54 protein-coding genes (2 of these 54 running past the window's edge) are annotated in these 57,671 nt (G+C 44.8%); 42 read left to right on the top strand and 12 right to left on the bottom strand.

What is annotated here, in order from left to right; translation table 11 throughout:
* The 3 genes from P5V12_RS13265 to fliD all read left to right on the top strand — a co-directional run.
* On the top strand, positions 1 to 429 hold the 3' portion of the coding sequence (locus P5V12_RS13265) for a flagellin (protein WP_316953564.1). Its footprint begins 1,947 nt before the window's first position; 429 of the gene's 2,376 nt are visible here — the last part of the coding sequence; its start codon lies off the left edge, out of view; it ends in the stop codon at positions 427 to 429.
* 94 nt (positions 430 to 523) lie between these two features.
* Positions 524 to 910 carry a flagellar protein FlaG gene (locus P5V12_RS13260; protein WP_316953563.1) on the top strand — a complete coding sequence of 129 codons (387 nt, stop codon included), beginning with the start codon at positions 524 to 526 and terminating at the stop codon, positions 908 to 910.
* A gap of 220 nt (positions 911 to 1,130) precedes the next feature.
* The gene (gene fliD / locus P5V12_RS13255) at positions 1,131 to 3,209 is read left to right on the top strand and encodes a flagellar filament capping protein FliD (protein WP_316953562.1); all 2,079 of its coding nucleotides are present in this window, start codon (positions 1,131 to 1,133) and stop codon (positions 3,207 to 3,209) included.
* Between the two features lie 50 nt (positions 3,210 to 3,259).
* Here the strand turns inward: fliD and P5V12_RS13250 are convergent, their stop codons facing one another.
* Positions 3,260 to 5,236, bottom strand: coding sequence for a methyltransferase domain-containing protein (locus P5V12_RS13250; RefSeq protein WP_316953561.1), 1,977 nt, complete (start codon positions 5,234 to 5,236; stop codon positions 3,260 to 3,262).
* A 174-nt stretch (positions 5,237 to 5,410) separates the two neighbouring features.
* On the opposite strand from P5V12_RS13250, the gene fliS (P5V12_RS13245) reads away from it, so the two are divergent.
* The 5 genes from fliS (P5V12_RS13245) (at position 5,411) to P5V12_RS13225 (ending at position 9,281) form a co-directional block, all read left to right on the top strand.
* Positions 5,411 to 5,791, top strand: a complete 381-nt coding sequence (gene fliS, locus P5V12_RS13245) for a flagellar export chaperone FliS (protein ID WP_316953560.1) — start codon at positions 5,411 to 5,413, stop codon at positions 5,789 to 5,791.
* Between the two features lie 236 nt (positions 5,792 to 6,027).
* Positions 6,028 to 6,588, top strand: coding sequence for a hypothetical protein (locus P5V12_RS13240; protein ID WP_316953559.1), 561 nt, complete (start codon positions 6,028 to 6,030; stop codon positions 6,586 to 6,588).
* A gap of 254 nt (positions 6,589 to 6,842) precedes the next feature.
* Positions 6,843 to 7,226, top strand: a complete 384-nt coding sequence (gene fliS / locus P5V12_RS13235; RefSeq protein ID WP_316953558.1) for a flagellar export chaperone FliS — start codon at positions 6,843 to 6,845, stop codon at positions 7,224 to 7,226.
* A 103-nt stretch (positions 7,227 to 7,329) separates the two neighbouring features.
* A complete protein-coding gene (locus tag P5V12_RS13230) occupies positions 7,330 to 7,587 on the top strand; it encodes a hypothetical protein (protein WP_316953557.1) in 258 nt (85 codons plus the stop codon).
* Positions 7,588 to 7,841: 254 nt separating this feature from the next.
* Entirely contained in the window at positions 7,842 to 9,281 is a 1,440-nt protein-coding gene (locus tag P5V12_RS13225) for a sigma-54 dependent transcriptional regulator (RefSeq protein ID WP_316953556.1), read from the top strand.
* A gap of 509 nt (positions 9,282 to 9,790) precedes the next feature.
* On the opposite strand, the gene dbpA is transcribed toward P5V12_RS13225, so the two are convergent.
* Complete coding sequence (dbpA, locus tag P5V12_RS13220) at positions 9,791 to 11,221, bottom strand: ATP-dependent RNA helicase DbpA (protein WP_316953555.1); 1,431 nt, start codon at positions 11,219 to 11,221, stop codon at positions 9,791 to 9,793.
* A 98-nt stretch (positions 11,222 to 11,319) separates the two neighbouring features.
* Positions 11,320 to 13,251, bottom strand: coding sequence for a right-handed parallel beta-helix repeat-containing protein (locus P5V12_RS13215; protein ID WP_316953554.1), 1,932 nt, complete (start codon positions 13,249 to 13,251; stop codon positions 11,320 to 11,322).
* 388 nt (positions 13,252 to 13,639) lie between these two features.
* On the opposite strand from P5V12_RS13215, the gene P5V12_RS13210 reads away from it, so the two are divergent.
* On the top strand, positions 13,640 to 14,854 hold the full coding sequence (locus P5V12_RS13210; protein ID WP_316953553.1) for a sensor histidine kinase: 1,215 nt from the start codon (positions 13,640 to 13,642) through the stop codon (positions 14,852 to 14,854).
* 34 nt (positions 14,855 to 14,888) lie between these two features.
* Positions 14,889 to 16,394, top strand: coding sequence for a sigma-54 dependent transcriptional regulator (locus P5V12_RS13205; RefSeq protein ID WP_316953552.1), 1,506 nt, complete (start codon positions 14,889 to 14,891; stop codon positions 16,392 to 16,394).
* A 117-nt stretch (positions 16,395 to 16,511) separates the two neighbouring features.
* On the opposite strand, the gene P5V12_RS13200 is transcribed toward P5V12_RS13205, so the two are convergent.
* The gene (locus tag P5V12_RS13200; protein ID WP_316953551.1) at positions 16,512 to 16,979 is read right to left on the bottom strand and encodes a hypothetical protein; all 468 of its coding nucleotides are present in this window, start codon (positions 16,977 to 16,979) and stop codon (positions 16,512 to 16,514) included.
* A gap of 499 nt (positions 16,980 to 17,478) precedes the next feature.
* Between P5V12_RS13200 and P5V12_RS13195 the strand changes: the two genes are divergently transcribed.
* From P5V12_RS13195 to P5V12_RS13185, 3 genes are all read left to right on the top strand, one after another.
* Complete coding sequence (locus P5V12_RS13195) at positions 17,479 to 19,584, top strand: TonB-dependent receptor plug domain-containing protein (protein ID WP_316953550.1); 2,106 nt, start codon at positions 17,479 to 17,481, stop codon at positions 19,582 to 19,584.
* A 389-nt stretch (positions 19,585 to 19,973) separates the two neighbouring features.
* Positions 19,974 to 21,428 carry a TrkH family potassium uptake protein gene (locus P5V12_RS13190; protein ID WP_316953549.1) on the top strand — a complete coding sequence of 485 codons (1,455 nt, stop codon included), beginning with the start codon at positions 19,974 to 19,976 and terminating at the stop codon, positions 21,426 to 21,428.
* A gap of 79 nt (positions 21,429 to 21,507) precedes the next feature.
* The gene (locus tag P5V12_RS13185) at positions 21,508 to 22,281 is read left to right on the top strand and encodes a substrate-binding periplasmic protein (protein ID WP_316953548.1); all 774 of its coding nucleotides are present in this window, start codon (positions 21,508 to 21,510) and stop codon (positions 22,279 to 22,281) included.
* A 27-nt stretch (positions 22,282 to 22,308) separates the two neighbouring features.
* Here P5V12_RS13185 and P5V12_RS13180 read toward each other — a convergent pair whose 3' ends face one another.
* The 7 genes from P5V12_RS13180 to P5V12_RS13150 all read right to left on the bottom strand — a co-directional run bounded on the left by P5V12_RS13180 (position 22,309) and on the right by P5V12_RS13150 (position 26,246).
* Positions 22,309 to 22,662, bottom strand: a complete 354-nt coding sequence (locus P5V12_RS13180) for a nuclear transport factor 2 family protein (protein WP_316953547.1) — start codon at positions 22,660 to 22,662, stop codon at positions 22,309 to 22,311.
* A gap of 91 nt (positions 22,663 to 22,753) precedes the next feature.
* Complete coding sequence (locus P5V12_RS13175; protein WP_316953546.1) at positions 22,754 to 23,020, bottom strand: hypothetical protein; 267 nt, start codon at positions 23,018 to 23,020, stop codon at positions 22,754 to 22,756.
* Positions 23,021 to 23,045: 25 nt separating this feature from the next.
* Positions 23,046 to 23,543 (bottom strand): cupin domain-containing protein, encoded by a 498-nt coding sequence (locus P5V12_RS13170; protein ID WP_316953545.1) that lies wholly within the window; start codon positions 23,541 to 23,543, stop codon positions 23,046 to 23,048.
* A gap of 13 nt (positions 23,544 to 23,556) precedes the next feature.
* Positions 23,557 to 24,258, bottom strand: coding sequence for a hypothetical protein (locus P5V12_RS13165; RefSeq protein ID WP_316953544.1), 702 nt, complete (start codon positions 24,256 to 24,258; stop codon positions 23,557 to 23,559).
* 39 nt (positions 24,259 to 24,297) lie between these two features.
* Positions 24,298 to 25,116, bottom strand: coding sequence for a DMT family transporter (locus tag P5V12_RS13160; protein ID WP_316953543.1), 819 nt, complete (start codon positions 25,114 to 25,116; stop codon positions 24,298 to 24,300).
* Positions 25,117 to 25,397: 281 nt separating this feature from the next.
* Entirely contained in the window at positions 25,398 to 25,778 is a 381-nt protein-coding gene (locus P5V12_RS13155; protein ID WP_316953542.1) for a hypothetical protein, read from the bottom strand.
* A 162-nt stretch (positions 25,779 to 25,940) separates the two neighbouring features.
* Entirely contained in the window at positions 25,941 to 26,246 is a 306-nt protein-coding gene (locus P5V12_RS13150; protein WP_316953541.1) for a hypothetical protein, read from the bottom strand.
* 340 nt (positions 26,247 to 26,586) lie between these two features.
* On the opposite strand from P5V12_RS13150, the gene fliE reads away from it, so the two are divergent.
* The 26 genes from fliE (at position 26,587) to flhB (ending at position 52,002) form a co-directional block, all read left to right on the top strand.
* Positions 26,587 to 26,934 (top strand): flagellar hook-basal body complex protein FliE, encoded by a 348-nt coding sequence (gene fliE, locus P5V12_RS13145; protein WP_316953540.1) that lies wholly within the window; start codon positions 26,587 to 26,589, stop codon positions 26,932 to 26,934.
* 57 nt (positions 26,935 to 26,991) lie between these two features.
* Positions 26,992 to 28,671, top strand: a complete 1,680-nt coding sequence (gene fliF / locus P5V12_RS13140) for a flagellar basal-body MS-ring/collar protein FliF (protein ID WP_316953539.1) — start codon at positions 26,992 to 26,994, stop codon at positions 28,669 to 28,671.
* Positions 28,668 to 29,708, top strand: a complete 1,041-nt coding sequence (gene fliG / locus P5V12_RS13135; protein WP_316953538.1) for a flagellar motor switch protein FliG — start codon at positions 28,668 to 28,670, stop codon at positions 29,706 to 29,708. Before fliF ends, fliG begins: the two co-directional genes overlap by 4 nt.
* 76 nt (positions 29,709 to 29,784) lie before the next feature.
* Complete coding sequence (locus P5V12_RS13130) at positions 29,785 to 30,684, top strand: flagellar assembly protein FliH (protein WP_316953537.1); 900 nt, start codon at positions 29,785 to 29,787, stop codon at positions 30,682 to 30,684.
* On the top strand, positions 30,674 to 32,137 hold the full coding sequence (fliI, locus tag P5V12_RS13125) for a flagellar protein export ATPase FliI (RefSeq protein WP_316953536.1): 1,464 nt from the start codon (positions 30,674 to 30,676) through the stop codon (positions 32,135 to 32,137). The genes P5V12_RS13130 and fliI overlap by 11 nt, the downstream gene beginning before the upstream one ends.
* Before the next feature lie 8 nt (positions 32,138 to 32,145).
* Complete coding sequence (fliJ, locus tag P5V12_RS13120; protein WP_316953535.1) at positions 32,146 to 32,583, top strand: flagellar export protein FliJ; 438 nt, start codon at positions 32,146 to 32,148, stop codon at positions 32,581 to 32,583.
* Positions 32,584 to 32,820: 237 nt separating this feature from the next.
* Positions 32,821 to 33,102 (top strand): STAS domain-containing protein, encoded by a 282-nt coding sequence (locus P5V12_RS13115; protein ID WP_316953534.1) that lies wholly within the window; start codon positions 32,821 to 32,823, stop codon positions 33,100 to 33,102.
* Positions 33,103 to 33,144: 42 nt separating this feature from the next.
* Positions 33,145 to 33,507 carry a response regulator gene (locus tag P5V12_RS13110; RefSeq protein ID WP_316953533.1) on the top strand — a complete coding sequence of 121 codons (363 nt, stop codon included), beginning with the start codon at positions 33,145 to 33,147 and terminating at the stop codon, positions 33,505 to 33,507.
* 35 nt (positions 33,508 to 33,542) lie between these two features.
* On the top strand, positions 33,543 to 35,996 hold the full coding sequence (locus P5V12_RS13105; RefSeq protein WP_316953532.1) for a chemotaxis protein CheA: 2,454 nt from the start codon (positions 33,543 to 33,545) through the stop codon (positions 35,994 to 35,996).
* 28 nt (positions 35,997 to 36,024) lie between these two features.
* Complete coding sequence (locus P5V12_RS13100; RefSeq protein ID WP_316953531.1) at positions 36,025 to 36,588, top strand: chemotaxis protein CheW; 564 nt, start codon at positions 36,025 to 36,027, stop codon at positions 36,586 to 36,588.
* Positions 36,589 to 36,642: 54 nt separating this feature from the next.
* Positions 36,643 to 39,375: a methyl-accepting chemotaxis protein gene (locus tag P5V12_RS13095; RefSeq protein ID WP_316953530.1), complete on the top strand. Its 2,733-nt coding sequence runs from the start codon at positions 36,643 to 36,645 to the stop codon at positions 39,373 to 39,375.
* 45 nt (positions 39,376 to 39,420) lie between these two features.
* On the top strand, positions 39,421 to 40,260 hold the full coding sequence (locus P5V12_RS13090; RefSeq protein ID WP_316953529.1) for a protein-glutamate O-methyltransferase CheR: 840 nt from the start codon (positions 39,421 to 39,423) through the stop codon (positions 40,258 to 40,260).
* Between the two features lie 47 nt (positions 40,261 to 40,307).
* Positions 40,308 to 40,946 carry a chemoreceptor glutamine deamidase CheD gene (gene cheD / locus P5V12_RS13085; protein WP_316953528.1) on the top strand — a complete coding sequence of 213 codons (639 nt, stop codon included), beginning with the start codon at positions 40,308 to 40,310 and terminating at the stop codon, positions 40,944 to 40,946.
* 29 nt (positions 40,947 to 40,975) lie between these two features.
* Positions 40,976 to 42,037 carry a chemotaxis response regulator protein-glutamate methylesterase gene (locus P5V12_RS13080; RefSeq protein WP_316953527.1) on the top strand — a complete coding sequence of 354 codons (1,062 nt, stop codon included), beginning with the start codon at positions 40,976 to 40,978 and terminating at the stop codon, positions 42,035 to 42,037.
* Positions 42,038 to 42,179: 142 nt separating this feature from the next.
* Positions 42,180 to 42,488 carry an STAS domain-containing protein gene (locus tag P5V12_RS13075; protein ID WP_316953526.1) on the top strand — a complete coding sequence of 103 codons (309 nt, stop codon included), beginning with the start codon at positions 42,180 to 42,182 and terminating at the stop codon, positions 42,486 to 42,488.
* 49 nt (positions 42,489 to 42,537) lie between these two features.
* Positions 42,538 to 44,298: a fused response regulator/phosphatase gene (locus tag P5V12_RS13070; protein ID WP_316953525.1), complete on the top strand. Its 1,761-nt coding sequence runs from the start codon at positions 42,538 to 42,540 to the stop codon at positions 44,296 to 44,298.
* A gap of 12 nt (positions 44,299 to 44,310) precedes the next feature.
* Complete coding sequence (locus P5V12_RS13065) at positions 44,311 to 44,646, top strand: Hpt domain-containing protein (RefSeq protein WP_316953524.1); 336 nt, start codon at positions 44,311 to 44,313, stop codon at positions 44,644 to 44,646.
* A 173-nt stretch (positions 44,647 to 44,819) separates the two neighbouring features.
* Positions 44,820 to 46,256, top strand: coding sequence for a flagellar hook-length control protein FliK (locus P5V12_RS13060; protein ID WP_316953523.1), 1,437 nt, complete (start codon positions 44,820 to 44,822; stop codon positions 46,254 to 46,256).
* A 260-nt stretch (positions 46,257 to 46,516) separates the two neighbouring features.
* Positions 46,517 to 47,047: a flagellar basal body-associated FliL family protein gene (locus P5V12_RS13055; RefSeq protein ID WP_316953522.1), complete on the top strand. Its 531-nt coding sequence runs from the start codon at positions 46,517 to 46,519 to the stop codon at positions 47,045 to 47,047.
* Between the two features lie 27 nt (positions 47,048 to 47,074).
* Positions 47,075 to 48,076 carry a flagellar motor switch protein FliM gene (fliM, locus tag P5V12_RS13050; protein WP_316953521.1) on the top strand — a complete coding sequence of 334 codons (1,002 nt, stop codon included), beginning with the start codon at positions 47,075 to 47,077 and terminating at the stop codon, positions 48,074 to 48,076.
* Positions 48,069 to 48,479 carry a flagellar motor switch protein FliN gene (fliN, locus tag P5V12_RS13045; protein ID WP_316953520.1) on the top strand — a complete coding sequence of 137 codons (411 nt, stop codon included), beginning with the start codon at positions 48,069 to 48,071 and terminating at the stop codon, positions 48,477 to 48,479. Before fliM ends, fliN begins: the two co-directional genes overlap by 8 nt.
* Before the next feature lie 2 nt (positions 48,480 to 48,481).
* On the top strand, positions 48,482 to 48,943 hold the full coding sequence (gene fliO, locus P5V12_RS13040) for a flagellar biosynthetic protein FliO (protein ID WP_316953519.1): 462 nt from the start codon (positions 48,482 to 48,484) through the stop codon (positions 48,941 to 48,943).
* Between the two features lie 13 nt (positions 48,944 to 48,956).
* A complete protein-coding gene (fliP, locus tag P5V12_RS13035; protein ID WP_316953518.1) occupies positions 48,957 to 49,811 on the top strand; it encodes a flagellar type III secretion system pore protein FliP in 855 nt (284 codons plus the stop codon).
* Positions 49,812 to 49,816: 5 nt separating this feature from the next.
* Positions 49,817 to 50,086 carry a flagellar biosynthetic protein FliQ gene (locus P5V12_RS13030; RefSeq protein WP_316953517.1) on the top strand — a complete coding sequence of 90 codons (270 nt, stop codon included), beginning with the start codon at positions 49,817 to 49,819 and terminating at the stop codon, positions 50,084 to 50,086.
* 1 nt (position 50,087) lies between these two features.
* Entirely contained in the window at positions 50,088 to 50,861 is a 774-nt protein-coding gene (fliR, locus tag P5V12_RS13025; protein ID WP_410483294.1) for a flagellar biosynthetic protein FliR, read from the top strand.
* 10 nt (positions 50,862 to 50,871) lie between these two features.
* Entirely contained in the window at positions 50,872 to 52,002 is a 1,131-nt protein-coding gene (flhB, locus tag P5V12_RS13020) for a flagellar biosynthesis protein FlhB (RefSeq protein WP_316953515.1), read from the top strand.
* A 10-nt stretch (positions 52,003 to 52,012) separates the two neighbouring features.
* On the opposite strand, the gene P5V12_RS13015 is transcribed toward flhB, so the two are convergent.
* Positions 52,013 to 53,167: a tetratricopeptide repeat protein gene (locus P5V12_RS13015; RefSeq protein ID WP_316953514.1), complete on the bottom strand. Its 1,155-nt coding sequence runs from the start codon at positions 53,165 to 53,167 to the stop codon at positions 52,013 to 52,015.
* A 165-nt stretch (positions 53,168 to 53,332) separates the two neighbouring features.
* Here P5V12_RS13015 and flhA point away from each other — a divergent pair, with 165 nt between their 5' ends.
* The 3 genes from flhA to P5V12_RS13000 form a co-directional block, all read left to right on the top strand.
* A complete protein-coding gene (gene flhA, locus P5V12_RS13010) occupies positions 53,333 to 55,585 on the top strand; it encodes a flagellar biosynthesis protein FlhA (RefSeq protein WP_316953513.1) in 2,253 nt (750 codons plus the stop codon).
* A 54-nt stretch (positions 55,586 to 55,639) separates the two neighbouring features.
* Positions 55,640 to 57,124 carry a flagellar biosynthesis protein FlhF gene (gene flhF, locus P5V12_RS13005; protein ID WP_316953512.1) on the top strand — a complete coding sequence of 495 codons (1,485 nt, stop codon included), beginning with the start codon at positions 55,640 to 55,642 and terminating at the stop codon, positions 57,122 to 57,124.
* Between the two features lie 70 nt (positions 57,125 to 57,194).
* A protein-coding gene (locus tag P5V12_RS13000) for a MinD/ParA family protein (protein ID WP_316953511.1) crosses the window boundary here: on the top strand, positions 57,195 to 57,671 show its 5' portion. The gene runs 360 nt beyond the window's last position; 477 of the gene's 837 nt are visible here — the first part of the coding sequence; it begins with the start codon at positions 57,195 to 57,197; its stop codon lies beyond the right edge, outside the window.

The following is a 57,671-nucleotide window of genomic DNA, read 5'->3' as shown; positions in this document are numbered from 1 at the left end:
CTCAAGCTGGATACCATCGGTGGACAATCACTTTCCGTGGAAACAACCGCTAATGGTGCGGCTTCTACAGGCCTACGTAGCTTGAATACAGACCTTAGTGCAACAGTCACTGGCTCTGCAATCTCCAACATCAGTGTTGCGACAGTCTCCGGTGCTCAGAATGCGATTGCTTCGATCGACCAGGCACTTGAAACCATCAACGACACTCGGTCTCAGTTGGGTGCGATCAGTAACCGTCTTGACTTTACAGTGTCTAACTTGAGTAACGTTTCTGAGAATACTGCAGCGGCAAGATCTCGAGTTGTGGATGCGGACTTCGCCTCAGAAACTGCTGAGTTGAGTCGAGCTCAAGTGTTGCAACAAGCCTCTCAAGCAATGTTGGCTCAAGCAAACGCACGACCTCAACAAGTTCTTTCACTCCTACAGTAAGCCGGAGGTTAAAGTCGAGTTAACCGACATGTAAAGTGGTTCAGGCTGGCGGGGTAAAACCCGCCGGCTTTGGCCGTAGAAAGAGGGTAAACCCATGAATGAAGTTAGAAATATTCAGACGGCTAACCGGTTGGTGGCCAGTTCTGCTTCATCTAAGGGGGCTGTCGAAGCTCAGCCGCGTACCAGCGGCAAAGATTTGCCCAAATCTATAGAAAAACCCGCAGACTCAGAACAGCCACAAGCTGTACACGAGACGCAGCAAAAACTGCAATCGGCGGTGGAATCGATTAACAGCTATGTGCAATCCGTTCAGCGAGACCTAGAGTTTTCGGTGGATGAGGAGCTGAACCAGACGGTTGTTAAGGTAGTCGATAGTGATTCAGGAGAGCTTATCCGGCAAATTCCTGAGGACATTTTCTTAGAGTTGGCGCGAAAATTGAAGGATGATGGGGAGTTTCGATTGCTGAACGCGCTTGGATAGCTAGACAAAACATCCGGTGTTCTACACTGGGCTTAGATATCGCAAAAATGGCGTTCAGGCTACTGGGCGTCTTTTTGCGTTTTAGTACATTTAATGCTCAATGTTTTTTCTGTGCTGCCGATACATAGTATGAGTTCAACTCCCTTTGCATAATGCGAGGTGACGTCGTTCAAAGGAGTGATTTGGATAGGACATGCGGTTCCTATCGAGGTAGAGCCTTATGATTGAAAATGACATTATCAAAACTCTGGGTGCGGGCTCAGGTATTGATACCAACAGCCTGGTTAAGCAGTTGACGGCGATTGAACGATCGGCGCCGCAAGAGCGTATTACCAGCACGCGGGAAAAAACGGAAACACAAATATCGGACTACGGTATTCTCAGCAGCGCACTGGCAACCTTGCAAGATGCGGCGAAAACCTTAACCGATCCAGAAGGTTTATTCAGTAAAAGTGCGGCCTTTACCGAAAGCAACGCACTGGTTCCTACCGAATTATCCACCGACGTCCAGCCAGGGGTGTATTCCTTTACGGTTGAAGACGTTGCACAGTCTCAAAACCTTGCCTTTGAAGCATTTTCTTCCGTAGACGATGCGGTTGGAGAAGGCACCTTAACTTTTAATTTTGGCACCTGGACACGGGACGGCAGCGACAACCCAACTGCGTTCACCGTGGATAATGCACAAGAGCCAGTCACCATTACGATTGACAGCACCAACAACACGCTTGAAGGCTTACGTGATGCCATTAACGATGCGGATTTTGGTGTTCAGGCCTCTATTATTAATGATGGTTCAGGCTATCGTTTGTCGATTGTTGCGGCATCCGGTGTAGGTAATGAACTGGAAATCACCGTTGAAGAAGCCGGTGGTGCGCCCAGTAATACAGACGGCAATGATTTATCCCGTTTTGCGTTTAATACTGGTGTAACCAGTTTTGAAAATGTTGAAACTCAAATTGGGAAAGACGCGGTATTAACGTTGAATGGTTTAACTATTAATCGTTCTTCGAACACCATTGATGACATTGTGGAAGGCTTATCACTCGATGTTTTAAAAGCCGCACCAGGTGAAAAAGTCACGATCACCGTCACAGAAGATAAAGCCTTTGCTGAGCAAACAGTACGGGATTTTGTTGAAGCATATAATCTTTTTCTGGAAGCGCTTGAACCGATTATGGGCACGTCGGAAGTCGAAAACGATGATGGCTCAACCTCCACCGTGGTCGGCTCATTGGCTCGGGATTCCCTGGCTAAATCGACACTGTCCAGTATCCGTAATTTGATTTCCAGTACGGTAACCGGTTTGGCCGATTCCAATTTCACCTCTCTTACCAATCTGGGAATTCGTACAGAATTAGATGGTACGCTCAGTATTAATGAGAAAGAATTTACCAAAGCCTTCGATGAACGCTTTGAAGATATTCAAAAATTATTTGCTCCGCGTAATACGTCTTCTGATCCAAATATATATGTAAATTCCACCAATGATGCCACTTCACCGGGGCAATACGATATTGTGATTACCACACCACCTTCCCGTGGCGTGTATACCGGTGGAACATTAGCGAATATGACTTTCCCGAATTTTGACAGCACGGGCAAAGATTACAGTTTTACCGCTCAGGTAAATGGTGTGACGACCAATACCATTACCATTCCCGAAGGTACCTATGCCAGTCAAGCCGATTTAGCTTCCGCTATGCAAACGGCCATTAATGCGGATACCAACCTATCTGAGGAAGGTCACTCTGTACTGGTTTCTTATGATTCGGATAATGACCGCTTTTTAATTACATCAACCAAATATGACACCTCTTCGCAGGTAAATATTACCGCTGCCAGTGCCGACACTCTGGCGGATTTAGGTCTGGTCATCGCCAATGGCACCAGCGGGAATAAAGTTTCGGGTACTATCAATGGCGTAGCCGGTTTTGGTACCAGTAATGTGTTGTTGCCTAAGTTGGGGGAACCAGGTGAAGGGTTGGCGATGATCATCGGTGAAAACTCCACCTCGGCGACGATCAACTTCTCCCGTGGTTTTGCCGGCGAATTAAGTGACTTGATCGAAGAGTTTCTCTCTTCTGATGGTCTGATTGCTAAACGTGAAGAAGTGCTGGATAAGAAACTCGAAACGTTAGATGACGATCAGGATAGCCTGGATCGTAAAATGGAAGCCTTTGAAGAACGTTTGCGCCAACAATATATTGCCATGGAGCGTATATTAAGCGGGTTAAGCAGTTCTGGTTCCTTCCTGGAAAACTTGCTCGATACGCTACCGTTTACTGCCAAGCGGGATTAATTCATTCTCTCAGACAAGGATGTCAGCTTTTCTACGTGACTTTTTTCATTTTATTTTTGTATTAAAAACTCATACATGCCTCGAAACATGTATGGGTGTTTTTGTTCCAGCTCAGTTAACTTGCCAAAGTCATTGGTTGCTGAATTAGGGTATTCCTTATTATAAATATCGATTATTTTCTGGTTGCCCACCAAACCCAAGAAATTAATGTCCAGCGTGTGACAATACTCCCGAATTAATTCCCAGGTAAAACAGATTTCGTGTTGGTGGAAGAGCAAATCCCGGCATTCACTTAAACTGTAAAAATCGCTAAAGACTAATAGATCCTGATGTTTTTCCGGAGCGTTGATAATTGCTTGGCGGTAGGAGCGAATGCTATCCGAGTTGGGCCGAATATTGAGTTTTGAAATTTTGTCACGCTCACTGGTAATGGCCTTTCGGGCAGTTGCACTGTACAGGGCTATTTTGATTACTCCGCCTGGGTGTAAACACTGAAGTAAACGTTCCAAACCGAGCATGGGATTGTCCAAGTGGTGTAATACCCCATTGCATTCGATGTAATGGTATTTTTGTTCCCGCTTATCAAACTCAAGAATATCGCCATGATAAAAATTCACATTGTTGATATTTAATTGTTTGGCTTTTAATGTTGCATAAGCCAAGCTTCTTCGGCTCAAATCTATTGCGGTAATTTTGGCTTTCGGAAAACGTTTGGAGACTATAATGGGATGTCGCCCCGTTCCTGCTCCGGCAACTAGAATTGGTGTTGATTCATTAAAAAGCGGGGCAGGTAGTTGATCGCGAATATCCGGAATATATCTTAAAATGGCGCTGCCAATATTTTCTAAAGGAATAACAAAAATCTGATTCCATCTGGGGTAGGGGTGCTCTTCGTAGTGTTGCTGTACATCCATTGATACTTCATCGTGAATCGGTGTGATGCTCGGTATCTGTTCGCTTAGTGCTAGTTCGTCATGAATATTGAATAAGGTCTTTTGAGCAATTTTGTGTAATGACTTTGGCCATTTTGATATGGGGGTATTCAGCAATATTTTCCTGATAGGGAGTTCATAGAGCGGCTGAAACATACTGATTAACAGCAGTAGTCCTTCACTTTGCTGAACATGCCAGTCTTTATTTTTGGTTTGTATTTCCAGTAATTTCTTGGTTTCCGTAATAATTTTCTGTTCGGAATCTTTAATTGGATAAATATATTCATTTAAATAGTTTTGCAGGGCAATGCCCTCGATCATAGGCATGGCTACTGCCTCTACGTGCTGCCGTTGAATACATATTGTGAGAATGGCCTCGCGCAACGTGGTTAGCAGTTTTTCCACTTCTATGCTGGAAAAACGCGTACAGCCAATACCCAGGTAAAAGAGATTGTTCTGGAAAATTTCATATAAATTTAATTTTGGTTGAGGGCTGCTTAAATTGTATTTTTCGATTAAATAGGCGGTTAAATGTCGTGTTAATAGGCCATCGCTGATTTGCTCCGCTTGTATTAACGCTATGATCCCATTAGTGGTGATTGTGTCGAAAATAAGGTGTTGAGTCTCAGCGAGCAAAGCATAAATCTGTTGCAGTTTTTCCTGGGGTAGTTGAGTCAGGGTGGCAATATTCAATAGCGTTTTAAGCTGTGCCGGTTTGTTTTCCCGGGAGCTATATATGGCATACACCGTATTCAGTGCATCCAAATCATTGGGGTAGTGTTGGAAAAACTTTTTGTAATGGGCTAATGCGAGATCAAGTTTTTTTTGCCTGACGTAAATTACGCCCTCTAAATACAGATAATTTCTATTGTTGGGCGAATTTTTTTGTGCTTGATGACAATAGTCCAAAGCTGAGTTGTAGTCAGCCACAGCTTCTTTAATCATTGCCATTAATATATTGGCTTGATGATTTTGCGGTTTTTTTTGTAAAAAAACACGTAGTTTCTTTTGGGCTTCAACATAGCAGCCAGAATTAAACAAACGTGTGGATTCAACTAATACAGGATGGGTATTGCCCGTTGCCTCGGCGATCATTATTGTTTGTTCCCCCAGGGGTTGCTTGAAATGAGTATAGGCAAGTCGTTGGTATATCCCACGGTAAAAGCATCGATTGTGCCAACCTAAAGGGAAAAAATAGACTAAAGTGTATGTGGAAGCTGCCGATACCCTAAATAGCGCCAATTCATCCAGATAAACGTCGAGGTTACCGTGAATTCTCAACTCGCTGTCGATTCTTATGCTCAAGTTCACCGTTCATCTGCGGTAGAGTCTGCTTCTCCTCACAAACTCATTTGTATGTTGTTCGATGGTGCCCTGGAGCGCATTGCTCAGGCCAAGGGAGCAATGGAATACGGCAACATTGAGATGAAAGGGGGGAAAATAAATTCCGCTATTACCATCGTTGGTGGTTTACGTGAAAGCCTGGACCCTGATCAGGGTGGTGATATTGCAGAAAATCTGGATGCGCTCTACATCTATATCCAAAACATCCTAATGAAAGCACATTTGGAAAATAATCCAGAAAAATTGGATGAAGCTGCACATTTATTGAACGAATTACGTTCAGCCTGGGCGCAAATCGGCGAATAGGGCGCGACCTCTTTTTAAAAGCGCGCTTTACGTATGCTTGACCGTAAAGCGCGAAATATCGGACTTTGTCCCCTCCTGTATTACCTTGTTTCTTTGGCAACACAATTCACTATCGGTTGATCTGTATTCAACGTTCAATGGTTTCCTCCCTATATAGTGGTTCAGTTATATAGCCCCTTATACTTGGTTGCCCATTGATAGCCAGAAGGCGCAAAGGTTTTATCGTGAAGCGTAATATGAAACAAATATTTTTATTAGTTGGTATTTTGTTGTTCAGCTTTGAAAGCCATGCAGAGTGTGATTTGGATTCTGCGGATCTGGCAATAGGTGAATATGATGCCATGTACTCAGGCTATCGGGACTTGCTCAGCCGTATTTCAAACTATGACGAAGAGCTTTTTTATAAACGGAAAACATTTATAGCGCTGTTTGAAACACCAGAAGGAATGGTTAAGTCCATGCGTGTTCATGGTGTGGTTATCGAAATTGGTGCAAGGTCAACACTGATGTTGATGCAGGATTGCCAGCACAATGTTGACCAATTTCGTACTGAAGTCGAACAGTACGAACAGGATTCGAAGAGCTTGAGTGACAGTTTGGCGACAATTTATCAACAATGCCATAAAACTGGAAAGAAGGATTTTCGCAAAACTATTACGCAGTATTATAAAAAGAGAGATTGGTATAAAAGCAATGTTGAACATTTGAATGTTGAGCGCATTGCTCCAATTGAGCGGCAATGTTTAGCAGAGAAAGAATTTGTTGAACGGGCCTTGGAGTTGAGTGGTAAGGATTAGCCGTTTCACTGTCTCACGTTATCTCTAAGCCTTGTGTGGCGCAAATCAAACATGTTTTGGTAAAGTGTATATCGAGTCGCATAAAGCCCTTGATATGGACTGCACAAGCGCTAGATAAAGCACCTCTGATATTTTACCTTGCGAGCAAATGTGCGACGTAAATCTAAAGTTGGCACTGTGTGTGCAGTATTCAGACTGTATTGTAACAACGGCAGAAGGCTGCCGCTTTGTACTCAGCATGTGAGGAGATAAATATGTCTGTTGCACAAACAAGAGCCGCGCAAATTATGCAAGAACGTTCTAGCGAATTGACGGCACATCAAGTGATTTCACTACTGTTTGACGGCGCTTTGGAGCGTGTTCAGCAAGCTAAAAATTGCGCAATCAGCGGTAATGAAGAAGACAAAAAAGTGCTTATTGACAAGCTGGTTGCCATTATTAACGGCTTGCGCAGTAGCTTGAACTTCGAGGATGGCGGCGATATTGCACTGAATCTGGATTGCTTATACGACTACATGGTGAATAAGCTCGGCGAGTCTGAAGAAGAAGTGTCAACACTGACCGAAGTGGCTGGTTTAATCGCTCGAGTGAAAAGTGGGTGGGATGCCATTGACCCCTGTAGTGGTCAGGCTGCATAACCTGTTTGTTGTTTGATTTGGTTAATTTTTTAATATTCATTATTAAAGCTCCATATTCATCTGCCGTTATTTGAAGTAACGGCGGTATAAATTGGAGTAACCAATGTCAGTGATATCAGCATCTCACTTTTCATTAGTCCGAGCTCGACGCGAGTTGGAAAAAGCCTACGATTGTGAAGATTGGGAGGCCGTCCGACAATGGGATCAAGATCTCGGCGTTATGCTTAATCGTGCTTTTGACGACGAGGATAGGGACACCCGGGCTCTCGTGGGGGAACTGGAAAAAGTCCTTTCTTTGTATGCCACAATCGTGTCATCCATGCCCGAAAAAGCCATTCACGCAGGAATGGGCCTGGAGTAATCTTCTCCAGGCATCGTTCTTCTTTTTTTGTTATTGCAATTCAACGCTCTAGCGTATTTTCTTCTTTGATAAAATAAATATGCCAGTTATTTGACCTATGGCGGTTTGTTGACTATTACTATCAAGTAGTCTTTTGTATTCCAATGATGGTCAATTCTCAGTCGTTAGAGTTTTCTATGAGTTTTATTGCCGGAGTTTTCCTCTCTAACATGTGTTCTGTCTTGTTACCCCAGATGTAAGAGGGTTGTGATCCCATGCTTCATGATAAAAAAATCTTAGTTATTGCCAACCACGAATCACAACAACATGATTTAACCACCATTCTGGACTTTATCGGTGAGCACGTACTCGCGATGACATATAAAGACTGGGAGGCGGCAAGTTTTGATCAAACGGCACTGGACAGCATTGGTATGCTGGTCATCCATCAAGCCGATCAACCCATCAATTTATCTGCGTTTCTCGATTCGTTGATTCATCGATGCGAACCGACTCCGGTGGTATTGGTTGGTGATTTTGACGAGGTACAACCGGACTGGGAGCCTATCAAACGGCATATGGTTATTGCCTGCCTTAAAGAGCCTCTGGTGTATAACGAGCTCAATGATGTGATTCATCGTGCGCAACGTTTTAACGAAGCACAAAAATTCAACAAAGAAAGCAATAATCAACGGCCTGTTCATTTATTTCGCAGCTTGGTTGGCACCAGTCGAGAAATTCAAGCTGTACGAAAAATGATGAGTCAGGTTTCGGATAAAGACGTTAGTGTGCTGATTGAAGGCGAATCGGGAACAGGGAAAGAAGTGGTTGCCCGAAATTTACACTATCACTCGCCTCGCAGAGAGGGGCCATTTGTTCCGGTGAACTGCGGCGCAATACCCGCTGAATTGTTGGAAAGTGAATTGTTTGGTCACGAGAAAGGAGCGTTCACCGGTGCTATCAGTGCCCGTGCCGGGCGCTTTGAAATGGCTGAAGGTGGTACCCTGTTTTTGGATGAAATCGGGGATATGCCGCTGCATATGCAAGTTAAAATTTTGCGTGTATTGCAGGAAAAATCCTACGAGCGTGTGGGTGGTAACAAAACCATGGAAACCAATGTCAGGATTATTGCTGCAACACACCGCAACTTGGAGCAGATGATTGAGGATGGAAACTTTCGAGAAGATTTGTATTACCGCTTGAATGTGTTTCCTATCGAGATGCCGTCACTCCGTGAACGCTCAGAAGACATTCCATTACTTATTAGCGAACTTGTCTCGCGTATGGAAAGCGAAAAACGCGGTTCGATTCGTTTTAATTCCGCGGCGATTTTGTCCCTGTGTCGTCATCCCTGGCCGGGCAATGTTCGCGAGTTAGCGAACTTGGTTGAACGTATGGCGATTATGCACCCTTACGGTGTTGTCGGCGTGCAGGATTTGCCGGGGAAATATCGCCATGTGGAGATTGAAGAAGAAGAGGAAATGGAAATCCCGGATACCCACGAGAAAAAAGTCGCGGTGCTCAATGAAGGCGATATGGTTTTTCTACCGGAAAATGGTATTGACCTGAAAGAATATATTACCAATCTGGAGCAGAGTTTAATTAAGCAGGCTTTGGATAATACCGGTGGTGTGGTTGCCCGTGCAGCGGAGCAATTAACTATTCGTCGAACCACCTTGGTAGAGAAAATGCGTAAGTATGGGATGCAGAGATAGCAATTGGTTGTATATCTGACTTAACGCAAACCAGATATTATTCGCATGACTCGCCGTGAATCCGTCCATGGAGGCTCGTCGCCAGCATCCTTGCTATCGACGGTCATGCCCATAACATCTGCTTTACGTTTGACGGGCTACTGATAATTTTGAGGCAAAGTCACTGATTACAGTTCTGACTTAACGCAAACCAGATATTATTCGCATGACTCGCCGTGAATCCGTCCATGGAGGCTCGTCGCCAGCATCCTTGCTGTCGACGGTCATGCCCATAACATCTGCTTTACGTTTGACGGGGTACTGATAATTCTGAATTAGAAAACCTTTATGGCCTTGGCAGACCATAGAAGGCAGGATGCCGACGATGAGCGTATAGAGACAAAATGAATGGATCATTTTGAACCGTGTCTACGCCCGAAGGGGCGAATGCATGGATGCATTCGAGTTAAATATTTACAGCGTGTCTGCAAAGGCAAAAAGGTTTTCAGACATTAATCCAATAACAAATTTTATTTATACACAAGCCTTGCCCGAAAATTACGTCCTTTAAGTTTACCTTGGCTTATTTTATTTAATGCAGGCTTTGCTGCATCCCGGCTGACGGCAACAAACGCACTATTATCAAAAACATGTATTTTCCCAACCTGTTTACCGGCAATTCCATTCTCGCCGGTCAAGCAACCTAAAATATCACCCGGCCGTACTTTTTGTTTTTTACCACCATCAATTTGAATCGTGGTCATGGCAGATTTTTTTGGTTTGGTTTGCAATAAATCGTAATCCGGCAAGTTAGACGTGTCTTGAATTGGATCGACATCCGAATCAATCTTTGCCAACTTATAGGCTTCATTCTCGGTATAAATTGAACAGGCTAAGCCTTTCTTACCGGCACGACCGGTTCGGCCTATTCGATGGACATGGACTTCGGAATCTCGTGTTACGTGGTAATTAATCACCGCATCCAAATCTTCGATATCCAAACCTCTGGCGGCAACATCTGTCGCCACCAGAATAGAGGTGCTTTTATTGGAGAAAAGCACCAGCGTACGGTCCCGGTCTTTCTGTTCTAAATCGCCGTGCAATGCCAGGGCAAAAAAACCATCCTGGCGGAGTTCGTGCGCAACGTCTTGGGTTTCTTTTTTTGTATTGCAAAATACCAGTGCCGATTCGGGTTGGTATTTCAATAAAAGAAGTTTAAGAGCGACCAATCTTTGTTTGTTGTCCGCAACTTTATAAAACTGTTGTCGAATACTGCTGTGATGATGCTGGGATTCAACTTTAATCATTTCCGGCTGATGCATAATGCCATCAGCAATTTCTCTAATTTGTGCAGGGAAGGTTGCACTAAATAGCAGTGTCTGGCGTTTTTGGGGTACATGCTGAAGGATGTTTTCCAATGAATCCTGAAAACCCATATCGAGCATTCGATCAGCTTCATCAAGAATAAAGCTATCCACATGCTCAAGGCTAAGTGTACCTTTTCGCAGATGATCTTCTATTCGCCCTGGGGTACCCACAATAATATGGGCACCGTGTTCCAGTGAGCCGATTTGGGGGCCAATTGGCATGCCACCGCACAGGGTAAGAATTTTAATATTGTGGATCGCTCGGGCAAGTTTACGCAGTTCCGTTGCTACCTGATCGGCGAGTTCTCTGGTAGGGCACAGTATCAACGTCTGAATGCGAAACTTTTTAACATCGAGCTTATTTAACACGCCCAGGCCAAAAGCGGCTGTTTTACCTGACCCGGTTTTCCCCTGCGCTATCACGTCCCTTCCTTCCAGTATGAATGGCAGGCTTTGTGCCTGAATTGGGGTCATTGTCTTGTAGCCTAACGAGTCCAGGTTTTTTAGCAGGTTAGGGTGTAATTTCAGGTTGGAAAATGACTCGGGGTTCAATGTGATAGCGCCTGGATAGTAAAAGTGGATGAAATAGCCCATCAGCAGCCCATAAACAGGCTGTTTGGTAAGGTTAAGTATGGCTGGGGCGCTATAGTACCCTAATTACGTCGTTCTCGGTAAATATGAAAAGTCGGTTTTCATTCTTGTTGCTCAAATGGACCTAAATCCGGTGCAGAACCAAACCATTCAACACAGTTTGCGCCTTGATGTTCTCCAGCTGTTGAGCAATGAAAACCTTCAATTATTCTCCCTGCGTTAATTAATTCGCTGGCAGAGGAATGCAGGCCAAAAGAAATGTCGGGCAAACTAAAGTCGTCTTTTCTCAGTTTTGTTAGCTCGGAAACATCCAGGCTGACAAAGTCATCATCAGTAACAGAAAATAATTGGTTGTATAAATAATGCGGCCAGGAAGCAGCAGGATCTTGTGCGACCCAAGTATTGTTGGCTTCTGTGTAAACATGTTGTGGAATGCTGATTTCTGTGGGCGTATCGTTTACGCCAATACCGGTGCTGCGATAAACAATATTGTTGTAAAAAGTAGAGCCGCTTTTATCGGTATACCCGACATCATTTAAGTAGGATAGGGTGTTGTAATAAATCGCGTTGTTCGGCCATTGTTTATCGTAGTCGACATACAGGTTATTGAAATAGCCTCTGCCTATGCAATGAGCGGCAATGGTTCCCTTATATTCAACATTGGGCTCACCACCTTCAACGTAATCGGGAAATGCAGCAATATACACTCCGGTTGTTTTAAAGCCGTTGCCTTCCGCGCTCCAAATGTCAGTCATGTCCCGATATTTGGTTCCTGATGAAGCCCAGGAATCGATAAATGTTCGTTTGCCATAACCGTGGGGGTCGAAACCATCATCGGAGTAGTTCCAGGCGCGGCATCCTTTCCATAAAAATTCACCAGTGGAATAGGTGCCCACTTTCCAGCCATCAGCGTGATTGCCTGGTTGTGTTGAAGACCAGTCATATAAATTGTACGCATCACAATTAATCCAACTGGTGTTATCACTGGCAAACTCCGCTATTTCCACGTCACAGGCTGAAGCATCTCCCGAATTTCTATCAACACAAACATCGTAGCCAATTTGGGCATCGGCTTGACTCCATGAGCGACTCCAATGCTCAAAACCTCGTCCGTTAATATTGTGCACAACCATATTTTCAAATTTCAGGTTAGCTCCTGATGTGGCGATTCCAGAGACCTGAGCATTCGGTTTCTCATGATCTGGATGGGGTTCATCTTGGTGAATGTGCCGTACCGTCAGCCCTTTGAGATGAATGTGCTCAGCCAGGCTTAAGGAGATTCCCGTCAACCAACGAAATTGATTGGGCTCTGCTTGAGAGCCATCCAGAATAGGGCGCTCGCCGGGAAAATTAAGGTACTTAATCGGTGCGTCAGGTAAACCGTTACGTCCAAACTCTCCGGGCCGGATAAGCATTGCCAATGCGGAATGACCCGGGTGTACATGCTCTGTTTTGTACCAGACTCCTCCACGGATATAGGTAATATCACCCGGGTAGGATTCTTCAACGGCCTTTTGCCAGGATTGAAAAGGCTGATCAATGGTTCCTGAGTTGGTGTCATTACCCCAGCTTGCAACAAATCGTCGACTGGCACCTGCCGCTGGGGTTATTAAACAAATACCCTGAACGCAGTCTTCATTGGTAGCACACGTGACGTTTTCGCAAGTGAGTGTATTCGAAGCGATACAGAGGTTTGCATTGCATTCATAGCCGGTAGGGCAGCTTCCATAGTTAATTTGTCCGCCTGCAATTGTTTTGGTCCCGCATTGATAATCAAATATATCTCCACATTCGCCTAGATCATTTTGATGCGAATAAGGTAGATCTATACATGAGTGCTTATGAAGATTTTCCTTGGTGTATTGAGTGCTAGTGGTATTGCCTGGTGTATTGCCTGTCGAGTTTGGTTGATTTGTTGAATCGGTATTGGATGGGCTACTTCCCGAACCACCGCCACAGGAGGCAATAGCAAGCAACGAAATCGCCCAAAAAATCCCCCTTACTGATTGATAAGACAGGTTTAAATTGGTCACGTCACACCTTTATACATTGATTAAAGAAATGCTCCAACGCCACGCCCACCTGGGGATTTTTAAGGCGCTGAGTCCCACGATTAAATTAACTATATGTATTTGTGATGAGCTGTTACGGATGGTGTTCACATTGGAGTCTTGAAGAAAGTACGTTATTAGCAAACTTTGTTATGGCGTATCTGATGGGGGTATTAATTGATGTCGGAATCCAGGTATGCATTGATGTGAAATTCGTCAAATCGCTGACTTTTAACCAGCGTTGATGGCTTGTTTGGTTGTAACGTATTGAAAAATAAGAGATTTTATTTTTGGCACTGGCTTTGCAAATACTCTCTGTAACACACCACTCAGCAGTAATCGGTGTCAGAGAATCGTCAGGAGTTTTACTTTGCAAACTGCTCAAAACCAAACGCTAGAACGCGAACTGCCTTTACTTCAGGAGTTAGGGCAAAGTGACAGTGAAAGGCAGGAAAGCCTGATTGCGGCCTTTAAAGCGTTCAGTCAAACATCGGAACAGCTTTCGCGCTCCTACAAAATGCTGGAAAAGCGTGTGGCCAGTCTAACAGCAGAGTTGGATCAGGTTTCCGCAGAGCGGGAAGAAGAATCCAGAGAAAAACGACAGATTGCATACCAAATGCAAGCACTACTGGATTTCTTACCCGGTGGTGTGATTGTTCTGGATTCGCGCGGCATTGTCACGCAAGCAAACCCAGCCTCTGAATATCTATTACAAACCAAACTCGAAGGGCGTGTCTGGCGAAAAATAATCGGTGAATGCTTTGCGCCGAGAAATGATGACGGATTGGAGGTCTCGACCAAGTCCGGTAAACGTATCAGCGTGGCCACCAGCTCGCTGGATGGCAACGGCCAAATTATTCTTCTCACCGATCAAACCGAAACCCGTGAATTGCAGCATAAATTGAGCCGTCATGAAAAATTATCGGCGATGGGAAAAATGGTTTCCGCTTTAGCGCATCAAATTCGTACTCCGCTTTCTGCCGCGTTGCTCTATGCCGGACACATTTGTAATGAAAGCCTGGAAGAACAAAAGCGCCAGCAGTTTTCTCAAAAAATATTAAGCCGATTACAGCATATGGAAAAACAAGTGAGAGATATGATGCTGTTTGTTAAAAGTGAATTGCCGCTTAACGATGTGATTACTTCCTTACAGCTTGAGAAAGGTTTGAAGGAAGCAATTGAAGCCAGTTTGGGTACCCACGGTGTGCAAGTGGCCTGGATCAATGCTGTACCAGAGGCACGAATTAAATGCCATCGCGAAGCATTGATCAGTGCGTTGGTTAACCTGGTGGACAATGCGTTGCAAGCCGCCGGTCAGACACCGGAAATCAGTATCGCTCTGACCAGTTTATCTCCCGGTTCAATTTCCGTCATGGTGGAAGATAATGGTGTTGGTATACCAGAAGAGATGATTCAAGAAGTTCAGGAAATGTTTGTCACCACCAAGAAACAGGGCACAGGCATTGGCTTGGCTGTGGTGCAAGCTGTAGCAAGAGCACACGGTGGTCGATTCGAATTAAATTCTCAGTTGGGTGACGGCACGGTTGCCAGTATTCATCTGCCACAGTCGAATATCGCGGCGTAACCAGTAGTAAATTCAGACACGACAAGGTTTTATCATGACTAAACAATTAAGCGAAGCGCAACCCAAAATTCTCGTTGTTGAAGATGATCTGGATTTGCGAGAAGCCTTGGTTGACACATTAGAGCTGGAAAAATTCCAGGTACTGGATGCCGCCTGTGCTGAAGATGCATTAACCATTATTGAAAAACAGCAGGATATCGATTTAATTGTTTCCGATGTCAATATGGGAGCCATGAGTGGCCACGATTTACTGCGGGAAGTCAAAAAGAATTACGCTCATATTCAATTATTATTGATTACGGCGTACGCCAGTATCAGTGAATCGGTTGAGGCTATTCGTGAAGGTGCGGTGGATTATTTAGTAAAACCGTTTGAACCCCAAGCGTTGGTGGAAACGGTGCAAAAGTATGTGAGTAAGCATTCGGTATCAACATCCGAGCCGATTGCCGTTGCCGAATCCAGTCGTCAGTTGTTACAACTGGCAACACGAGTTGCACAATCGGATTCTACGGTGCTGTTAGCGGGTGAGTCGGGAACGGGCAAAGAAGTACTTGCCCGGTATATTCATGAAAAATCTCCTCGAGCCAATAAACCCTTTATTGCTATTAACTGTGCGGCAATTCCAGAAAATATGCTGGAAGCTATGTTGTTCGGTCACGAAAAAGGGGCGTACACCGGAGCCCATGCTTCTTCCCCTGGTAAGTTTGAGCAAGCCAATGGCGGCACTATTTTGTTGGACGAAATTTCCGAAATGGATTTGGGCTTGCAAGCCAAATTGTTGCGGGTACTGCAAGAGCGGGAAGTGGAACGTTTAGGTGGTAAAAAGAGTATTCAGTTGGATGTGCGGGTGATTGCTACGTCCAACCGCGACATGCGTCAGGAAGTGGTGGACGGCAAATTTCGGGAAGATTTATATTTCCGTTTAAGTGTGTTGCCATTGCAATGGGCACCACTTCGGGATCGTAAAGAAGATATTATTCCTTTGGCTGAAAGTCTGCTGGCTCGTCACGCTGTTAAGCAGCATCGGGCAGGTGTTTCCCTGAGTCAGGATGCCAAGCAAGCACTGTTTCAATACCCCTGGCCAGGTAATGTCAGAGAACTGGATAACGTGATGCAGCGAGCATTAATTTTGCAGCCTGCGAACAGTATTGGCGCTGTAGATCTTGGATTGGTTGCGGCACAAACGTTCAGTGCCAAACCTTCGCTATTGGATACTGGTAATCAAAGCAGTACGCCATCGGCGAGTTTTCAGGATGCGGTTGCGCACATGACCCATTCGGCAATTTCTGGTGTTGTTCCATCGACTGTTGAACATGATACTGCATCGTCTTTTGATGCGGCATCGGATTTTTCTTCCCCTTTGTTGGGAAAAGATATGCGTCGCCACGAATTTGAAATTATTGTCAAAACCCTTCGCGAAGAAAATGGTAGCAAGAAAAATACGGCAGAAAAGTTAGGTATAAGCCCTCGCACGTTGCGTTACAAACTCGCCAAAATGCGAGAGGAAGGCTTTAATTTGGACGCGGCTATGGCCAGTTAAAAAAACAGTAAACATATGACCGGAGAGTGAAAACACTAACGTTATGCATTTCAATCTTTAACGTAATTGTGTTCACATCAGGTCTAAACAGAATATGTCGAAGTGTTTTGTTTCGTTCTAAAAACTATGGTTTGATTTGATCAGCCGAATTACATTGTTGCCAAACAGTGTAGTTTCATTTTCATACTTTACCGACATGCACGCATACCAATATGAGGGGAGAATTTTACACTCTCCTCCCAATGTGCTGTTTCCTTGAATTTGATTCGCTTCAGAACCGATGGTCACGCCTTCTGGCGTCATAAAGTCGGGGCTTGTGGTTTCCAGAAAAAGGATATGTCTCGAATTTGATTCGCATAGTTGATTCTTAAGGTCACAAAAAGTATACGCAGTAAACTCAATATCGTTAATCGTAACTGAATAGGTACTATAGAGCGCTGACCAAAATATAAAGGGTACGGAATAACCCATGTGTTGAGAGTCGGATATTTCGAGATCTGGTAACGAGTCATTGAAACTCAGTTTTAGACTATCTCCCCAAGTGGTGCCTGAAAGTGATAGAAAAATAACGAGAACGTACTTCATTGGTATCTTATCCTTCTTTTTGCTTTTAACTTAAATTAGCCCCATAGGTCATCGTATTCATATCTTTTGTGTGAGGATACCAGGCTGCCAATATTTATTTCTAGTGAATTATTACATTGGGATGACAGTTTGTCGGCTTTTCTCCGGTGTATGTAACGAATGATCTATCATGGTTTAATGCTTGTTTGTTGGGTAATTGAGACCGTTTAATTACTGTTAAACAGTATTTAATATGTCTGGATGTTGGGGTGATTTACGCTGTTTTTGATTTTTGGTTATACATTTATCGCATGATAAAAACCCTTTATAAAAACTATTTTGGTCGTGTGGTTGTTATTGTTAATACCTTGTTGGTTATAACTGACTTGGTTTGTAATAAAAAAATGCTGTTAAATTGGCCTAAAAACCGGAATTTGGTGTTATATAGTTAATAGTGTGGTTTCGGCAGTTAGATAGGGAACTCTGTGGTAAATATGTAATCGGGTGCAGGAGTGTCTCTATGTTTAAGCTGTGTTTTATCAGTCTGCTATTTGTGATTCCTTACTCGTCTATTGTTCATGCTCAAGATGAACAGCTATTCTCCATGACTCTGGCAGAGCTTGCCAAAATTCGAATTATTTCCTCCGGTGCTTTAACCGCAACAGAAGAGGAAAAAATACCTGCAACCATAACAACTATAGACCGAGAAATGATTGATGCATCTGGTGCGAGAAGTTTGGATGAGTTGCTCGAATACTATGTCCCAAACCTACTGACACTTCAGCATCATGGTTCGGGACAGCATATTGGCTTACGTGGAATTATTTCTGACCTGGATAATAAAATTTTGTTATTGGTCAATGGTCGATTGATGAATCACAAAAGTGTATTCGGTGCATTCACCGAGCGATTTATGTCTATGCTGGGCGATATTGATCATATTAACGTCATTACCGGACCCGGTTCAGCGTTATATGGTCCAGGTGCGTTAGCGGGTGTTATTGATATTCATACACAGGATTCGAGGGTATATAAGGGTGCTGATATAAACCTAAGGAGAGGTTTTGAAGAAGAATTTACTGCGTTGGAAATGCGATATGGACATGATTTTGGCAGTGACCACGGAATATATGTTTATTACGGTGTTGATGATTATACTGGTGCACAAGGGGATTTATCCGAAGGTTACATCAGCAAAGCGGGAAGCTATAACAACGGCACCACTTGGTCTGCGGGTTATTTTGATGATTTGCCCAATTACCATGGATCAGACTTCGCCAGACATAAGTTTCATCTGGATTACGATAAAGGAGATTTTAGTTTTTTTTCCCGTTATACACGTGGTGGAGTCCGTTATAGAAACCCTTATTTCTTCGAGTTGGATCACTGGCAGCATTACCAACAATTAACAACGCAGGCAGATTACGAACATAAAATGTCTGACGAGCTCTCACTCGAGTTAAGTGCTGGATGGGATTCTACCCATGTGGAGCGTTCGGTAACCGGTGATATTCCCCATTTTTCTTTTTCCGAAGAAGAGTTTAAGTTGAAAATGCTCGCGCAATGGACGCCGGTCATTGAACACAGTTTGGCCCTTGGTGGGGAATATTCCAGAGAAGATTTTGCCCGCGATAGCTTAGGCATTGCAACAGATTTTAGTCATGCTTCTGTGAATGGCCCAAAACGGGATCCGTGGACTACAGATACTTATAGTCTGGTTGGTGAGTATCAATGGCGAGCTAGTGATAAGTGGTCTGTTTTCGTCGGTGGTCGAGGGGATAAGCATACTTGGAGTAACTGGTTATTTTCGCCAAAGGCGGCGGTAATCTGGTCTCCGTCCAAAAAGCAGTCGGTTAAACTTATCTATAATGAATCCGTTAGAAAAATAGATGATGAACCTTTAGAGGCGCTGATCCGTTCCGATGCTGTTGATAATGCCGAAAAAGAAGAAATTAAATCTTTAGAGTTAAAGCATGAATATAATTTCAGTAAACCATTAAAAACTGGTTACACCGTTTTCTATTATACCTATGACATTATTGCATGGACGCGGGCGACCTTAAGGGAATCTCCTATTGGAACCATTGATGCATACGGCCTTGAGCTGGAGCTAAATTACAGTGATGAAAATCATGACCTGGGTTTGTTTCACAGTTATACGCAATTACAAAGTTTCAATCTGCTAGATAATACGTTAATTGATCAGGCCATCAGCACTGAACCCTATGGATATGGAAATGACTTCCATAACTGGTCTCCTCATATTACCAAGCTGCATTGGTTATGGCGTTTAACCAACAAAACAAAAGTAAATACTTCTTTACAGGTGTTTTGGGGATTTCCCGGCGCTGAAGACTACGCTCAATATAATGTCGATAATCTCGGCAGAGGTGGAATCAGCGGTCGAACTATCAGTGATGGCAGAACAAAAGCATTTGGTGCGTCTGCGTATTTACATACCGGTTTGGATTACGTAATCAATGAAAGGGCAACAGCCAAAATAAAATTCTACAATTTGCTCGGTTTAATAGATAAGGACCTCAACAAGCGCAACCGATATTACCAGATGGGACAATTTCGAAATGAAGTGCCAGCGGTATCCCTTGGAGTAGAGCTTGGTTTTTAATTGATCATTGGGCTAAGCCGCAACAAAAGAGTGGTCTTAACTGAGGGGATTTCTAACTTGGGAGAATGTTTATTTTGGTTTAGGTGTAGATGATCGGGGAGGTCTCACTTTTGTAATAAATATCACTGAGCTGCATATTAAAAACTCAGTCCAAGAGTTTCGCTCAGAGTGGAAAGAGGGTATCTGATGACATCCGGCAACAGGGAATTTCACTTAGGAAAATAGGGACTTTCGCCGGATGGATATTGCTAGATCAGGATCAAGTCGCTCCCAGTAAGCACTTGCTTGCGGTAACCAAAATTTAGATAATCGCGCTGAATATCATCTAGTATGATATGAAGGCCCTGTGATTGTTTGACAGGGGTGTTGTTCCTACCTGTGGTCTGCCTGTGATCAATCGAAAAATCACCTCATACCTGCTTGCTTTTCCTATTGCGTTGATGGGAGGCGTGCAGCTAGTGTTTGGTGTTTTGTCGCTCACAGTTTTTCACGATCAGGTTGGTGTCGAGTTCCTTACTCCTGCTTTGGCAGCGCTCGTCTGTGCCCTCAGCTTATTTGCACTAAAAAACAAAATCTCAGTCACCGAAATTCGTGCCCGGGAAGCATTAGCCTACGCTGCGTTAACCTGGTTTGTCATGGGGGTGGTCGGCGGTATTCCCATTATGTTGATCACCCACGTTAGTTTTACGGATGCGGTGTTTGAATCGATCAGTGCTTTGACCACCACGGGTGCTACGATACTGTCCAACCTGGATTCGATGGCTCCTACCTTTCTTATGTATCGCCAGTTCCTGCAATGGCTGGGTGGCCTGGGCATTGTGATCTTTGTTGTTGCCGTGCTGCCCATGTTGAACATTGGTGGTATGAAGCTACTCAAAGCAGAAACGCCAGGTCCGATAAAAGACGAAAAACTTTCACCTCGGGTGGCCAATACAACCCACTATTTGTGGGGGGTATATTTCGCGATCACCGGCTTGTGTGCCTTGAGTTACTACGTCTGCGGCATGAGCGCGTTTGATGCGATTGGGCATAGTTTTACCACGGTTTCCACCGGCGGGTTTTCCACCCACGACGCCAGTATGGGCTACTTTGACAGCCAGGCGATGCTCGTGGTCTCGGATATTTTCATGGTGCTGGGTGCAATGAGTTTTGCTCTGCATTTTCGCGTATGGCGGAACTGGAATTTTTCTGAATATTGGGAAGATGAGGAAACACGTACCTTTATTCTGGTTATCCTGGCGATATCGGCTTTAATTGCTGTCTTTCTCTATTGGGATCATCGCTATCAGGATCCCTGGACCACCTTTAATGAAGCTTGTTTTCACCTTGTTTCTTTTATTACCAGTACCGGCTATGCCGCGGACAGCTTTACTGAGTGGCCCCATGTCACGGCATTTTTGCTCGTGGTGTCTGGTTATCTGGGGGGCTGTGCAGGTTCAACGGCAGGTGGAAACAAATTTATCCGCAATATTCTGACGTTCAAGATCATTAACCTGGAAATGAAGCGTTTGGTTAATCCTAACGCGGTACTGCGAATTAAATACCATGGTAACTCCGTCGATGACTCCGTCATGAGTGCCACCACGGCATTTATGTTCTTTGTGGTGCTGAGCAGTTTATTTGTCACCTTGTTGTTGATGATGACGGGGCTGGAGTTCTGGTCATCGTTTACTGCCACTGCTGCCTGTCTAAATGTATTGGGTCCGGCTTTTGGGGAGTTGGGTTCAAACTTTCAGCCGGTGAATGACTTCGGTACTTGGGTATTGTCCGGAGCTATGATCCTGGGTCGCTTGGAATACCTCACGGTATTAGCATTGTTCCTTCCGCGCTTCTGGCGCTTTTGATAGGACGGGAACGTCTATACTCTCATATGCTGGAAATCATACGTACTGGGGTAGCGGGTTGTTTTCTGTAAACGGGAAAATGAGAGAAATTACTACGGTGACCTGTTTCAAAAGACAGTGCATCACTTGTCTGGCATGCCTGATCTTATTTCTGGGTGATAAGCCTTACGCACAAAATATTCCTGTTGTGACTGGTGAACTGCCGCCTTACTCTTTTACCCAGTCAGGTGAGCTAACCGGCGTGGCGACAGACATCGTCCGTGAAATCATGAAGCGGGTTGGCTATTCCCACACTATCGATATCCAGCCTTGGAAGCGTGCAATTGTCAGCTCTGAGTATTACCAATTTACTTATCCCTTGGCGAGAACAGAGGTTCGAGAGGAGCATTATCACTGGATTGGACCAATAGTCGAAGATAAGTTCGTGTTTGCGATGCTCACCTCAAGGGTGAATGGCGAATACTCACTGGATCGTCTGCGTTCGCTGCGAGTGGGTGTCACGCGTGGAGCCTCAACCGAGACCCGATTAAAGCAACTGAAGTTTAATCATATTGAATCTGTGGTGGGCGAAGAGACCAATACCAAAAAACTCTTGGCAAAACGCATTGATGTCTGGTTTTCAACTGCGTTAATGGTGCACGATCAGCTTCGTCTTATGAATATAAAGCAAAGTGACGTCACCATTGTGGCTGATGATATGGATATCGATATGTATTTGGTTGGTTCCTTGGATCTTGAACACGACATGGTTGACCAATGGCAAAAAGCGTTGGCCGATATAAAAATAGATGGCAGCCATCAGCGAATTCTTCAAGAGTATGATGTTACCCCCATGACTTCCATGAGGGATTAGATCAAAACGAAACCATCATCGATAAGCTTAATCGGTGTAATGAGCAATCACTTGGTTGACCTTGCCTTCGGCATTAAAAAACATCACTTCGATGGCCATTTTATTCATTACTGAGTGGTAATAAAGCGCAATCGAATCGACGCTGGTCGTCACATCCACCAATTTGAAATGCAGGTCCGGTATTTTCTTTAAAGCCGCTGCCCAATATTCGCGGATATTCTCTTTTCCTGATAACGTGCCTGTCTCTACACCCATGGCGATTTTTATCATTGGTGTTGTGATGGAAAAATCATCCGAGTAGTGGTGAAGTATTTTCTCCAAATCATGGGAGTTCCATGCTGCTACCCATTCCTGGGCAAAATTTTGTGCGTCAATGTTCATTTTTTAAGCCTAATGGGGTGGTTTAATCCGTGTCGTGTTCGTCAAACAGCATATCGAATTTTGTGATAAGGTTGGGTGATGAAAATCGAGGTTAGCTGTTTTTCTTTTCCATTTCTTTTCGGTACCGTTTTTCCTGGACAAACCAGAGCGTGACACCAAATAAGATTCCTCCAATTGGCCAAATAACACAGTGAATGATTGCTCTGGAAGAGGTGAGGCCTTCAGCAAAAGGGCGGTTGACAAATGCCATTGCCACCAACATAGGCAGTCCCCAGGATAAAACACCTCTTACGAATATAAAATGCCATTTACCTCGAGTACGCTCTTTTTCCCATAGTGCTAATTGCTTTTCGTTCATCAATATATTCTCCTTTACGTGTGCGTTATATCTTTTTTCCCGCTGTTGGTGTTTTTATGTCATCCAGATCTACCAGGTTCCAGGGTAAATCTCTATGGCGGTAGATACGTTTGCCTAACTTAGGGTAATCCGCAACATCATGTTCAGAACGTTGACCGACAACAATGCACTTTAATACTTCCGAACCGGTATTCTTCAAACTGTGTGCCAATCCTCCGGCTCGGTAACCGATAAAATCTCCGGCACTAACCTGATGTTTTTCATCCCCAATCAGGGCTTCAGCAGTACCTTGCAGAATATAAACACACTCTTCCTCGTGATAATGAACATGAAATTCGGTGGTTTCTCGACCGGGTTGTACTTCAATAAGGTGAAAGCCGATATGGGATAAACCGGTTAAGTCGCCTAAGGACTTGTTTAACCGTTGGGCATTTGTGTTGAGGAAATGTGTTTTGTGTAAACCTTCAAACTTTTCAATTTCCTGGTGGGTAACAATATATTTTTCTACACTATACTCCTTCATCTGAGAGTTTTCGCTATCTATGATTCCATTTTGGTGTACCTAATTCTCTGTTTTCTACCGATAGTTGATAGGTGTATATTCGAAAACCGAAAACAGTAAATAGCGGTGTTAAAAATGCTATAGCAATATTGAGTATTAGTTCAGTCGGAAAAACTAATAAGTTTATCTTTTTCAATAATACTTCTATTGTAATGGCGGGTACTCCAATAAATATTGCAAGAACTAATATTCCCATTAGGATGGTCCATTGATAACTTCTGGTCTTTTCAATACTGGAGTTCAATGCTTCGGTACCTTCCTTACCGTCGTATACACACATAAAATCGGCAATCAGAAGACGTGAGGCGAGAATTAAACCGGGAATAATGAGAAGGAAAAATCCAGCCGACACCACCAGAGAATAGAGACAATATACGGTCAAAAGTTTGGGATATGCGAGCTTTGCATATTCATAGCATGAAGAAACAGTTTGTGTCTTTCCTGAAATAATTGAACCAAGGTAAAAAATCAATGCTCCCTGATAGCTTGGGTAAACTAACAGTTTAGCAATTAAGAAGCTCCAGAGAACAATCGTTGATGAAGGCGGCCAGTAGATAATCAGGGTGTCGATCAGTGTGAGTGGCAAAAAAACAGGTGCGAGCACTCTAAAAATGCCATAAAAATAAGATTTGTAGAAAACCCATGTTTCACTAATAAGTTTGATCGATTTATTCATGTATTAGTCAACAATTATTAGATTACTTTATTTTTCGTGCTATTCCCTGGCATGTGCTCGACTTGCCAGTGCAACGCCTATCCCCATTAACACAATACCGATAAGATGCAATGCGGTGAGTTGTTCTGCGAACATAAATACTCCCCAGGCGATGGCAAAAGGTGCCTGCATTAACCCCATAGAGCTGACCAGCGCAGCGGGTGCATTACGATACGCCTCGGTCAGGGCTAGCTGGGCAAGTGTGCCGGTTACTCCTATAACAATCAAGATACCCCACAACTTATGGTTCGGCATAACAAAGGAAGTCATCATCCAGGCACCGGTGATGATCGAGGCGGTAACACTAAAAGAAAACACAATGCTGTAGTTCGTGTGGTTGGCTGCGGCAGAACGAATGGTGACAAATACCATTCCGGCAAACAGTGTTCCCATTAAACCAATAGAAAAATCAACAAAGTTAACCTGGGCTAGTGCATTGTTGTCTTTTATATCGGCGAACCAGACAGGAGAAAAAATTAGCAGTAAGCCGAATGCTGCCACCAACAACCATTGAAGTGTTTTAATCCCCAGTTTTTCACCCAACGCCAGTCGAGCAGTTACATAGGTAACTGCTGGGGTACACCAGACCAAAATACCTGAAACGGACATGGGGAGGTTTTGTGTGGCGTGAAAAAAACAGAGCAAACCACCTGTGCCCAATATGCCACGTAATAGTAGTGGCTTACGAGGTGACGGGAAAAATGGTTTTCTTTGTTGCAGAATTAATATACCAACAATAGCCATAGGTATGACTGAGCGAAAAAACGCCAGTTCGGGTAAGGGTAAATCGGTACTGATGTAACGGACGGAGGCGGCCATAATCGAAAAAAAGAAACACGCCAGCAAAGCATAAAATGCGGCGTAGACAGGACGATCGTGTCGGATGGTGAACCCCTTACATTTGGGTGTTGATAAATAGTGAGTCGAGTAGACAGGGTGCTATTGTAGCGGCTTGAATATGGCCTTACCAACGAAGGATTGCACGATTTGCTCCAGCGAAGCGCATTTTATTTAAGCTGAACTGTTACAGATTTGTTTAATCTATCGGTTGTGCCATGCGGTGATCATTATTAGAACGAAAGATACCTCGGGACAGCTTTTTAAATGTATGGTGCTCCCTTTAACAGCCATTTAAAGCGGGGTGTTCCCAAATAAATTGATAGGATAACAATTGTAAAAGCAATACCCGCGGAAATGTTTGACCATACCAACCAGGGTGCAATAATTGCTATCAGATAGAGTAGGCTTTCAATAACAATCCTTACTATCCCCGATACAGGGACTAGAATGACTTTCTTATCATTGGGTGTTGAAAAAATACCCGGTAGTATCACTAACATAATGGCGGTGGGAATAATTAACCAATGGGACAGATAACTGACAGTCCATGGGCCGCTAATCCAGGCGATAAGTTCAACCGCAAACCTTAACGTTGAAGAAAATACGGTGTCGTAAGGATGACTGAATTTGTTGTTAATCATGTTTAATTGTATAAGCGGGTATGATTTGTCGTAGATTAATAATTTTTTGTTTTAGGTAACCTTATCTCTTTGTAAAAAAATGGCGCCTGTACCGGGCGCCTAATGGTAGAAGGGGATAATTAAAAAAACAACGTGGTTATTCCTTGAGTCTTCCTTGCATTCTCACTCCAGTGAGTCGGGGACTTTATTATTGTTATTGTCCCGGTATGGCAATTGATCAATGAGCCGGGCGGGATATTGGTTGGGCGCGTTCAATTCGCTGAGTTCCATCTTCCAGTTTGTCACTTTTTGCGTGAGCTCCTTTACATCGAATTGTGTGGCGGTTTCTTTCACCGTCATCCCTATCCTTGGCGGTGCTTGCACCTGGGGTGTTGGTGCCTGCGCCTGGACTTCAATTAACGCTGCAAGTGTGCAGGCGGCGAGTCCAAGTTGTATACATCGCTTTTTGAGCTTTACGGGTGTTGCCATATTTTTAAATAACTCCTTGTGTTTGTTTGGTGTGAATCCTGTCCTTTATTCTGGCTTATGAGCACCTTCCCTGATGCTTTTGCCGGCGCATGCTTGAGCTGAGCATGAGTCAGCGTGGGGTGTCACGCTGTGGAGAGCATTATTCCTTACAGCTGTCTCATATCATGAGACGCTGACATTTTTTCCTCGTCCTTTCTTTTGTTTTATCAGTAGTGATGTTTTTTTAATCGGCAAAAAGGTGCATGCCGGCAAAGCGGCAAAACTTGGCCTGTTTTGTGCAAAAGACCCTCTGAGATAGGTTTTTTGACAGAAACCTGACACCTGATAAAGAGGCTGGGTTATGAGTGACAGAATTGACGTAAATCGGTTGCTGTTGGAAATGCGGGCAATGAAAGCGCAGTCGCAGGCATTCGGCAATATGGCGGCGCAGGATGTCGCTAACCCTCACAACACTCAAGTGAACGGCCCGAAATTTACCGATGTCATGGCGCAGGCGGTAAATAAAGTGAATGAGGTGCAACAGGCATCCAGTTCAATGAGTACCGCTTACATTCAGGGTGACCCGAACGTGGGTATTACGGATGTCATGATTGCCTCACAAAAAGCCGGTGTGGCATTTGATGCGATGGTGCAAGTAAGAAATAAGTTGGTTGAAGCCTACAAAGACGTAATGAATATGCCAGTTTAATCCGACTGATTTTTGGCGTTTCTGTGTAGTGATGTGAAATTGAGATAAGAGTGTTATATGGCCGCAGATTCTTTACCAACGGAAACCGGTGGAACCAGCGATTTAATCGAAGGGTTTAATAATTTAAATTTGATTCGTCAGGCTGGGTTGATGATTGGTCTGGCGGCGAGTGTGGCCATAGGTTTTGCTGTGGTTCTGTGGAGTCAGGGAGAAGACTACAAACCTTTATATGGTAGTTTGGATCGTCTTGACTCATCTGAAGTTGGGCAAATTCTCGATTTTAACGAAATCCCCTACAAAGTTGATGGTTCGACTGGCGCGCTGATGGTGCCTGTGGACAAAGTCAATAAAGCCCGCTTGGTGTTAGCAGAAAATGGTATTCAGGGTGATAAGTCTGTTGGTTACGAATTACTTGATCAGGAACAGCCTTTAGGTACATCACAATTTATGGAAGCCACACGTTATCGTCGTGGCTTAGAAGGAGAACTGGCCCGCACCATTGCCAGTATTAACGCCGTTCGTGCTGCCCGAGTGCACCTCGCTATTCCCAAGCGCACAGTATTTGTTCGGGACGGGCGTGAACCCAGCGCTTCGGTTTTTCTTGATTTATTTCCTGGTCGTCCAATTACGCCAAAACAGGTTCGCGGTATTGCTAATCTGGTCGCCTCTAGTATCCCCGAGCTGGATATTGAAAATGTCACCGTGGTCGATCAGAAAGGCAATTTAATGTCGGTGGGAGCTGAAGATGAAAAGCTGGTTATCGCGGCTCAACATCTGGATTACACCCGTAAAATTGAAAACGATATTGTGTTACGGGTTCGTCGTTTACTAACGCCATTAATCGGGGATGGAAACTTTAAAACGGAAGTGGCTGCGGATATTGATTTCACCGAGATCGAACAGGCGGAAGAATCCTTTAACCCGGATCTACCTGCAGTACGTAGCGAGCAAACGCTGGAAGAGCAGCGCGTTGGCAGTGCCGGTGCCTTGGGCATCCCAGGTGCGCTGTCTAATCAGCCACCTAATAATGGTGCCGCACCTCAGCAGGCTCAGGGGGGCAATCAAAATACCGCGAAACCAGCCACACCAAGTAACTCTCGGGTGCAGTCGACCAAGAACTATGAGTTAGATAGAACGGTGAGCTACACCAAGCGTGAAAAGGGCCGTTTGCGACGCCTGACGGTTGCGGTTGTTGTTGACGATAAAAAAGTACCCAATGCCGACGGTGGTGTTGAGCGGGTACGCTGGACCGATACCGAAATAGAGCGGTTGTCTATACTTATTCGAGATGCGGTTGGTTTTTCTGCTGTTCGCGGGGACAGCGTCAACATCCTCAATGAGTCTTTTCTGCCTCTCCCGGAACTGGAGACGGTTGAAGACTTGCCTATCTGGGAAACAGATTGGTTTCACTCCATAGCCAAACAAGCGGTGGGGCTGCTAATCATACTGCTGCTTGTCGTCGGGTTAATGCGCCCCGTGCTAAAAAGCTTGGCGAGCGCGGGTGTGAAAGCCAAAGAAAAAGACGAAGCAAGGGAATTGGCTGCATTGAGTGCAGCGGGTTTGGATTCGTTTGATTCGTTGTCGGATGAAACTGTGACCCTGACGGGTGGTGATGCCTTGGCATTACCCAGCCCGGAAGAAAGCTACGAGCAGCAACTTAACGCCGTGAAGGGGTTGGTTGCAGAAGATGCCGGCCGTGTGGCACAAGTGATTAAGCGTTGGATTAATGAAGAATGAGTGGCACGATTAAAGCCAGTAAGCAAGAGCCCGTTAAGCCCACGGTTGACTTGAGTAAAGTTGACCAGGCGGCAATTTTGCTTATGACACTGGGGGAAACCAGTGCAGCAGAAATTCTTAAACATATGGGGCCGAAAGAGGTTCAACGTTTGGGCACCGCCATGGCGGGTTTGACCAACGTTCAGCAATATGAAGTGGAAGTGGTGTTGTCGAACTTTATGGATGAAGTGCGAACCCAAACCGGGTTGGGTATGGGGGCGGATAATTACATTCGCAGTATGCTGGTCACGGCTTTGGGTGAAGATAAAGCCAACGGGTTAATTGATCGAATTCTTCTCGGTGGGAATACCACCGGACTGGATACATTGAAGTGGATGGAGGCTCGCTCTGTTGCCGATATTATTCGCAATGAGCATCCACAAATTCAGGCCATTGTGCTTGCGTATCTCGACCCGGATCAATCCGCCGATGTACTCACATACTTCCCGGAAAAAATGCGCCTGGATGTCATGATGCGTGTCGCTTCGCTGGATACGGTACAACCGAGTGCCTTGCAGGAATTAAATGATATTTTAGAAAAACAATTTTCTGGTAATGCCGGTTCCCAAACCAAATCCATGGGTGGATATAAAACTGCGGCAGAGATTGTTAATAACCTCGAAAGCTCGATTAGCAATGAGCTGCTGGAATCGATTAAAGAAATCGATGAAGAAACCGGTGTGCAAATTCAAGAGCTTATGTTCGTATTTGAAAATCTTAAAGATGTGGACGATCGGGGTATCCAATCGCTTCTGCGAGAAGTTTCTTCCGATGTACTTATTCTGGCGCTTAAAGGCGCTGACGATGAGTTGCAGGATAAAATCTTCAGCAATATGTCGAAACGTGCCGGTGAACTGTTGCGCGACGATTTGGAAGCCAAAGGGCCTGTTCGTGTTTCTGAAGTGGAAGCTGCACAAAAAGAAATTCTCACTATTGCTCGCCGTATGGCCGATGCGGGTGAATTGAATCTTGGTGGCAGCGGAGAGGAAATGCTGTAGTCAATAAGCTAGGGGCGGCAAAAATAGTGATTAAATATTTTCGCCGTTATTAGCAAGTGAGCGAGTTGTAATTTCTATGTCAGACCCATTAAAGTCAGCCGACCGTATCCCATATGAATCCCTTACCGATTCAGTGAGTGTCAGTAATTGGTCACTTCCTTCTATTGATCACCAGGGACGTGTAGTAAAAGCGGGTGGAAAAAAGCAGGAAAAAACTGATGAAAGCATTGAAACCGTCTCTAGAGCAAAAAAGCCAAAACCCTTGACCGCAGAAGAGCTGCAACTGATTGCCGACGAGGCCAAGAAGGAAGGTTATAACGAAGGGTATCAGGAAGGCAGCAAAATAGGCCTGGATGATGGCTTAAAAAAGGGTACGAAGTTGGGGCAGGATCAAGCGTATGCGGAAACCAAGAAAAAATTGGAGGACGAATACAACCGGTTAAAGTCGATCAGTCAGAATTTAATGCAACCTCTTGGTGAGCAGGAGCATGCATTGGAAAATATTGTGATCGACATGAGTATTCAGCTAGCGAAAACACTGCTACAAAATGAACTGAAACAGTCGCCGGAATATTTATTTGATATTGTTAAGCACGCGATAGCAGCGTTACCTGCCGGAGCCAAAAATGTTTTGGTGTACCTCAATGAGCGGGACGCGGAATTATTTAATCAGGTATTCCCTGAGGCAACACGTAACTGGAGTATTGTGGTTGATAATTCATTGGAAACCGGTGGCTGTAAAATAGAAACGGCAGAAAGTTTGGTGGATTATTCTGTTACAACGCGTTTACAACAGTACCTTCTGGAAATAACGGAAAAAGGTGAGAATGCAGAATTTCCAATGGAAGAGGTTCCAAACTACATCACGACATCGGAAGACGTAGACGTATTGAGCGAACCACCTTTAGTCGAGGAAAAACCTGATTCTCCAGTAATCGATGATATTCCGGGTGGGTCTGATTCCGATGACAAATGATTCCCCCAGTTTTTTTTCACGTTTAACTAAATATCGCCAGTTTAATCTACTGGCATCACCCGCTTTGGCGACTGGCCGTTTAACACGAATGGTGGGTTTGACTCTGGAAGCGGTTGGCTTGAATGTGTCTGTTGGTCGACAATGTAAAGTGATTTTACCGAACGACCGGGAAATTGATGCCGAGGTTGTTGGTTTTCATAATGAAAAAACATTTCTTATGCCGGTGCAAAAAGTGGAAGGTTTGCAACCTGGCGCTAAGGTTATCCCGATCGAAGCACACAAAACATTGTCGATTGGTGATCACCTGCGAGGTCGAATATTAAATGGTATTGGCCAACCTTTGGATGGCCTGGGGCCGATCGCCAGCGACGGTAAAGTCGATTTAGAACCCAGCGCCATTAACCCCTTACATAGACACCCAATTGATGAGCCTTTGGATGTCGGTATTCGAGCAATCAACGGTTTGTTAACCGTGGGTAAAGGCCAGCGAATTGGTTTATTTGCCGGTAGTGGTGTGGGTAAGAGTGTACTCATGGGCATGATGACCCGTTTTACGACGGCGGATATTGTGGTGGTGGGATTGATCGGTGAACGGGGGCGTGAGGTAAAAGAATTTGTTGACCATATTCTCGGAAAAGAAGGCCTAACCAAAGCGGTTGTTGTGGCAGCGCCAGCGGATGATGCTCCGTTAATGCGTTTACGCGCGGCGCAATTATCCACGCGTATTGCAGAATTTTTTCGAGATCAGGGAAAAAGCGTGCTGCTCTTGATGGATTCCTTGACGCGTTTTGCTCAAGCGCAACGGGAAATATCGCTTGCGATTGGTGAACCGCCGGCAACCAAAGGCTATCCGCCTTCCGTGTTTTCCAAAATTCCTGACCTGGTGGAAAGAGCGGGTAATGGGTGCGAAGGCGGTGGATCAATAACAGCTTTTTATACTGTGTTAACGGAAGGGGATGATTTACAAGACCCGATTGCAGACTCGGCTCGCGCAATTTTGGATGGCCATGTGGTGTTATCGCGACAATTGGCTGAAGAAGGTGTTTACCCAGCGATTGATATTGAAGCGTCAATTTCCCGGGTGATGCCCAACATTGTGCCGGAAACACAATTAAAAACGGCGCAAAAATTTAAACAGTTACTTGCAACTTATCGTGCCAATAAAGACCTTATCGCGATTGGCGCATATGCCCGTGGCAGTGATCCCGATATTGACATGGCATTAGAAAAATACCCGGAATTAAAAAATTATATTGCCCAGAGTATGCGTCAGGCGTCCCATTACCCTATGAGCATTGGTGAATTACAGCAGCTTCTGCAAAATACAACGGAGCAGAACGCTGCGCCTGATCCCGTCAAAGCCGCCAATCGTCCTTTGTCACAGGGCCGGCAAAATCCACCGGGAAAACCCAATCAAGGGCCTCTTCGTCAACAGGCCAATCGAGCCCGGTAGCCTGATCAATGAAACGATCCAAGCGCATGCAATTGGTATTGGATTTGGCAAAGCGCGATGAAGAAGCCGCAGCCGAAGACTATGAACATGCCAAACGTGAGTTGCAAGCGGAGGCGGATCAACTGAACCAAACGACCCGTTACTACCAGGAGTATGCCAGTTCTTCCGGTGTGAAGGGCAGTCAAGTCAATATCAGTGCGCTTGAGCATTCCCGTCACTTCTTACAACGCTTATCTGAAATAATTGAATTGCTTAAACAGCAGGTTGCCCTAAAAGAGGGCGTTGTACAGCAAAAAAAAGATGTCTGGTATAAATGCCATCTCCGTGCAAAATCTTTATCAGATTTGATTGATCGATATAAGAAGGAAGAGGAAATTGAATATGACAAAAAGGAACAAAAAATGATAGATGATTGGGTAAACCAAACCTATAGCCGCGATGAATGAAGGTGTATTTTCATTGTATTTATCCTCAGTTTTATATGTTCAAGTAATTAGTTTGTGGGATTTTAGCTCCTCTTTGAACTAATCCTTTCTTTTAGATGTTCTACCTCCCTGCGATTTACCGGGTTTTTTTTAAGAATTCAGGTATTTACGTAGCAACTCTTATAACTGTGTCTAGAATTAGTTGAGAAGCCCACGAAGCGTTCGTTGGAGTCGTAGTTTTGTTTTGGAGAATGTCCCGTGTCCACAGTAGATTTTAAGCTTCCAGAAAACCTTACCATTGCTAATGTTCATGGACTGCATGAAGAATTTGAATCTCTGGTTGATACCAAAGATTGCGACAAGGTTATTTTGCGAGGTGACGGCGTAACACGTGCAGATACCGCTGGTCTGCAATTATTAGTTGCATTCGTACATGCAACAAAAGAACGGCAAATACAGGTTGATTGGGATAGTCCGTCAGAAAAATTATGTTCTGCTGCTGGCTTGCTCGGTGTGGGAGACGCGCTCGGTATTCACTAGCAGTTGATGGGAATTATTTGATATTTGGTGGAGAGTAAGCCGATGGCAAAAATCTTAGCTGTTGATGATTCAGCATCTATGAGGCAAATGGTGAGTTTTACACTCAAAGGAGCGGGTCACGAAGTGTGTGAAGCATGTGATGGTGCAGAGGCGCTCAAGCTTGCACAAAGTGAATCCGGAGTTGATTTGGTGATTTCGGATATCAATATGCCCAATATGGATGGTATCAGTTTAATAAAAGAATTACGGGCCTTACCCAGCTATAAATTTACACCGATTCTGATGTTAACCACAGAATCGGGAGCAGACAAAAAAAGCGAAGGTAAAGCAGCCGGAGCAACGGGTTGGATAGTTAAGCCATTTAACCCTGACCAGCTTTTGGCAACTATTGGAAAAGTATTGTAAAGCAAAAAACGGGCGTTTTTTGAGGAAGGTCCACTATGGGAATCGATCTTTCGCAATTCCATCAGGTGTTTTTCGAAGAGAGTATTGAAGGACTTGATGTGATGGAGTCTGCTCTAATGGAGTTGGACCCATCGAATATTGATAGCGAAACCATCAATGCCATTTTTAGAGCTGCCCACTCCATTAAAGGTGGTAGCGCAACCTTTGGTTTTACCTCTATATCTGAATTTACTCACGATCTGGAAACTATTTTGGATCAAGTGAGATCGGGTAATCGGGAGGTGAAAGGGGAGGATATCAATCTCTATTTGCAGTCAGTCGATTGTATGCGGGAGATGCTTGCATTATTACAGGCTGGTGAGGATGGCAATACCGAATTATCTGCACAATTAAAATCACAGTTTACTAAAATGCTAAACGGTGAGAGCCTGGATATAGAAGAAGAAAACCAGGAACCTGCTGCCGTTCAGCCGACAGATACTGCGTCAACCCTTTGGCATATCACGTTTAATCCCGCTCCTGATTTATTTCGTACTGGAAATGACCCCTTCCGGATCATACGTGAGCTTGATGATCTGGGCGAAATAAAGGAATCAAATTGCCAAATTGATCTTCCTGACTTGACCTCTATGGAACCAGACGTTTGTTACATGAGTTGGGCGCTTGTACTGGAAGCGAATTGCACCACCGATGACATCAATGATGTTTTCGAATGGGTGGAGGATGATGCGGAAATCCATATCGAACCTGTAAACAACACGGATAAAACTCGCTGGAAAATCGCGTTTGGTCCTGATAAAGAAATTTTACGAACCGGGAATGAGCCCGTCCGACTTTTTTCAGCGTTAGAAGAAATTGGTGAAATTGAATCTGTTCAAGTTGATTTGTCCAAACTTCCCAGTCTTGTGGATATTGAACCCGAACAATGTTTTCTAAGTTGGGTAATCCATTTTTCGTCGGACGATGCCACAGAAGAATTAATTGAGGAAGTGTTTGAATGGGTAGTGGATGAATCGGATTTCAAAATCAGCAAACTTAGCGAGCAAGCGAAAGAGGAAACAAGCGAACCACAAGCTACTGATTTGTCAGCCACTCAAGCGGATACAGTTAAACCCGCATCGTTAAGTAATGTTGCCAAGCCGCCTTCCAATGTCCATCCGATACCGGTTAAATCACAAGCGCCTCAACCAGCGGCTTCCACACCTTCTTCGAGTAGTAAAAAGCCGGCGGGGGAAACCTCGTCTATTCGTGTGGGAATCGATAAGGTCGATAATTTAATTAATATGGTGGGTGAGTTGGTTATCACCCAATCCATGTTGGGGCAACTTGGCAATGATTTTGATTTAAATAAATTGCCTCAGCTTTTAGAGGGGCTAAGCCAGCTTGAGCAAAACACGCGTGAACTGCAAGAAAGCGTCATGCAAATACGTATGTTGCCAATCAGCTTTGCATTCAGTCGTTTTCCCAGAATGGTTAGAGACCTTGGACAATCACTGGGTAAATCTGTCAATTTGCAAATGTTCGGTGAGCAAACCGAGCTGGATAAAACCGTAATGGAAAAAATCGGTGATCCGCTCGTTCATTTAGTGCGAAATGCGGTGGATCACGGAATTGAGTCACCACAGGAACGCTTGGCGAAAGGTAAATCTGAAACCGGGACTATTACGCTGGATGCTTACCATCAAAGTGGCAATGTCGTAATTGAAATTATTGACGATGGGAAAGGTCTGGACCGGGATAAAATTATTAGCAAGGCCATAGAAAAAGGCATTATATCCGATAATGAAGCGGAGTATTTGTCGAATGAACAAGCATACGACCTGATTTTTCAGCCTGGATTTTCCACCGCCACAGTTGTCAGCGATGTATCAGGTCGCGGTGTGGGCATGGATGTGGTCAAAAAGAATATTCAATCATTAAATGGCGTGGTTGAATTAACATCTGAGCCGAATAAAGGGTCAAAAATTACTATTCGCCTACCGCTTACTTTGGCCATCCTAGATGGACAATTAATTCGTGTGGGCAAGAATACCTATATTTTCCCATTGGTCTCTATTGTTGAATCCCTCCAGTGTCGAAAAGAGTTTATCAGCAAGGTTGCCGGTGGCTGTAATGTTTTTCGTCTGCGGGATGACTACGTTCCCATTATTGAATTATCCAAAACCTTTTCTGTAAAGGCCGATAGTGAAGACTTTGAAGAAAGTCTAATGGTGGTGGTTGAGTCTGACGGAGAAAAAGTGGGTATTGTGGTAGATGAACTTTTAGCACAACAACAAGTTGTTATAAAAAGTCTTGAACAAAATTATCGTAGAGTGGATGGCATCTCCGGAGCAACCATTTTAGGCGATGGTACCGTTGCCTTGATTTTGGATATTCCCGGAATTGTCAAATTGGCTGGTGACGCTTATAGAAAAGCGCAGCAGTATACAAATTCAATGATTGCACAAAATAACGCGATGCTAACGGGATCTGGTCGAGCATTGGGATAACGACTTTAATCTAAGTCGGAGGAAAATTATGCAAACTCAACAATCTGTTTCGGTAGAAAGTGCGGTTATGCAAGTGGGTGAAACTCCCGAAGCAGGAAAAAGCACGAATAATCAATATCTCACTTTTATCATGGCCAATGAAGAATATGGTGTGGATATTTTATGTGTTCAGGAAATTCGCGGTTGGGAATCTGCAACACCTTTACCTAATGCGCCTCCCCATATTAAAGGTGTAATTAATTTGCGTGGAACCATTGTGCCTATTATCGATTTGCGTCAGTGCTTTGGTTTAAATGGCATCGAATACACGCCAGTGACTGTAGTGATTGTTTTGAAAGTTCAAACCAGTGACGGGAGTCGAACTATGGGGATTGTTGTCGATGCGGTTTCCGATGTGTATTCCCTGTCAGAGAATGACATGCGCTCAGCTCCAGATTTGGGTAATGCAGTCAATACCGATTTTATTCGAGGCTTAGTTAATGTCGATGAGAAGATGGTGATACTTCTCGATATCGATAAGCTCTTAACCTTGGATGATATTCCAAACCTCTCCAGTATTGCAGATAAGCTATCTGCCGAATCTATCAACTAAACTATTGCGAAAAAAATAAAGCGATAATTCAAGGAAAAATAATAGGTGGTTACTATGAGCAGTCTACTTAAACTCTTTGGACTCGGCGGGGAGAGTTGTAAGGAAGTTACTGATAAATATATGGCAGTGCTAAGAACGCAAGCTGTGATGGAACTGGATCTTAATGGTAATGTGATTACCGCGAACCAGGTTTTCCTGGATATTATGGGATACAGTTTGCAGGATGTTGCTGGTAGGCACCATAGTATGCTTTACGATGAAACCGTTCGTGAAAGTGAAGAGTTTCGTCATTTTTGGAGTGCATTGCTACGTGGCGAAAATCAAATAACGGAGTTTCGTTACGAAGGTAATTACAAAAAAACAGTATGGCTGCATGCCAATTATACCCCTCTGCTTGATGGTCAGGGTAAACCATATCGAATTCTGGCGTTGGCAACAGATATTACCGCACGGAAACAGGAAGAGGAAGAAAATAGAAAGTCTGCAAGTTTAGCCAATGCGTTAAAGCTTTGTCAGGCTAACGTTATGTTGGCGGATAACGACCTAAATATTGTTTACATGAACGACACTGTAACAGCCATGCTTAAGGAAAATGAAGTCGTTCTGAACCAGAGTTTGGGTGATTTTTCGGTTGATAAACTGATTGGGCAGAGTGTTGATCGATTCCATAAAAATGCGAGCCATCAGAGAGAATTGCTTGGTAATCTGACTGAACCCTATCAAACCGATATCCACGTCGGTAATTTGACTTTTGGTCTTATTGCTTCGCCCTGGATCGATGGAAAAGGCACCCGTTTGGGAACTCTGGTTGAATGGAAAGATAAGACGGATGAGTTGGCCGCTGAAAACAAACGGGCCAAGGAAGAGGCAGAGAACCTGAGAATTAAACAGGCTCTCGATGTGTGCGATACCTGTGTCATGCTTGCTGACGACGATTTAAATATTATCTATATTAATGATGCTGTTACAAAAATGCTTTCCGACCGCGAGGAGTCTATTCAGACTGCTCTACCAAACTTTAAGGTCAGTAAACTGGTTGGCTCATGTGTTGATGATTTTCATGCAAACTCGAGCCATCAACGAGATCTTCTGAAAAATATAAAACAACCGTATTCGACGGACATTAAACTGGCTGGATTAACGTTTGGCTTAATCGCCACGCCCATATACTCATCAGCCGGTGTCCGTTTGGGAACTGTAGTTGAGTGGAATGATAAAACTGAACGACTTGCCAAGGAAGCAGAAGAGCAGGAAGTTGCTCAGGAAAATGCACGAGTTAAGTTGGCACTGGACTCGGTAACCACTAACGTAATGATCGCCGATTCGGATGCCAATATCGTGTATATGAATGAAGCGGTAACGAGCATGATGCGCAAGGCGGAATCGGATATTAAAAAGGATCTACCCAATTTTGATAGTAATAATCTTGTGGGTAAAAATATTGATGTTTTCCATAAGGACCCTCAGCATCAACGAAATTTATTAAAAGATTTAAAACAAGCTTATTATGGTAAGGCACAAGCTGGCGGGAGAAGTTTTACGGTAATTGCTAATCCTGTTTTTCATGGAGGAACACGTATAGGAACCGTTGTTGAATGGGCTGATAGAACAGCTGAGTTGGCCATTGAGCGAGAAATTGATGTGATGGTTGATGCTGCCAGCGCAGGAGATTTCAGCAAGCAGGTTTCCCTGGATGCTAAAGAAGGGTTTTTCCTAAATCTAAGCAAAGGGTTGAATCAACTGGTCAGTACTGTCGAAGTGGCCATGAACGATGTTTTACGTATGCTTGGCGCTATGGCAAGAGGGGATTTATCCGAAAGAATTACCCGCGATTATGAAGGTGCCTTTGGCCAGTTAAAAGATGATGCCAATGCAACGGCCGATAAATTAACGGATGTTATTACCAAAATTAGAAATGCATCCGGTGCGATTTCTTCCGGGGCAAATGAAATTGCACAGGGTAATGCGGATTTGAGTCAGCGCACTGAGGAGCAGGCTTCGTCTTTGGAAGAAACTGCGTCCAGTATGGAAGAAATGACATCGGCGGTAAAACAAAGTGCTGATAATGCGATTCAGGCAAATAGTTTGGCGCGTGAAGCACAGAAAAAGGCTCAGGAAGGTGGAAGTGTGGTTAGTGATGCTGTGTCCGCCATGTCTGAAATTAACGAGTCGAGCAAAAAAATCAGCGACATTATTGGTGTGATTGATGAAATTGCATTCCAAACCAATCTACTGGCTTTGAACGCGGCAGTGGAAGCAGCTAGAGCAGGTGAACAAGGTCGCGGATTTGCGGTTGTCGCTGGTGAAGTGCGTAATCTGGCGCAACGGTCTGCAGCGGCAGCGAAAGAAATTAAAGATTTAATTCGAGATAGTGTGACCAAGGTTGAAGATGGTGCTGCACTGGTTAACGAGTCAGGTAAAACACTGGCAGAAATTGTTTCCGCCGTTGAAAACGTGACCAGTATGATGCAGGAAATTGCCGACGCTGCACGGGAGCAGACATCTGGAATCGAACAGGTAAATACCGCGGTATCGCAAATGGATGAGATGACGCAACAAAATGCGGCGTTAGTGGAGGAGGCTTCCGCCGCGGGCGAAGCTATGGCGGATCAGGCAAAAAATATGAACGATATCGTAGCCTTTTTCTCTACTGCTGGTATTCCCTCAGATTACACAGACAGTGCACCGGTAGCAGAACTGAAAACCTACTCAAGTGGTGGTAGTCGACCTGCCTCGGATAGTTCGGGTGGAGGCTATGACAGCGATGATGAATGGGAGGAGTTTTAGTTCAGACATTTTAATAACGGCAATGTGTTGGGATAGGTGCATTCATTGAAAGCAATTGATGATTTCTCTGACCGTGAATTTCCGATGACCGATAAGGACTTTAAGGAAATTCAGAACATCGCATACACGAGAACAGGAATTAGCCTGTCTCATCATAAAAAGAATATGATCTACGGACGTTTAGCAAGGCGTCTACGCCGTTTAGGCTTGAACAGCTTTGCTGAATATCTTCAAATTATCTCTCAGGATAATGAAGTTGAGTCGGTAGAATTTATCAATGCGATAACAACCAATTTAACGTCGTTCTTTCGAGAAAACCACCATTTCGAATATTTACGTTCAACGGTTCTTCCAAATCTAATTAAACGTAATGCCAAAGAAAGGCGAATTCGTATTTGGTCGGCGGGATGTTCAACCGGTGAAGAGCCATACTCAATCGCAATGGTGTTAAAGGACTGTGCCGCGTTAAACAGTTGGGATGTGAAAGTTCTGGCAACAGACTTGGACTCCAATGTCGTACAGTCAGGAAAAGAGGGCGTCTACCTCCGCGATAGAGCGGAAAATATTCCCGATACTTATCGCAAGTTTCTCGCTACAGATAAACGGCATGAATATGTTCGGGTTAAGGAAAACGTTCGTGGGTTAATTACTTTTAAAAAACTTAACCTGATGCACGACTGGCCGATGAAAGGCCCTTTTGACGTGATATTTTGTCGGAATGTGGTGATTTATTTTAATGCAGAAACGCAAAGAAGGTTATTTGATCGATATGCGACTATTCTGAAAAGTGACGGTTATTTATTTATTGGACACAGCGAAAACCTGCATAAAGTCAGTAACCGTTTTGATTCTTTGGGACGGACAATGTATCAGAGAATTATTTAACAGTTTGCAAACTGACAGTTGCCAGGTTTGGTGAGAAGAATGGAACAATGAACGCAAAGCTTTTTCCTCCTGTTATAGCGGGCTTTGAGCATGTGAACCGCTATTGGGATCGCAGAATGGATATGCCGGCGGCAAAAATTTTGCCGGGGGAATGCTACGTGAGTGCTCATGGAGAAATCATTGGTACTGTTTTGGGTTCCTGTGTGGCAGCCTGTGTGCGAGACGCCAAAATTGGTGTGGGTGGGATGAACCATTTCATGCTACCTGTCCAAAGTTCAGATTCTCATAAGGTTAATCGTCCAAGCGTTGTGAATGCTGAATTGTGTTATGGCAACTGGGCGATGGAGTATTTAATTAATACCATTATTAAACTGGGTGGGCGCAGAGATAGGTTAGAGGTCAAAGTGTTTGGTGGCGGACGGGTTTTGTCCAGTATGACGAATATTGACGTTGGCCGCAGAAACATTGAATTTGTATTGGACTATCTGGATCGGGACTGTCTGAAAATCGTCGCAAAGGATTTAGGGGGAGAATCGCCCAGAAAGGTTTTGTACTTCCCCGATACAGGGGCGGTAAAATTAAAGCGTCTCCGTACTATGCAAAATGACACTATTCAAAAACGCGAAAAAGCTTACTTGGATAAAATGTCGAAGAAACCTAAATCGGGTGATGTTGAGCTTTTTTAGTGAACGTGAACCGTGCCGGATAAAGATTTATGAGTAGCTTTAGAAATAAAATAAAAGTACTTATTGTCGATGATTCGGCCGTTATTCGGTCCGTATTGACAGAAATACTCTCTTCTGACTCGCGCATACTTGTCGTAGGTGCTGCGGTAGACCCCTATGATGCAAGGGAGCAGATTAAAAAATACAATCCAGATGTAATTACTTTGGATATTGAAATGCCACGAATGAATGGCATTGAATTTTTAAAAAATTTAATGCGTCTGCGGCCAATGCCGGTGGTAATGATTTCCACCCTGACCCATGACGGAGCACCTGCGACACTTGAAGCACTTTCTCTCGGAGCCGTGGACTTTATTGGTAAACCACAAGATCAGGGCCATGGCGCGCTGGAAAAATATAAAGAAACGATTATCGAAAAAGTGGTTGCGGCTTCTTCTGCCAATGTGATTGCTAATGAGGGGCAGCACCCTGTTTCGCCGCAACCTCAATTAAATTCTGTGGCTAAAAACGGCACACTGCGGCCTGGTTTTATTTGTGCTATTGGCGCTTCAACTGGTGGTACGGAAGCAATTAAAGATGTCATTGTGTCTTTACCTGAAGATTCTCCTCCCGTCGTGGTGGCTCAACACATTCCTGCAGTTTTCAGTACATCTTTTGCTCAGCGTGTGGATAAAATGTCCGCAATGCGCGTGTATGAAGCCAGCCATAAACAGGCAATTGAACGTGGTTGCGTCTATATTGCTCCTGGTGATGCGCACTTAAAAATAAAACGACAGGGTTCGGGCTATATTTGTTTACTGGATGACGGGGCTCCGGTTAATCGGCATAAACCATCCGTCGAGGTTTTGTTCGATTCGGTGACGCAGGAAGCGGGTGCTTCCTCAATGGGAATCATTCTAACGGGAATGGGCGCCGATGGTGCTGAAGCGTTATTACGTATGCGACAAACCGGAGCAACCACTGTCGCACAAGATGAAAATACCAGTGTGGTGTGGGGGATGCCGGGAAGTGCGGTAAAGCTGGGAGCAGCAGATAAAGTTTTGGCGCTCTCTCAGATACCGAAATACATCATCACGAAAGGATTTCAATAGGAATTTTTGTTATATTAACGGGTTTGGAACAAAGATTAATGTCTCGTTTCAAATAAAATTAAGCTATGCTTAGAAAGTCTGGCGCATTATCCAAGATTACTTTGCCAAATCGATTAAAAAAACAGCTTACGAGAGAGGAAGTATGGCAATTAAGTCTCAAGTTTCAGAAGGTGGTGAGCTATTAACCATTTCCATTGACGGAAGATTTGATGCATCATCCCTGGACGAATTCCGCAAAAGCTATGAAGATACCGACCCAAGTGAAATACAGCGTTATGTAGTGGATTTGGAAGACACTATCCATCTCGACAGCTCTGCTTTGGGGATGCTTCTGGTGCTTCGAGATTTCGCTGGCGGTGATCAAGCTAACATCACGATATCCAATTGCTCGCCGGAAGTTCGCAAAATATTTGCTATTTCGAGTTTCGAACAATTATTTACGATTGAGTAATTATCGCTAAGGATCAGAGGATATCCCCTCTGTGGGGATATCAGTCTTCATGGCTCAAGCTGCGAACCAAAAACATCTAAAAATATTAATTGCGGAAGATTCTGCTCCCGACAGAATGATTCTTGAGTCAATCGTGACTCAGGTTGGCCATACTGCAATCAGTGTCGAAGACGGCGTTCAGGCTGTCGAAGCCTATAAAAAAGAACGCCCGGATATTGTGTTGCTGGATGTACTCATGCCGAATATGGGCGGGATGGATACTGCTCGTGAAATTCGCAAAATATCTGCTGGCGAATTGGTTCCAATTGTCTTTTTAACCTCTTTATCTGATAACGAGTCGTTGGTTGAGTGTCTTGAAGCCGGCGGAGATGATTTTGCCTCTAAACCCTACAATCGGGTTGTTATTCAATCGAAAATTAAAGCCTTCAGTCGCATGCGTGAAATGCACCAGACGTTGGCGGAACAAAAATCCCAGATTGAGGCGAATAACCGCCACCTGATTCAAGAGCAGCGTGTAGCGAAACAGGTTTTCGACAAAATTGCCCACAGCGGTTGCCTGGATCTCAGTAATATTCGTTATTACATGTCACCCCTCGCGGTGTTCAACGGAGACGTACTGGTTTCTGAGGTTAGTCCCAGTGGCAGTATTGTCATGTTATTGGGAGATTTCACCGGACACGGTTTACCCGCGGCCATCGGTTCAATGCCGTTGGCAACCACTTTTTATGGCATGGTACGCAAAGGGTTTTCGATGGCGGATATCCTGCGTGAAATTAATGCCAAGCTAAATCAGATTCTTCCCGTTGGCTTCTTTTGTTGTGCCACATGTATTGATGTGAACTTTACTAAGCAACGATTACGTGTCTGGAATGGTGGTTTACCTGATTGCTATCTCTATCGTGCCGATACTGATAATTACGAAAAGATTCAGTCCAGCCATTTACCTTTGGGCGTGCTATCTCATAGGGAGTTCAAAGCCGAAACCCAGCGTATTCGCCTTGAAGAAGGGGACCGCTTTTATATGTGGTCCGACGGCATTTGTGAAGCGCGTAATGGTAAAGGGGAAATGTTTGGTGAGGAGCGACTTCATCGGCTGATGGAGCGTCGTAAAGGACAGGATATTCTGTTCGATGAAATCCTTGGTCAGGTACATAATCATATTGGCACCAGCGATAAAAATGATGACATTTCCCTGGTCGAAATTCTCATGGAAGAAGTGGACTTGGTGGTGCATGAGGATATTTCCGAAAAAGCCAAGCAGGGACAGTTAAAAGATTGGAAGATGGATTTTCGTGTGGAGTCTTCTTCCTTGAAGGATTACGACCCATTACCGCTGCTGTTGAATATTCTGTCCGAGATCCCGGGTCTTAGACGACATAGCGCCATGCTTTATACCGTCATGTCAGAGATGTTTAATAATGCGTTGGATCACGGTATTTTGGGTATGACGTCAGACCAGAAACTAAGCCCGGAAGGTTTTGTGGCTTATTATGACGATCGACGAAAAAAACTGAACAGCTTGCATGATGACTATATGGTCATTACCTTGGCGCACCAGTATCAAGCTAATGGTGGTTTGCTTATTATTCGTGTGAAGGATTCGGGAGAAGGCTTTGACTTTCAAGCTCGAGAGTCCAGAAAGCAGCAGGAGGCTCAACCCATTCGATACCATGGTGAGGATGCGCCTGAAGAAAAACCGAATTATTTTGGTCGCGGACTAACATTAATCGACTCAATTTGTGAGAAACTCATTATTCATCCACCGGGAAATGATATCGAAGCCCATTTCCGCTGGGAAAATGAAAGCTAGGGAGAAATGCACATGTCGTCTGTTGATCACGATATGTTAAATAGTTTAAAAGAATTATTAGATGAAAAATTCAGCCAGCTAATACAAACCTACCTGGAAGATGGTAGCCGTCGTATGGAATTGTTGAAAGAGGCTGTAGCTGACAGCAATTTTGAAGGTATTCGCCAGGAGGCTCATGGTTTAAAAGGTAGCAGCCGGAATATTGGAGCTAACCCGATTGCTGAGCTGTGCGCCCAGTTGGAAATTATGGGGCGGGATAAGTTGGGTGAAGGTATAGAGCAACAATTTGCCTCTGTGGAGCAAGAGTTTGCCGCTGTTTCCTCTGAGCTCGAAAAATATTTGAATTAATGCTGCGTGTTTCCTCTTTCTCTCTTCTTAACCTTCTGAATTTAAAAGACTTTTTTCTTTATATCTCGACAGCAGCCCGCTGGCATAACCTTTGCTCTATAACCCCTTAGATAGATGACGAGTACTCACTGGTGTAGTGAGTACGTCTTAGCAATTCTCTCTCAGGGGGTTTCATGACGCCTTTATTACCCGAACCGACCGTTGTTAATACTGACCGATCATCAGTGTTGGCCAAAAAGCACGGTCAAGACGTATCTGCCGTCACAGGAGAAACCGAAAAAACATTTCGGGAAGAGTTGGATAAGCAACAGGCGGTTAAGCCCGTGGTAAAAGACAAAGTATCAACGGATAGTACTCAGACAACCACCCAAACAGTGTCAGCCACAACCACTGAGCTACAAGACTCCAATGAACAGGTTGTTGAGACGACTGAGGTGGCAGAGGCTGAAACTGAAACGGATACTCCAGTTACCGTTGTTGATGCGGATGCAAATACCAACAATGCATTACTTGATAATGACAGCAAAACTGAGAGTGAACCATCGCAGGTAGATAGTGAGGATGATATCGAGGGCACACCTGAATCTGTGCTTCAGGTTTTGCACACTGGAAAGCCATTATCGACAGATGAAAAAACGGAAGAGGGGGGTGTGAATGAGCCATCAGATATTACCCCTTTGAACGATCCAACTCTCGTTTCAGCGTTAACAGAAAGTGCTGTTAAAGGCGAAAAGGGTGAAAACGGAAACTCGACTTCACGTATTTTGGAATTAATGACTTCGTATCGCATTAAGTCTGCCAATTCAGCATCAGGTTCCAACAACAGTTCAATAGGGCAAACGGTTTCGGATGTCAGTCTAACATCGAAGGTCTCGCTAAATTCTTCTGTAGGGGAACAGGGTGTTGAGCTAAAACCGGTGAGTTTATCTAACAGTGAATTGTCTCTGGTGAATCAGAATCCTGCGGCGAAAGTGTCCAAGCCTCTTACTGCCACGCAACTTGCAAATGCCCTTAACGCAAAATCACAAAATGACAATGCGCCTTTGTCTGTATCGTTTGCAGAGTTACTCAAATCATCGGTGAAAGGTGAGCCGAGTTTGAATCTAAACGAGCACTCCAGCTTCCAGGCCGTAAATAATTTAACTTCAGCATCACCATCTCCTTTGTCGACTGAGATGCGTATGCAGATTGATATTAAAGTTGGCCAGCCGCAATGGGCACAGGCTTTGGCTGAGCGAACGGCGAACCTGGCTGGGCAGAACATTCAGTTTGCAGAAATACAACTGGATCCGCCAGAACTGGGGCCGTTGCAGGTTAAGGTTGCAGTCAGTCACGATCATGCCACGGTGAGCTTTGCTTCGGCTCATCAATCGGTCAGAGATGGCATTGATCAGTCAATTTTTCGTCTCAAAGAACTCTTGGGTGAGCAGGGTGTAAATCTGGTTGATGTGGATGTATCTGATCATTCGTTTGAACAGCAGCAACAAGGAACGGGGGACGGGGAACAGTCCGGTTCCGTCGCTGATGGTGTTATGTCTTCCGATGTTGTTGAGGAAGAAATCGTGCACACCAATGTTCAACTTGATTATGCTGTGGACTATTTTGTCTAAATAGGATCCAACCTGTTTAAACACTGGGCGTATTCGCCCGGTGTTTGTCCTTTCCTTCATTTCATTTCTCGTTTCCCGTCTCTTGGGTCTACATTTAAGTAGTGATAGGCCCAAAGGTTTTTATTGCCTTGAGTTATGTACACGAATTTTGGTTTGCATCCGGTTTATTTATCCAAATGAATTGCAGTCAAAGTGCTGGCATATCTCTTGCTCTATAAGCCTTTAGGTTGAGTTAATTGTATTTGTGACGGGAAATTGACATGGCCGAAGACGACAACGAACAGCAAGACCAGGAAAAGCCTGCGGGAGCTTCAGGTAATAAGAAAAAGCTGCTTTTGCTGATTGGTTTGGCTGTGATAGTCGCGGGTTTATCTGTGGGTGGCACACTCGCGGTGCTTTCTTTCATAGGAGGGGATGAGCCTGAGCAGATGGAAGAGGTGGTAGCTGAGGAAGAGGCTCCTGTGGTTGCACGCTCTGCTATTTATTACCCATTAAAACCGCCGATTGTGGTGACCTATGAAGTACGTGGACGGCAGCGTTATGCTCAAGCCGACATAACATTACTGACTCGTGATGAGCAGGTTGTGGCCACTATTGAAACTCATATGCCGATGATTCGTGATGCATTAGTCATGATTATTGGCGGAAAAATATTTGAGGAAGTTCAAACTGCGGAAGGCAAGGAATTATTACGACAGGAATGTTTGCAGGAGTTGCAGCGGCTTATTGAAAAAGAAATTGGCACACCGGGAATAGAGCAGGTGCTGTTTACTAATTTTGTCATGCAGTAATGGGCAATCAATTTTTGAGGTAAATGCGTGCAAGATCTTCTATCACAAGACGAAATTGATGCGTTATTGCATGGTGTTGACGATGGTGACGTCGACACTGATGACGATTCGGATCCGGGGGCGGTCCGCTCCTACGACCTGACCAGTCAGGACAGAATCGTTCGTGGGCGCATGCCCACTCTGGAAATGATTAACGAGCGTTTTGCCCGTTACACACGAATCAGTATGTTTAACCTGTTACGCCGTACAGCGGATGTTTCTGTTGGCGGCATTCAAATTCAGAAGTTTGGCGAGTATGTCCATACTCTTTATGTTCCTACCAGTTTGAATATGGTGAAGTTCCGCCCATTAAGAGGGACTGCGCTGATTATTCTCGATGCCAAGTTGGTTTTTAAACTCGTTGACAACTTTTTTGGGGGAGATGGTCGTCACGCAAAAATCGAAGGCCGTGAATTTACGCCAACAGAATTACGCGTTGTACAAATGGTGTTGGAACAGGTTTTTGTTGATCTGCATGAAGCCTGGAAAGCAGTGAAAGAAATCAACTTTGATTTTTTAAACTCCGAAGTTAATCCCTCAATGGCCAATATTGTCAGCCCCAGTGAAGTGGTTGTAGTCAGTACTTTTCATGTGGAACTGGATGGTGGCGGTGGTGAGCTGCATATCACCATGCCGTATTCCATGGTGGAACCGATTCGAGAAGTCCTGGATGCAGGCTTACAAACCGATACCGACGAACGAGATGATCGTTGGGTTAAAGCGTTGCGTAAGGATGTGATGGAAGCAAGAGTCGATTTGGAGTGCGACATTGTTCGTCGTGAAATTAGTTTAAGAGAAATTGTTGATTTGCGCCCTGGAGACATTATTCCGGTGAACTTTCCAGATGAGCATTTGGTTACCGCCAATGGTGTTCCTATGTTTAAGGCAATGCTGGGGCAGTCAAACGATAATCTTGCGTTCCGGGTAAAACATTTTGTTGACCGTTCGAGCGCACATATTACTAGTGAAGAAGGTGAAGCCCATGAGTGATGATCCCATCGATCAAGATGATATGGCGGACGACTGGGCCGCAGCGATGGAACAACAGGCAGAAAGCGAAGCGGCGGCGGCTTCGACTATGGACCTGGACGAGTTTGATTCGGCGGATATGAGCGCCGGCGGAGCTGAAGGGCGTCCTGAGCTGGATGTGATTCTGGATATTCCGGTGACCATCTCCATGGAGGTGGGTAGAACCTCCATTACTATCCGCAATTTACTGCAATTAAATCAGGGTTCCGTTATTGAGTTGGACCGCTTGGCAGGTGAGCCTTTGGATGTTCTGGTAAACGGCACATTAATCGCGCATGGTGAAGTGGTTGTGGTCAACGAGAAGTTTGGTATACGTATGACAGATGTTATCAGTCCGTCCGAGCGTATAAAGAAATTGAGATAAGTATGAAAAGCAAAGTCATCTGGTTGATATCGCTTTGGTTGTTGCCCTGTTTTGGTTTTGCACAAAACACTGTGGCCAATGCCAATTATTCACCGAAAGTGATGGTGATGCAGATGGTGTTGGGGCTGGTTGTGGTTGTGGCCTGTATTTATGGTTTGTTCTGGTTATCAAAGCGAGTGGGGTACAACAAACTATTTCGTAACCAGTCCATGCAGGTCGTAAGTTCAATGGCTGTGGGGCAAAGGGAGCGAGTGGTATTGGTCAAAGTTGGTGATACACCGATACTCCTGGGGGTGGCGCCTGGTCGTGTATCGCAATTACATGTATTTGATAAAAATGATACGAGTGTTTTGCCCAAAGAAGAGTTGGACAATATCGCGGTAGTATCGGATTCGTCCCCAAAAGTAAAAGGTGATTTTGCCAACTTTATGAAAAAACTAATGACCAATGGATCGGAAAAATAGAGTGAATTAGCTAATGGGTTTGATTGCAGTAAAAAAAAGCATTTTTTGGGGTTTATTATTTTTACTTTTCTTTAGCGGTAACGTCGTCGCTCAGTCTGAGTTAATTCAAAACGAAATAAACAGCGTCGCCAACGGGCTTAATCAAACTTCCTCGGAATCCACCTCTGTCGGCCAGGGGTTGACACCAATTAATGGTTTGCCTGCCATTACCGTCAAAACCAATCCTGATGGTAGCCAGGATTATACTGTCACCCTGCAAATTTTGTTCTTGATGACAGCTCTGACATTTTTGCCAGCGCTGTTAATGATGATGACCTCGTTTACCCGGATTATTATTGTCTTTGCTATATTGCGGCAGGCATTAGGATTACAGCAATCCCCATCCAACCAGATTATTATTGGTTTATCATTATTTTTGACGTTTTTTATCATGTCTCCGGTCTTGGAGAAGGTAAATCAGGATGCACTGCAGCCTTATATCAATGAACAGGTTAGTGCCCGTCAGGCATTTGATTTGGCCAAAAAACCGTTTCATCAATTTATGTTGGCGAATACGCGGGAAACCGATCTGGATTTATTCTTTCGCATTGGTAACCTGGAACCGGTTGCTGCACCAGAAGAGGTACCATTTAATGTATTAATGCCGGCGTTTGTGACCTCTGAATTAAAAACCGCATTTCAGATTGGATTTATTATTTTTATTCCTTTTCTGGTCATTGATATTGTTGTAGCCAGTGTATTGATGGCAATGGGGATGATGATGTTATCCCCTCTTATTATTTCACTGCCTTTTAAAATTATGCTATTTGTTTTGGTGGACGGCTGGGCGCTCATTATTGGCACTCTGGCGGCCAGTTTTGGAATCTAACGAATATGACTCCAGAAATAGCCTTACAACTATTTGGTGATGCGTTTTACCTCACTGTCGTGATGGTAGCCGTCATTGTTGGTCCAAGTTTAGGTGTTGGTTTGATTGTCAGTACTTTTCAGGCAGCAACACAAATCAATGAGCAAACACTGAGTTTTTTGCCTCGTTTGCTGGTAACGATTGGAACGATTATGGTCACAGGTCCCTGGTTGATTCAAGAGCTCACGGATCTGTTTAATCATTTAATGATCATTATCCCGGAAGTGATTGGTTGACATGCTCGTCTCTGAACAGGACATAATGCAATTTATCAACCAGTATTATTTACCGTTCATTCGCATCGGCGCCATGTTTATGGTGGCACCAATTTTTAGTGCAAGAATTGTTAATGCCCGATTAAGGCTTGTGCTCGCCTTAGTGTTAGGGGTAATCGTCGCACCTCTATTACCTCCCATGCCCTCAGTCCCATTGTTCTCATTACAGTCTATTGCCTTGATTGTGCAGGAAATGCTTATTGGTGTGGTGGTGGGGTTTGTGTTTCAGGTTGTATTTCAGGTCTTTGTTTTAAGTGGCCAGTACATGGCGATGAAGATGGGCCTGGGGTTCGCATCGATGAACGACCCTACTAACGGTGTGCAGACCACAGTACTGTCACAGTTTTTCTTAATGCTGGTGACCTTGATGTTCATCGCAATCAACGGCCATCTAATTTTAATTTCAACCGTAATTGATAGCTTTACCACTTTTCCAATTGGTAATGCATTACCGGCAGCCGCATTATTTGATGTGGTTAAACTTGGTGGTTGGATGTTTGCATCTGCATTGGTCATTGCTTTACCAGTATTAACCGCCTTATTGTTCGTCAATATTGCTTTTGGTGTAATGAGTCGGGCAGCACCGCAACTGAACATTTTTGCTGTTGGATTTCCTTTTACATTAATTATGGGCTTGATACTTATTTGGCTGGGACTGAATGGTTTCGTTGAACGGTTTACTAACGTAGCGGACTATGGCTTCCTTTTTATTCACGATATGTTGGGGGTGCAATAGGCAGTAAGTTATGGCCGATGATAGCGCTCAGGAAAAGACCGAAGAGGCCACCCCCAGGCGCCTGGAAAAGGCGCGTGAAGAAGGTCAGGTTCCCCGGTCAAAAGAATTAACGACGTCCGCGGTACTTATTGCCGGTACTGTGGGCCTGGTTATGTTCGGCGGTGTTCTGGCGGGCCAACTCATGAAGGTGATTGAGTTTAACTTTAACCTCAGTCGCGAGGCGATTTTTGACACGTCCCAAATGTTTGCCCAGCTTGGTGCCTCGTTTTGGTATGCATTACTTGGTTTAATTCCTTTTTTCGCTATTGTTTTGCTTGCGGCAGTAGCTGGGCCAGTCGCATTAGGTGGATGGCTGTTTAGCGCCAAAGCATTGGCTCCGAAACTGGATCGTATTGATCCGATGAAAGGCTTAGGAAGAATGTTCTCCGCCAAGTCATTAGTGGAGTTGGTGAAAGCTATTGGCAAAGTGCTTATCGTGATTGCGGTTGCTTATTTTGTCATGCAAGCAACCAAAGAAAGCTTAATGGGGTTGGCAGATGAAGGGGTACAGCAGGGGATTGTTCATTCGGTAACCCTAAGCGCCTGGGCTGCAGTAATTATTTCGTGCGCAACGATTTTTATTGCCATGATCGATATCCCTTTCCAAATATACGATCATGCAAAGAAACTGAAAATGTCTCGCCAGGACATTAAGGACGAGATGAAGGATACGGAAGGTAAGCCAGAGGTTAAGGGAAAAATTCGGCAAATGCAGATGCAGATGGCACAAAACCGCATGATGCAGTCTGTTCCTGAAGCCGATGTGGTGATTACCAATCCGACTCATTATTCGGTGGCATTGAAATATAAACCGGACATGATGGATACACCGATTCTGGTGGCCAAAGGGGTGGATCATATCGCATTAAAAATCCGAGAAGTGGCCAAGCTTAACGAAATAGATTTTGTTGAATCCCCGGCTCTGGCGCGTTCAATTTATCACACCACAGAAATCGATCAGGAAATACCACAGGGGCTTTATTTGGCGGTGGCGCAAGTACTGGCATATGTTTTCCAGCTTCGAGATTACCGCAAGGGTAGAGGAGAAAAACCGAAGTATCCCCGGTCTCCCCAAATTCCTCCAGACCTTCGTTACGATTAACGAGCGTTTATTACAGGCCTGCTTGTAAGTGCTTAAAAGCGTTTATCTTTCTCTGATACTTAAGCATGTCTTCATCGCTATTCGCGAGTTTTTCTGCTTCCAGTAGATGTCTTTCTACTTTTGGGTAGTTTTTCTGTTTAAGATAAGCGACAGCAATTTGATGGTGAAACTTGGCTTCAGTTGGTTTTTTGTGAATTGCTTTATGCAGTAAACCGATGGCAGATTCGTAGTTACCTAATTTTGCATCATGACTTGCCAGTTTGGCTAAATAATATGGATTCTTCTTGGCGTATTTCGCGGCTTTCTTCGAAAACTTAAGTGCTTTTTCTCTTTGTTGGGTTTCATCATAAAGCACATAAATATTACTGATAGCAGAGAGGTTTCTGGAGTTTAGTTTTAATGCTTTTAAATAAGCTTTTTCAGCAGCATCAAAATTACCTTTGTGTTTTAAAACAACACCATAGTTTGACCAGATAAAATCTGCCTTGGAATAGGTGTCTGTTGCTTTTTCCAAATAAGCCAGAGATTGCTTTATGTCTCCTGTTGCGAAGCGGATCATTGCCAGGTTGTTGTAGTACTCGGCATGGGCTCTGTCGTCAGAGATTTTTTTCGTTTTAATATTTTTCCCTGCATAAACACCGACAAACTCCACCACCATTTTCTTCTGGCTGGGAATGTCTCTCAGACTGTTCCTGGATATAAACAGGGAGTCTTTTGGTAAGTCCACAACCACATTGATATGTCCTGGTATAACATAGAAACCTTGCTTTTCTTCCCAGTCTTCAGGTACATCCGCTGCTTGGTAGCTGGCTTTTAAGCCGACATAACGTGCGCTGGCAACAAATAAATTGGCGAGGGATACACAGTTTCCTGAGCGTTTATCAAAAGTTTCTTGCGCTGTGCGGGTAGCAGTGGCGTTATATCGAATTCCGTACCCCAAACCTGAATCATTGAATAGCAACTCGTGTAGTTTTTTTGCGCGCTTTTCTTTGTCTCTGATGGGGGCAATATTATCATCAAGCATGGTTTTTAGTTCATTACTGATGCCCATTATATCGACGTCGTCAATGGCATTTCTTGCAGCAGATGCTGAATGAACAAGGATAGAAAGACAAAGTGTGCCAGCAAGGAAAAGGGTTTGGACCAGGCGATTTGTAATACTCATTATGTTCACCATTTCATCGTAATTGACGCTTGAAGACCACCTTACTCTAAGTATCGTCAAAGTCGTGTCAGCCCACAAGTGGGCGGTTATTCATTTTCGGTATGCTTTTTGCCACCTCATGGTATTACACGTAACAACTGCCAATAATCCGACGAAGTACATTTTATGGCCGAACCTTTTTTTCAGCATTTAAAATCCTTGCCTGGCACTATGGATGGCCAGTCAACATGGAATAATGTACGTAGTGCCGGCCGGGGTAATTTGAGCATTCCCATTCTTTTGCTTGCTCTGCTTGGGATGATGACGCTGCCGCTGCCTCCATTTCTGCTGGATGCGTTTTTCTCGTTCAATATTGCTCTATCAATCGTTGTCCTACTGGTGGCTGTATACACACTTAGACCACTCGATTTTGCGGTGTTTCCCACCATTTTGCTAATAGCTACGTTACTACGCCTGGCATTGAATGTGGCATCAACACGTGTGGTGCTGTTAAAAGGTCATGAAGGTGGGGACGCGGCCGGAAAGGTGATTCAGTCATTTGGTGAGGTGGTGATTGGGGGTAACTACGCCGTTGGTTTGGTGGTTTTCATCATTCTGATCATTATCAACTTTGTGGTGGTTACCAAAGGTGCGGGGCGTATCTCCGAAGTTAGTGCCCGCTTTACTTTGGATGCCATGCCCGGTAAGCAAATGGCGATTGATGCGGATTTGAATGCCGGCATTATTGACCAGGATGAGGCGAGAACGCGGCGGGCTGATGTTGCAGCCGAAGCTGATTTCTATGGTGCGATGGACGGTGCCAGTAAATTCGTTCGCGGTGATTCTGTAGCAGGCATCCTGATTCTGATCATCAATATTATTGGTGGGTTGATTGTTGGTATGGCTCAGCATCAGCTTGAGTTTCAGGACGCTCTGGAAAAGTATGTGTTGCTCACCATTGGGGATGGTTTGGTTGCTCAGATTCCTTCGTTGCTCCTTTCAGTTGCCGCTGCGATTATGGTGACCCGGGTTAATAGCTCGGAAGATATGAACCGCCAGGTTTTATCGCAAATGTTTGAGTCGCCTAAAGCTTTGGCCGTGGCTGCGGTGATTCTCTTTATCATGGGAGCAATTCCCGGCATGCCGCATTTTCCGTTTTTGGGATTAGCCCTGATATGCGGCATATTGGCGTATTACATTCACTTTCGTCAGCAACAGGCTGAAGTGGTTGAAGAGGGTGGTTTAAGTTCCCGGATTATGTCTCAGCCTGGCGGCCAGTCTCCTTCGGCGGGTGGCGGGGCAACTATTTCGCCACCCTCCAGTCCCGCATTGGCGCCTCCCAGCGGCAGCAGTCCAACGGCTGAGCCTAGCGAAGTAAGTTGGGATGATGTGAAACCCGTGGATATTATCGGGCTGGAAGTGGGGTATCGTTTAATTCCGTTAGTCGATAAAGCTCAGAAAGGAGAGCTTTTGGGCAGAATTAAAGGTGTTCGTAAAAAGTTGTCCCAGGACTTGGGCTTTTTGATCCCGGCGGTACACATTCGCGATAACTTGGATCTTTTGCCAAGCGGTTACCGCATTACCTTGATGGGGGTTTCCATTGGAGAGGGGGAAGTGTTCCCTGACAAATTTATGGCGATTAACCCCGGGCAGGTATTTGGCGCACTGGAAGGAACCAAAACCAAAGACCCGGCGTTTGGTCTGGAAGCGACCTGGATTGATGAAGCCCAGAAGGATAAAGCCCAAACCTTAGGCTATACCGTGGTTGACCCAAGTACGGTTGTGGCGACTCACCTGAATCAAATAATTCAAAACCACACCTATGAACTGATCGGCCACGAAGAGGTACAAAAATGGCTCGATCTACTGGCAGAGAAATCACCCAAACTGGTGGAAGAGCTGGTTCCCAATACCATTACCATTAATCAGTTACTGAAAGTCCTGCAAACATTATTACGTGAGCAGGTGCCCATTCGCGATATGCGCACCATCGCCGAAGCCTTGGCGGGCCATGGCGATAAGAACCTGACGATTCAATCGTTGACCTCTGTGGCTCGCGTTGCTTTATCGCGACAAATAGTTCAAGCCATCGTTGGTCAAGACCCCAATCTTCCCGTTATCACTTTGGATCCCACATTGGAACAATTGTTGCTTCAGTCAGTACAGCAAGCACAAAAAGCTGGCGCTGAGGATGGAGCATTTGTTGAACCTCAGTTAGCCGAAAGACTGAATGTGGCATTGATTGATGCCAGTAAGCAACAAGAAGCGTTAGGCAAGCCAAGTGTACTTCTGGTTGCCGGGCCATTGAGAAATATGATTGCCCAGTTTATTCGATTCAGTGTGCCGAATATGCACGTACTTGCCTACAACGAAGTACCAGACAACAAGCAGATCACCATCGAAGCCACGGTAGGCTCTGAAGTTGTGAACGGAGGCTAGATGGCGGTGATCAGGGACGAAATGATATTAATGACAGATATGAGGTAAGTTTCCATGCCTTTTAGCAATGATACTCAAATGGATCAGCAACAAGTGAAGAAGTTTACTGCTGCGACCATGAGCCGGGCTCTTGAGCTGGTTCGAGCTGAAATGGGACCGGAAGCGGTCATTTTGTCCAGCCGTCGAGTGGACAAAGGTGTTGAGATTATTACCTCACTTGAGCCGGATTTACCGACACGAGGTATCGACGTTCGACGCGAATTTAGTCATAAATTTGACGCCGAAGTGGATCGCGCCATGGCCAGCGACTCTGCATGGAAAACCCAGGCGGGTTTAAGCCAGGCAGCTTCAAGCTACAGCGGCCATGCACAAACCAATGCAGTTCCCAGTCAGGGGCGTCGCGGAGAACAGATTGCCCGCGAAATCGAGTTGGCCAGAGAGAAAATGCTGGAAGCCAAACGTCGCGCAAAAGAAGCGGATGCGCCGCTCGGGCAACAATCTCGCTATGCTGAACCTCATCACGATATTGCCAGTATGCAAGAAACCCGTCGTTCACAGCCCGTGTCTTACCACGATATTCCCGAACTGGAATCACAGCATCAAACCGACGAAAGAAAAATGGCGGAACTGCGTAGCGAAATTGCGGATATGCGAATGCTCCTTGAGCAGCAGCTGTGGCAGATGGGAGAGCGTAAAGGCAGTGGCCTTGGGGTAGCCCAACAGGTGAAACTTCCTGCACAGTTTCCGGTAATTGATCAGCACCTTTCCCGGCTAGGTCTGGCGGAAGATGTGATTGAGGATTTGGTGGTGAATGCTGGAAGCCATAAAAGGGTGAGTGACTCCTGGCGCAGTTGCATGACGCTGCTTTCCAAAAAGATCCCTGTGGTCAAAGACGATATGGTGAGCCGTGGGGGTATCTTTGCCTTTGTTGGTCAAACTGGGGTTGGTAAAACCACCAGTATTGCCAAACTGGCGGCCAAGTATGTGTTGGAGCATGGGCCGGGTAAGGTGGCCTTAGTGACGACAGATACTTACCGTGTTGGAGCTTGTGATCAACTTCGTTCATTGGGGCGTATTCTCAACGTGCCGGTTAGAGCGGTAGACGCTGAGAACAGCCTGTTAACCGTCTTGGCCGGGCTGCGTCAATTTCCCCTTATTTTGATCGATACAGCCGGGTTCAGACATGGCGACCCACTGTTAAAAGAGCAGTTGGCCATGCTGGATACCTGTTCAAGTATCAAAAAAATTCTGGTGATGTCCTGTAACAGCCAGTGGCAAACCATGAAAGCATCGGCTCACGCATACTCGTCTTCGGGTCGCCCTGTGGATGCCTGCGTGCTCACCAAACTGGACGAAACCGCCAGTTTGGGAGAGGCCATTAGCGTGATTTTGCAACAGGGGCTGCCCTTGGCGTACACCACTGATGGCCAGGAAATACCCAAGGATATTGCTAAAGCCAGTGGTCACTCGCTGGTAGCCAGATCCGTTGCCCTGTTGAAAAACAACTCGGCAGATACCGCTAATGTTGCGGCATTTTAGACCTATACTTGGAAGAGTCTGTCTAGATTATTGGGCAAAAAACAGAAATACGCAGTTGAGACCCTATTGAATGACGAACAGTCGACCTATCAAAGTCATCGCGGTCACCGGAGGTAAAGGTGGCGTTGGTAAAACCAATATCTCGGTCAACCTGAGCATTGCTTTGGCAGAAATGCAGAGGCGGGTTGTCCTGTTGGATGCGGACTTGGGGCTTGCTAATGTGGATGTCCTGCTTGGCTTGAATGCACAATATACTTTGGCTCATGTTTTGGAAGGAACCAAATCTCTGCGCGAAATTCTGGTGCAGGGGCCGGGTGGCATTCGAGTGGTTCCTGCTTCCTCAGGTGTGCAGCAGATGGCCGCACTGTCACCTCAGGAACACGCGGGGCTTATTCATGCTTTTGGCGAATTAAGCGAGCAAATGGACGTATTGGTGGTGGATACCGCTGCAGGTATTTCCGATACCGTGGTGAGCTTTGTTCGGGCATCGCAGGAAGTCGTTGTTGTCGTGTGCGACGAGCCATCGTCAATAACGGACGCTTATGCA

Source organism: Teredinibacter sp. KSP-S5-2, from assembly GCF_032773895.1.
Classification (GTDB): domain Bacteria; phylum Pseudomonadota; class Gammaproteobacteria; order Pseudomonadales; family Cellvibrionaceae.
This window is presented reverse-complemented; position numbering and strand designations above follow the sequence as displayed.

Excerpts from the sequence above, each read along its gene's own strand:
- P5V12_RS13260 (WP_316953563.1), top strand. The coding sequence starts at position 524 with ATGAATGAAGTTAGAAATATTCAGACGGCTAACCGGTTGGTGGCCAGT.
- fliD (WP_316953562.1), top strand. The coding sequence starts at position 1,131 with ATGATTGAAAATGACATTATCAAAACTCTGGGTGCGGGCTCAGGTATT.
- P5V12_RS13250 (WP_316953561.1), bottom strand. The coding sequence starts at position 5,236 with ATGATCGCCGAGGCAACGGGCAATACCCATCCTGTATTAGTTGAATCC.
- P5V12_RS13240 (WP_316953559.1), top strand. The coding sequence starts at position 6,028 with ATGAAACAAATATTTTTATTAGTTGGTATTTTGTTGTTCAGCTTTGAA.
- fliS (WP_316953558.1), top strand. The coding sequence starts at position 6,843 with ATGTCTGTTGCACAAACAAGAGCCGCGCAAATTATGCAAGAACGTTCT.
- P5V12_RS13230 (WP_316953557.1), top strand. The coding sequence starts at position 7,330 with ATGTCAGTGATATCAGCATCTCACTTTTCATTAGTCCGAGCTCGACGC.
- P5V12_RS13225 (WP_316953556.1), top strand. The coding sequence starts at position 7,842 with ATGCTTCATGATAAAAAAATCTTAGTTATTGCCAACCACGAATCACAA.
- dbpA (WP_316953555.1), bottom strand. The coding sequence starts at position 11,221 with ATGGGCTATTTCATCCACTTTTACTATCCAGGCGCTATCACATTGAAC.
- P5V12_RS13205 (WP_316953552.1), top strand. The coding sequence starts at position 14,889 with ATGACTAAACAATTAAGCGAAGCGCAACCCAAAATTCTCGTTGTTGAA.
- P5V12_RS13200 (WP_316953551.1), bottom strand. The coding sequence starts at position 16,979 with ATGAAGTACGTTCTCGTTATTTTTCTATCACTTTCAGGCACCACTTGG.
- P5V12_RS13195 (WP_316953550.1), top strand. The coding sequence starts at position 17,479 with ATGTTTAAGCTGTGTTTTATCAGTCTGCTATTTGTGATTCCTTACTCG.
- P5V12_RS13185 (WP_316953548.1), top strand. The coding sequence starts at position 21,508 with ATGAGAGAAATTACTACGGTGACCTGTTTCAAAAGACAGTGCATCACT.
- P5V12_RS13180 (WP_316953547.1), bottom strand. The coding sequence starts at position 22,662 with ATGAACATTGACGCACAAAATTTTGCCCAGGAATGGGTAGCAGCATGG.
- P5V12_RS13175 (WP_316953546.1), bottom strand. The coding sequence starts at position 23,020 with ATGAACGAAAAGCAATTAGCACTATGGGAAAAAGAGCGTACTCGAGGT.
- P5V12_RS13170 (WP_316953545.1), bottom strand. The coding sequence starts at position 23,543 with ATGAAGGAGTATAGTGTAGAAAAATATATTGTTACCCACCAGGAAATT.
- P5V12_RS13165 (WP_316953544.1), bottom strand. The coding sequence starts at position 24,258 with ATGAATAAATCGATCAAACTTATTAGTGAAACATGGGTTTTCTACAAA.
- P5V12_RS13160 (WP_316953543.1), bottom strand. The coding sequence starts at position 25,116 with ATGGCCGCCTCCGTCCGTTACATCAGTACCGATTTACCCTTACCCGAA.
- P5V12_RS13155 (WP_316953542.1), bottom strand. The coding sequence starts at position 25,778 with ATGATTAACAACAAATTCAGTCATCCTTACGACACCGTATTTTCTTCA.
- P5V12_RS13150 (WP_316953541.1), bottom strand. The coding sequence starts at position 26,246 with ATGGCAACACCCGTAAAGCTCAAAAAGCGATGTATACAACTTGGACTC.
- fliE (WP_316953540.1), top strand. The coding sequence starts at position 26,587 with ATGAGTGACAGAATTGACGTAAATCGGTTGCTGTTGGAAATGCGGGCA.
- fliF (WP_316953539.1), top strand. The coding sequence starts at position 26,992 with ATGGCCGCAGATTCTTTACCAACGGAAACCGGTGGAACCAGCGATTTA.
- fliG (WP_316953538.1), top strand. The coding sequence starts at position 28,668 with ATGAGTGGCACGATTAAAGCCAGTAAGCAAGAGCCCGTTAAGCCCACG.
- P5V12_RS13130 (WP_316953537.1), top strand. The coding sequence starts at position 29,785 with ATGTCAGACCCATTAAAGTCAGCCGACCGTATCCCATATGAATCCCTT.
- fliI (WP_316953536.1), top strand. The coding sequence starts at position 30,674 with ATGACAAATGATTCCCCCAGTTTTTTTTCACGTTTAACTAAATATCGC.
- fliJ (WP_316953535.1), top strand. The coding sequence starts at position 32,146 with ATGAAACGATCCAAGCGCATGCAATTGGTATTGGATTTGGCAAAGCGC.
- P5V12_RS13110 (WP_316953533.1), top strand. The coding sequence starts at position 33,145 with ATGGCAAAAATCTTAGCTGTTGATGATTCAGCATCTATGAGGCAAATG.
- P5V12_RS13105 (WP_316953532.1), top strand. The coding sequence starts at position 33,543 with ATGGGAATCGATCTTTCGCAATTCCATCAGGTGTTTTTCGAAGAGAGT.
- P5V12_RS13100 (WP_316953531.1), top strand. The coding sequence starts at position 36,025 with ATGCAAACTCAACAATCTGTTTCGGTAGAAAGTGCGGTTATGCAAGTG.
- P5V12_RS13095 (WP_316953530.1), top strand. The coding sequence starts at position 36,643 with ATGAGCAGTCTACTTAAACTCTTTGGACTCGGCGGGGAGAGTTGTAAG.
- cheD (WP_316953528.1), top strand. The coding sequence starts at position 40,308 with ATGAACGCAAAGCTTTTTCCTCCTGTTATAGCGGGCTTTGAGCATGTG.
- P5V12_RS13080 (WP_316953527.1), top strand. The coding sequence starts at position 40,976 with ATGAGTAGCTTTAGAAATAAAATAAAAGTACTTATTGTCGATGATTCG.
- P5V12_RS13075 (WP_316953526.1), top strand. The coding sequence starts at position 42,180 with ATGGCAATTAAGTCTCAAGTTTCAGAAGGTGGTGAGCTATTAACCATT.
- P5V12_RS13070 (WP_316953525.1), top strand. The coding sequence starts at position 42,538 with ATGGCTCAAGCTGCGAACCAAAAACATCTAAAAATATTAATTGCGGAA.
- P5V12_RS13065 (WP_316953524.1), top strand. The coding sequence starts at position 44,311 with ATGTCGTCTGTTGATCACGATATGTTAAATAGTTTAAAAGAATTATTA.
- P5V12_RS13060 (WP_316953523.1), top strand. The coding sequence starts at position 44,820 with ATGACGCCTTTATTACCCGAACCGACCGTTGTTAATACTGACCGATCA.
- P5V12_RS13055 (WP_316953522.1), top strand. The coding sequence starts at position 46,517 with ATGGCCGAAGACGACAACGAACAGCAAGACCAGGAAAAGCCTGCGGGA.
- fliN (WP_316953520.1), top strand. The coding sequence starts at position 48,069 with ATGAGTGATGATCCCATCGATCAAGATGATATGGCGGACGACTGGGCC.
- fliO (WP_316953519.1), top strand. The coding sequence starts at position 48,482 with ATGAAAAGCAAAGTCATCTGGTTGATATCGCTTTGGTTGTTGCCCTGT.
- fliP (WP_316953518.1), top strand. The coding sequence starts at position 48,957 with ATGGGTTTGATTGCAGTAAAAAAAAGCATTTTTTGGGGTTTATTATTT.
- P5V12_RS13030 (WP_316953517.1), top strand. The coding sequence starts at position 49,817 with ATGACTCCAGAAATAGCCTTACAACTATTTGGTGATGCGTTTTACCTC.
- fliR (WP_410483294.1), top strand. The coding sequence starts at position 50,088 with ATGCTCGTCTCTGAACAGGACATAATGCAATTTATCAACCAGTATTAT.
- flhB (WP_316953515.1), top strand. The coding sequence starts at position 50,872 with ATGGCCGATGATAGCGCTCAGGAAAAGACCGAAGAGGCCACCCCCAGG.
- P5V12_RS13015 (WP_316953514.1), bottom strand. The coding sequence starts at position 53,167 with ATGAGTATTACAAATCGCCTGGTCCAAACCCTTTTCCTTGCTGGCACA.
- flhA (WP_316953513.1), top strand. The coding sequence starts at position 53,333 with ATGGCCGAACCTTTTTTTCAGCATTTAAAATCCTTGCCTGGCACTATG.
- flhF (WP_316953512.1), top strand. The coding sequence starts at position 55,640 with ATGCCTTTTAGCAATGATACTCAAATGGATCAGCAACAAGTGAAGAAG.